The organism is Streptomyces wedmorensis (assembly GCF_000716445.1).
Classification (GTDB): domain Bacteria; phylum Actinomycetota; class Actinomycetes; order Streptomycetales; family Streptomycetaceae; genus Streptomyces; species Streptomyces wedmorensis.
This window is the reverse complement of the sequence record NZ_JNWK01000005.1, coordinates 399,828-457,412: the sequence shown is the minus strand read 5'-3', so window position 1 is coordinate 457,412 and position 57,585 is coordinate 399,828. Positions and strand designations below refer to the sequence as shown.

48 protein-coding genes and 4 pseudogenes (1 of these 52 cut by a window edge) are annotated in these 57,585 nt (G+C 69.7%); 28 read left to right on the top strand and 24 right to left on the bottom strand.

What is annotated here, in order from left to right; translation table 11 throughout:
- The first annotated feature begins 745 nt into the window (after positions 1–745).
- Genes OO54_RS06465 through OO54_RS06450 form a run of 5 tightly spaced genes read left to right on the top strand, consistent with a single transcriptional unit; the run spans position 746 to position 8,525 of the window.
- On the top strand, positions 746–4,975 hold the full coding sequence (locus OO54_RS06465; protein ID WP_033201854.1) for a type VII secretion EssC family protein: 4,230 nt from the start codon (positions 746–748) through the stop codon (positions 4,973–4,975).
- A 38-nt stretch (positions 4,976–5,013) separates the two neighbouring features.
- A complete protein-coding gene (locus OO54_RS06460) occupies positions 5,014–5,298 on the top strand; it encodes a hypothetical protein (RefSeq protein ID WP_033201853.1) in 285 nt (94 codons plus the stop codon).
- 10 nt (positions 5,299–5,308) lie between these two features.
- On the top strand, positions 5,309–6,454 hold the full coding sequence (locus OO54_RS45740; RefSeq protein ID WP_157856434.1) for a hypothetical protein: 1,146 nt from the start codon (positions 5,309–5,311) through the stop codon (positions 6,452–6,454).
- 55 nt (positions 6,455–6,509) lie between these two features.
- A complete protein-coding gene (locus OO54_RS06455) occupies positions 6,510–6,791 on the top strand; it encodes a hypothetical protein (protein WP_033201852.1) in 282 nt (93 codons plus the stop codon).
- Between the two features lie 60 nt (positions 6,792–6,851).
- A complete protein-coding gene (locus tag OO54_RS06450; protein ID WP_033201851.1) occupies positions 6,852–8,525 on the top strand; it encodes a serine/threonine-protein kinase in 1,674 nt (557 codons plus the stop codon).
- A gap of 48 nt (positions 8,526–8,573) precedes the next feature.
- On the opposite strand, the gene OO54_RS46325 is transcribed toward OO54_RS06450, so the two are convergent.
- The 4 genes and pseudogenes from OO54_RS46325 to OO54_RS48725 form a co-directional block, all read right to left on the bottom strand.
- On the bottom strand, positions 8,574–8,765 hold the full coding sequence (locus OO54_RS46325; protein WP_051786746.1) for a hypothetical protein: 192 nt from the start codon (positions 8,763–8,765) through the stop codon (positions 8,574–8,576).
- 148 nt (positions 8,766–8,913) lie between these two features.
- Positions 8,914–9,363 (bottom strand): annotated as a pseudogene (locus OO54_RS43320) (winged helix-turn-helix domain-containing protein); the annotation flags it as partial.
- A gap of 103 nt (positions 9,364–9,466) precedes the next feature.
- A complete protein-coding gene (locus OO54_RS06440; protein WP_106969986.1) occupies positions 9,467–10,042 on the bottom strand; it encodes an SMI1/KNR4 family protein in 576 nt (191 codons plus the stop codon).
- A 55-nt stretch (positions 10,043–10,097) separates the two neighbouring features.
- Positions 10,098–10,373, bottom strand: coding sequence for a DNA/RNA non-specific endonuclease (locus tag OO54_RS48725; protein WP_418953268.1), 276 nt, complete (start codon positions 10,371–10,373; stop codon positions 10,098–10,100).
- A gap of 15 nt (positions 10,374–10,388) precedes the next feature.
- Here OO54_RS48725 and OO54_RS45735 point away from each other — a divergent pair, with 15 nt between their 5' ends.
- On the top strand, positions 10,389–10,784 hold the full coding sequence (locus OO54_RS45735) for a hypothetical protein (RefSeq protein ID WP_157856433.1): 396 nt from the start codon (positions 10,389–10,391) through the stop codon (positions 10,782–10,784).
- A gap of 343 nt (positions 10,785–11,127) precedes the next feature.
- On the opposite strand, the gene OO54_RS45730 is transcribed toward OO54_RS45735, so the two are convergent.
- The 5 genes and pseudogenes from OO54_RS45730 to OO54_RS43305 form a co-directional block, all read right to left on the bottom strand.
- Complete coding sequence (locus tag OO54_RS45730; RefSeq protein WP_157856432.1) at positions 11,128–11,676, bottom strand: hypothetical protein; 549 nt, start codon at positions 11,674–11,676, stop codon at positions 11,128–11,130.
- On the bottom strand, positions 11,658–12,023 hold the full coding sequence (locus OO54_RS48720) for a hypothetical protein (RefSeq protein WP_053194509.1): 366 nt from the start codon (positions 12,021–12,023) through the stop codon (positions 11,658–11,660). The genes OO54_RS45730 and OO54_RS48720 overlap by 19 nt, the downstream gene beginning before the upstream one ends.
- Positions 12,024–12,184: 161 nt before the next feature.
- On the bottom strand, positions 12,185–12,739 hold the full coding sequence (locus tag OO54_RS43310; RefSeq protein WP_234439432.1) for an SMI1/KNR4 family protein: 555 nt from the start codon (positions 12,737–12,739) through the stop codon (positions 12,185–12,187).
- A gap of 23 nt (positions 12,740–12,762) precedes the next feature.
- A complete protein-coding gene (locus OO54_RS06420; protein ID WP_234439433.1) occupies positions 12,763–23,049 on the bottom strand; it encodes a LamG-like jellyroll fold domain-containing protein in 10,287 nt (3,428 codons plus the stop codon).
- Between the two features lie 1,042 nt (positions 23,050–24,091).
- Positions 24,092–24,223 (bottom strand): annotated as a pseudogene (locus tag OO54_RS43305) (IS5/IS1182 family transposase); the annotation flags it as partial.
- 371 nt (positions 24,224–24,594) lie between these two features.
- On the opposite strand from OO54_RS43305, the pseudogene OO54_RS06415 reads away from it, so the two are divergent.
- The 8 genes and pseudogenes from OO54_RS06415 to OO54_RS06380 all read left to right on the top strand — a co-directional run.
- Positions 24,595–24,918 (top strand): annotated as a pseudogene (locus OO54_RS06415) (tyrosine-type recombinase/integrase); the annotation flags it as partial.
- Between the two features lie 76 nt (positions 24,919–24,994).
- Positions 24,995–25,840 carry a HipA family kinase gene (locus OO54_RS06410; RefSeq protein WP_200146682.1) on the top strand — a complete coding sequence of 282 codons (846 nt, stop codon included), beginning with the start codon at positions 24,995–24,997 and terminating at the stop codon, positions 25,838–25,840.
- On the top strand, positions 25,837–26,220 hold the full coding sequence (locus OO54_RS06405) for a DUF3037 domain-containing protein (RefSeq protein ID WP_017241489.1): 384 nt from the start codon (positions 25,837–25,839) through the stop codon (positions 26,218–26,220). The genes OO54_RS06410 and OO54_RS06405 overlap by 4 nt, the downstream gene beginning before the upstream one ends.
- Positions 26,221–26,402: 182 nt before the next feature.
- Positions 26,403–27,164 carry a 3-oxoacyl-ACP reductase FabG gene (fabG, locus tag OO54_RS06400; RefSeq protein ID WP_017241488.1) on the top strand — a complete coding sequence of 254 codons (762 nt, stop codon included), beginning with the start codon at positions 26,403–26,405 and terminating at the stop codon, positions 27,162–27,164.
- Between the two features lie 32 nt (positions 27,165–27,196).
- Positions 27,197–27,964: an SDR family oxidoreductase gene (locus OO54_RS06395; RefSeq protein ID WP_033201845.1), complete on the top strand. Its 768-nt coding sequence runs from the start codon at positions 27,197–27,199 to the stop codon at positions 27,962–27,964.
- Positions 27,965–28,113: 149 nt separating this feature from the next.
- Positions 28,114–29,691 (top strand): ABC transporter substrate-binding protein, encoded by a 1,578-nt coding sequence (locus OO54_RS06390; RefSeq protein WP_033201844.1) that lies wholly within the window; start codon positions 28,114–28,116, stop codon positions 29,689–29,691.
- Between the two features lie 82 nt (positions 29,692–29,773).
- On the top strand, positions 29,774–30,457 hold the full coding sequence (gene ung / locus OO54_RS06385; RefSeq protein ID WP_033201919.1) for a uracil-DNA glycosylase: 684 nt from the start codon (positions 29,774–29,776) through the stop codon (positions 30,455–30,457).
- 70 nt (positions 30,458–30,527) lie between these two features.
- Positions 30,528–31,001, top strand: coding sequence for a hypothetical protein (locus tag OO54_RS06380; protein WP_033201918.1), 474 nt, complete (start codon positions 30,528–30,530; stop codon positions 30,999–31,001).
- Between the two features lie 10 nt (positions 31,002–31,011).
- Here OO54_RS06380 and OO54_RS45725 read toward each other — a convergent pair whose 3' ends face one another.
- The 3 genes from OO54_RS45725 to OO54_RS06365 all read right to left on the bottom strand — a co-directional run bounded on the left by OO54_RS45725 (position 31,012) and on the right by OO54_RS06365 (position 32,889).
- Positions 31,012–31,503: a hypothetical protein gene (locus OO54_RS45725; RefSeq protein ID WP_033201843.1), complete on the bottom strand. Its 492-nt coding sequence runs from the start codon at positions 31,501–31,503 to the stop codon at positions 31,012–31,014.
- A gap of 129 nt (positions 31,504–31,632) precedes the next feature.
- Complete coding sequence (locus OO54_RS06370) at positions 31,633–32,160, bottom strand: DinB family protein (RefSeq protein ID WP_026058627.1); 528 nt, start codon at positions 32,158–32,160, stop codon at positions 31,633–31,635.
- Between the two features lie 99 nt (positions 32,161–32,259).
- The gene (locus OO54_RS06365; RefSeq protein ID WP_033201842.1) at positions 32,260–32,889 is read right to left on the bottom strand and encodes a TetR/AcrR family transcriptional regulator; all 630 of its coding nucleotides are present in this window, start codon (positions 32,887–32,889) and stop codon (positions 32,260–32,262) included.
- A 102-nt stretch (positions 32,890–32,991) separates the two neighbouring features.
- On the opposite strand from OO54_RS06365, the gene OO54_RS06360 reads away from it, so the two are divergent.
- Both OO54_RS06360 and OO54_RS06355 read left to right on the top strand, forming a co-directional pair.
- Positions 32,992–34,344 carry an FAD-dependent monooxygenase gene (locus OO54_RS06360; RefSeq protein WP_033201841.1) on the top strand — a complete coding sequence of 451 codons (1,353 nt, stop codon included), beginning with the start codon at positions 32,992–32,994 and terminating at the stop codon, positions 34,342–34,344.
- Between the two features lie 59 nt (positions 34,345–34,403).
- On the top strand, positions 34,404–35,309 hold the full coding sequence (locus tag OO54_RS06355; protein WP_033201917.1) for a Gfo/Idh/MocA family protein: 906 nt from the start codon (positions 34,404–34,406) through the stop codon (positions 35,307–35,309).
- Here OO54_RS06355 and lnt read toward each other — a convergent pair.
- Both lnt and OO54_RS06345 read right to left on the bottom strand, forming a co-directional pair.
- Positions 35,281–36,903: an apolipoprotein N-acyltransferase gene (gene lnt, locus OO54_RS06350; protein ID WP_078905077.1), complete on the bottom strand. Its 1,623-nt coding sequence runs from the start codon at positions 36,901–36,903 to the stop codon at positions 35,281–35,283. The two genes, OO54_RS06355 and lnt, sit on opposite strands and share 29 nt — an antisense overlap.
- A gap of 215 nt (positions 36,904–37,118) precedes the next feature.
- A complete protein-coding gene (locus OO54_RS06345) occupies positions 37,119–37,565 on the bottom strand; it encodes a nuclear transport factor 2 family protein (protein ID WP_033201840.1) in 447 nt (148 codons plus the stop codon).
- A gap of 81 nt (positions 37,566–37,646) precedes the next feature.
- Between OO54_RS06345 and OO54_RS06340 the strand changes: the two genes are divergently transcribed.
- Positions 37,647–38,240 (top strand): flavin reductase family protein, encoded by a 594-nt coding sequence (locus OO54_RS06340; RefSeq protein WP_033201839.1) that lies wholly within the window; start codon positions 37,647–37,649, stop codon positions 38,238–38,240.
- Between the two features lie 42 nt (positions 38,241–38,282).
- Here the strand turns inward: OO54_RS06340 and OO54_RS06335 are convergent, their stop codons facing one another.
- The gene (locus OO54_RS06335; RefSeq protein WP_017241478.1) at positions 38,283–39,155 is read right to left on the bottom strand and encodes an undecaprenyl-diphosphate phosphatase; all 873 of its coding nucleotides are present in this window, start codon (positions 39,153–39,155) and stop codon (positions 38,283–38,285) included.
- Positions 39,156–39,235: 80 nt separating this feature from the next.
- Positions 39,236–39,718 carry a winged helix-turn-helix transcriptional regulator gene (locus tag OO54_RS06330; RefSeq protein WP_033201838.1) on the bottom strand — a complete coding sequence of 161 codons (483 nt, stop codon included), beginning with the start codon at positions 39,716–39,718 and terminating at the stop codon, positions 39,236–39,238.
- A 138-nt stretch (positions 39,719–39,856) separates the two neighbouring features.
- On the opposite strand from OO54_RS06330, the gene OO54_RS06325 reads away from it, so the two are divergent.
- Positions 39,857–41,026, top strand: a complete 1,170-nt coding sequence (locus OO54_RS06325; protein ID WP_033201837.1) for a thiolase family protein — start codon at positions 39,857–39,859, stop codon at positions 41,024–41,026.
- A 28-nt stretch (positions 41,027–41,054) separates the two neighbouring features.
- Here OO54_RS06325 and OO54_RS06320 read toward each other — a convergent pair whose 3' ends face one another.
- Entirely contained in the window at positions 41,055–41,810 is a 756-nt protein-coding gene (locus OO54_RS06320) for a TVP38/TMEM64 family protein (RefSeq protein WP_033201836.1), read from the bottom strand.
- 117 nt (positions 41,811–41,927) lie between these two features.
- Between OO54_RS06320 and OO54_RS06315 the strand changes: the two genes are divergently transcribed.
- The 3 genes from OO54_RS06315 to OO54_RS06305 all read left to right on the top strand — a co-directional run bounded on the left by OO54_RS06315 (position 41,928) and on the right by OO54_RS06305 (position 44,476).
- Complete coding sequence (locus OO54_RS06315) at positions 41,928–42,659, top strand: DNA alkylation repair protein (protein WP_051786744.1); 732 nt, start codon at positions 41,928–41,930, stop codon at positions 42,657–42,659.
- Between the two features lie 47 nt (positions 42,660–42,706).
- Positions 42,707–43,561, top strand: a complete 855-nt coding sequence (locus tag OO54_RS06310; RefSeq protein ID WP_033201835.1) for a patatin-like phospholipase family protein — start codon at positions 42,707–42,709, stop codon at positions 43,559–43,561.
- 69 nt (positions 43,562–43,630) lie between these two features.
- Positions 43,631–44,476: a spermidine synthase gene (locus OO54_RS06305; RefSeq protein ID WP_033201834.1), complete on the top strand. Its 846-nt coding sequence runs from the start codon at positions 43,631–43,633 to the stop codon at positions 44,474–44,476.
- Here OO54_RS06305 and OO54_RS06300 read toward each other — a convergent pair.
- Positions 44,438–45,760: an MFS transporter gene (locus OO54_RS06300; protein ID WP_033201833.1), complete on the bottom strand. Its 1,323-nt coding sequence runs from the start codon at positions 45,758–45,760 to the stop codon at positions 44,438–44,440. The genes OO54_RS06305 and OO54_RS06300 overlap by 39 nt on opposite strands.
- 109 nt (positions 45,761–45,869) lie before the next feature.
- Positions 45,870–46,976 (bottom strand): DUF8017 domain-containing protein, encoded by a 1,107-nt coding sequence (locus OO54_RS06295; RefSeq protein ID WP_033201832.1) that lies wholly within the window; start codon positions 46,974–46,976, stop codon positions 45,870–45,872.
- Positions 46,977–47,058: 82 nt separating this feature from the next.
- Between OO54_RS06295 and OO54_RS06290 the strand changes: the two genes are divergently transcribed.
- The 4 genes and pseudogenes from OO54_RS06290 to OO54_RS06280 all read left to right on the top strand — a co-directional run bounded on the left by OO54_RS06290 (position 47,059) and on the right by OO54_RS06280 (position 50,209).
- Entirely contained in the window at positions 47,059–47,511 is a 453-nt protein-coding gene (locus OO54_RS06290) for a DUF4442 domain-containing protein (RefSeq protein ID WP_234439434.1), read from the top strand.
- Between the two features lie 566 nt (positions 47,512–48,077).
- A pseudogene (locus OO54_RS47190) lies at positions 48,078–49,054 on the top strand (glycoside hydrolase family 3 protein); the annotation flags it as partial.
- Between the two features lie 123 nt (positions 49,055–49,177).
- Positions 49,178–49,489, top strand: a complete 312-nt coding sequence (locus OO54_RS47180) for a fibronectin type III-like domain-contianing protein (RefSeq protein WP_051786742.1) — start codon at positions 49,178–49,180, stop codon at positions 49,487–49,489.
- A 66-nt stretch (positions 49,490–49,555) separates the two neighbouring features.
- On the top strand, positions 49,556–50,209 hold the full coding sequence (locus OO54_RS06280; RefSeq protein ID WP_033201830.1) for a DedA family protein: 654 nt from the start codon (positions 49,556–49,558) through the stop codon (positions 50,207–50,209).
- Between the two features lie 65 nt (positions 50,210–50,274).
- On the opposite strand, the gene OO54_RS06275 is transcribed toward OO54_RS06280, so the two are convergent.
- Positions 50,275–50,802 carry a gamma carbonic anhydrase family protein gene (locus tag OO54_RS06275; protein ID WP_033201829.1) on the bottom strand — a complete coding sequence of 176 codons (528 nt, stop codon included), beginning with the start codon at positions 50,800–50,802 and terminating at the stop codon, positions 50,275–50,277.
- A 131-nt stretch (positions 50,803–50,933) separates the two neighbouring features.
- On the opposite strand from OO54_RS06275, the gene OO54_RS06270 reads away from it, so the two are divergent.
- A complete protein-coding gene (locus OO54_RS06270) occupies positions 50,934–51,689 on the top strand; it encodes an acyltransferase (protein ID WP_033201828.1) in 756 nt (251 codons plus the stop codon).
- Between the two features lie 88 nt (positions 51,690–51,777).
- Here OO54_RS06270 and OO54_RS06265 read toward each other — a convergent pair whose 3' ends face one another.
- From OO54_RS06265 to OO54_RS06250, 4 genes are all read right to left on the bottom strand, one after another.
- A complete protein-coding gene (locus OO54_RS06265) occupies positions 51,778–52,464 on the bottom strand; it encodes a hypothetical protein (RefSeq protein WP_033201827.1) in 687 nt (228 codons plus the stop codon).
- On the bottom strand, positions 52,461–52,883 hold the full coding sequence (locus OO54_RS06260) for a hypothetical protein (RefSeq protein WP_051786741.1): 423 nt from the start codon (positions 52,881–52,883) through the stop codon (positions 52,461–52,463). Before OO54_RS06260 ends, OO54_RS06265 begins: the two co-directional genes overlap by 4 nt.
- Positions 52,884–52,965: 82 nt before the next feature.
- Positions 52,966–55,440 (bottom strand): glycoside hydrolase domain-containing protein, encoded by a 2,475-nt coding sequence (locus tag OO54_RS06255; protein ID WP_033201826.1) that lies wholly within the window; start codon positions 55,438–55,440, stop codon positions 52,966–52,968.
- 503 nt (positions 55,441–55,943) lie between these two features.
- A complete protein-coding gene (locus OO54_RS06250) occupies positions 55,944–56,807 on the bottom strand; it encodes a DMT family transporter (RefSeq protein ID WP_033201825.1) in 864 nt (287 codons plus the stop codon).
- 110 nt (positions 56,808–56,917) lie between these two features.
- On the opposite strand from OO54_RS06250, the gene OO54_RS06245 reads away from it, so the two are divergent.
- Positions 56,918–57,490 (top strand): helix-turn-helix domain-containing protein, encoded by a 573-nt coding sequence (locus tag OO54_RS06245; protein ID WP_017241461.1) that lies wholly within the window; start codon positions 56,918–56,920, stop codon positions 57,488–57,490.
- A 44-nt stretch (positions 57,491–57,534) separates the two neighbouring features.
- Positions 57,535–57,585 carry the 5' end (the start) of a YbaK/EbsC family protein gene (locus OO54_RS06240; protein ID WP_033201913.1) on the top strand. Its footprint extends 513 nt past the window's final position, so the window shows 51 of its 564 coding nt (coding positions 1–51); its start codon is at positions 57,535–57,537; the stop codon falls past the right edge of the window.

Here is a 57,585-nt window from a genome sequence, read left to right as displayed (position 1 = left end):
GCCGCGTCAACGTCCTCTGGGCCCTCCTCCGCGACGGACGGAGATACGAACTCACGCCACCCACCGCACGCGCGGCTTGACAGACCGCATTAGGAATCAGTGGCTTGCTCTCCCAGATGCCCAGCGAACTCGTGACGACGGGAATCGTGGCGCTGGTCGCCTACCTTGGTCGAGCGTGGACGCGTCGCCGCAAGCTTCGCCAGGGGGAAGCGCAGTCGGCTGCCGACCAGTAGAGGCGGAATCGGGGGCAAGCCTCCGTCGGCTGTTGAGCGATGCCGTACAGCCGATCGGGGGCCCGCCCCAGAAGCCAAGTCGGGTAGGGGCCGCCTGCCTGGAAGAGATGCCAGATCCAACCGCGGGCGCCCGCGCATGCCTGTGCTTCCTTCGGACGTGTGGGGATGGCGGGGGCCGGTGTTCAGCGGCGAGTTGGGTCTGCTCTCGGTCTCGGCTCCGGCTGTGCAGATTGTGCCTGAGATCGGCTGGTCAACCCGGAGTTGAGATCAGGTGAGCACGGGCGGCAGGAAGTGCAGTTCGATACGGTCAGGGTTCACGGTCAGAGAGTCCGGATCGCGTGGAGTCGCCGGACGGTGAGTCAGTCCGTGACGGTTGACCGGGCAGTCCAAAGTGGCTGAATGTCGCTTCCATCAGTGGCTCAAGGGTCTGCGGCGTTTGTCTTTCAGTCAGGTGTGCGCCACACTCAAGCCCCTCCTACCAGGCCCCTTGACGACCATGGAGTGACTGCACGGTGCGGATCGTCTTAGCCGACGGCGAATCTGAGCGAGAGCTGGAACTGCAGATCGGTCGGCCGGACGCGACGCTCGCGGACCTGGCGGCAGTCTTGGGCATTCCCCCGAGCGCCCTGAGCATCGACGGCCGGGTAGCGCCGCCGGACACCGGGATCTACGAGGCCGGCCTCGTGCAGGGGGCTCGGGTGGGCCGTGCGAGGTGGGATGCCGCAGCCGGGCGCAGCGCGCCGGTTGCCGTGCTGCGCGTGGTCGGGGGCCTGGAGGCCGGGCAGAGCCTGCCGCTGTCTGGGGGCAGGACGGTGGTAGGCCGGGGGGCCGAGGCGGATTTGCGGGTGGTGGCCTCGGGAGTGTCGCGCTCGCACGCCGTGGTGGAGGTGTCGGCGGACGGGCAGGTGCGGGTCGGTGATCTGGGGTCGGCCAACGGCACGGACGTTGGCGGCGAGGGCATCACGGGGGAGGTTCCGGTCCGGCCCGAGGACGTGGTCTCGCTGGGAGGCGAGGTGTTGCTGCGGATCCTGCCATTGGACCGGCTCGGGGCGGTGCAGCGGGTCAACGCTGTGCGGGAGGCGGGGCCTGGAGGCACGTTGCCGTTTAACCGGGCGCCGCGTGGCGCCCGGGTGGTGGAGCAGCCGCGGATCAAGGCGCCGTCGGCGCCGTCCCGGGCGGACAAGCCGCCGTTCAGTGTCTCCAGCATGCTCGGGCCTCTAGTGCTGGCCGCGGTGATCGTGTGGGTGACTGGCGACCCGCGCTATGCACTGATCGCCGCGCTCACGCCCTTGATGTTCGTGGGGAATTTCGCCGAGGAGCGACTGCGCGGGAGGTTCAGCTTCCGGCGCGGGGTTCGGGAGTATGCGGCCCAACTGGTCGAATTCGAAAAAAGCTTGGCTGAGCGGCACGCCGACGAGGTACGGATGCGGCGCGAGGCCCATCCGGATCTGGCGGAAACGGTGCATCGGGCGACGGCGCCGGGGGCCGCGCTGTGGGAGCGGCGGCCGGGTGCGCCGGAGTTCATGAAGGTGGTGGTCGGGTCGGCCGACCTGCCGTGGACGGCTCCCGTGGAGTGGGGGTCCTCGGGGCCGGCGCCCGAGGCGGTCAGCATCGTGAGCAGACGCCCTGCACTGCCGCAGGTGCCTGTCGTAGCGGGGATGTCGGCCGGTGAGGCGGTGGGGCTCGAGGGAGACCGGCGGGCCTGCCTGGCCGTTGCGCGGGCGCTGCTATGCCAGGCGGTGGCGGCCAGCGGCCCGGCGGATGTGCGCCTGGCGCTGTTCACCGATGTGGACCGGTTGGATGACTGGGACTGGACAAAGTGGCTGCCGCACGGCGCAGACGCACAGTCGGGCGCGGCACGGCTGGTGGCAGTCGGATCGGAGCAGTCCGAGGCCCTGGCCAGGAACCTGCTGGCCACAGGTCCACAGCGCACGGAGGACGCTTCTGGCCCGGTGCTGCTGGTGGTCGTCGACGGGGCCACGCTGCTCCAGGGCCGCCCGTGCCCGCTGCGCGACCTGCTGGCCAGCACCTCTCTACGGTGCGGTGGACTGATCCTGACCCCCCGACTGCCCGCCCTGTGTACCTCGGTTGTCACGGTCTCGGCGAACGGAACAGGTACGGTCCGCGATGTGGCCTCCGACGAGGTGGTGCGGGACGTGCTGCTCAACGGGATGCCACTGAGTGAGGCGCTTCGTACGGCACGGGCCTTGGCCCGCTTCGAGGACCCGGAGCTGCGGGTGGAGGGAGCCGGGCTGCCCAACCGAATTGCGCTGCTCCCCCTGCTGGACCTTCCGCAAGTGGACGGAGTATCGGTCGGCGAGCGTTGGAAGGAGCGGGTGCCGGAGCTGCGCGTGAGGGCTGTTCTCGGAGTCAGCGAGCGAGATCTGTTCACCGTCGACCTTGACGAGGACGGGCCACATGCCCTGATCGCCGGCACCACCGGCTCGGGCAAGAGCGAGCTGCTGCGCACCCTGATCGCGAGCATGGCCGTCGATGCCGACCCGGAGCACCTCACCTTCGCCCTCGTGGACTACAAAGGCGGCGGGGCGCTGGACGAGTGCGCTGAGCTGCCGCACACCGTCGGGCTAGTCACCGATCTGGACGAACAGCTGAGCGAGCGCGCCCTGCGCTGCCTGGATGCGGAGCTGCGCCATCGCGAACGACTGCTACGCGAAGCGGGACTCAACCATGTCCGCGACTACCAACGCCTGCGCGATTCCGGCTGCTACGACCTGGAGCCGATGCCCCGGCTGGCCGTGGTGATCGACGAGTTCGCCACCCTGGTGAAGGCGCTGCCCGACTTCGTGGACTCGCTGGTGAGCATCGCGCAGCGGGGCCGTACCCTCGGCGTCCACCTGATCATGGCCACCCAACGGCCCGCCGGATCCGTCAACGACGCCATCAAGAACAACGTGAAGCTGCGGATCGCCCTGCGCCTGGAGAGCACCGCCGACTCCCAGGACGTCATCGACGATCCGGCCGCCGCCGGCATCGGCACCCGCCAATGGGGCCGGGCCTACTACCGGCTCAGCCCGCGCGAGGTGCTGCCCGTACAGACTGCGCTGTCCACTGGAGTAACCGAGGAAGCGGCGGTGACCGCGCCGGTAACGGCCATATCCTTCCGGCTCGGTCGGCCCACCGCGGACGCGGACACCTCCGAGGCCGACGGCGAGACCGACCTGCGCCGACTGGTCGTGGCCGCGCGCCAAGCCGCGGAGCTGGTCGGACTGGCCCCGCCACGGCGCCCCTGGCCCGATCCGCTGCCCGCAGTCGTCCGCCGCTCTGAACTGCCCGTCACCGCCGAGCGCGGGCTGCACACGGAGGCCGCCGCGCTGCCCTCCTGGGCGCTCGCCGACGACCCCGATCGGCAGCGGCAGTACCCGGTCGGCTGGGATCCCGGTGCGGGCAACATCCTGATCTACGGAGCCGGCGGCTCGGGCGCCTCCACGGCGCTAGCTGCCCTCGCCCTGACCATGGCCGGCGCGACACCGCCCGACCAGCAGCACCTCTACGTCCTCGACATGGGCGCAGGCAACCTATCTCCGCTGGGCCACCTCCCGCACACCGGCGCCCACATCGGATCGGCGGAGCGTGAACGGCAGATCCGGCTGATCAAACTGCTGCGCCGGGAACTCAACGCGCGCAAGGCGAGAGGACCAGCCGAGTTCCCCGAGTGGCTGGTGCTGATCGACAACCTCGGCGCCCTGCTCTCGGACTTCGAGAAGGACGTGGTGGGCATGAACTTCGTCGACGAACTCGTCCGCGTCTACGCCGACGGCCCCGCGGTCGGCATCCGCTTCGCAGTCAGCGCCGACCGCTTCGGCGCCGTCCCCTCGGCCTGGTCCGCCCTGACCCAGACAAAGCTGCTGTTGCGCCTTGCCGATCCGACCGAGTACGGCTACTTCGACGTACCCCGCGGCGCGGTGCCCACGTACGTCCCAGGGCGGGCGTTGGTGACCGCCAACCGGCAGGTGATCCAGATTGCCTGGCCAGGTGACGACCTCGCGGCGGCGGCGTCGGAGACCGCAGCGCGTTGGGCGGACGCAGTGCCTAACGCAACGCCCGTCGGCCTGCTGCCCACGGATGTCGCGGTCACCGACCTCATGGCCCTTTCGGCGCCGGACTTGACTGCCTCCGGGTTGCGGCGGATCCCGATCGGCCTGGACGCCGACTCCCTGGGCCGCGCCGCGCTCCAACTCTACGAAGGCGAGCACGCCCTGATCGCCGGCCCGCAGCGCTCGGGCCGCAGCACCGCACTGTGCACCGTCGCTCGGCTGGCCACGGCGTCGGCCGTCGGCGGAGTCCCGCCGTCCGTCATCGCCTTCGCGCCACGACGCTCGCCGCTATGGGAACTGGCCGGTCTGAGCGCCGTAGTCACGTCCTACGAGGCCCTGGAGGAAACCCTGTTCACGCTTCCAGCCCAGGGGACCACACTGCTCCTCGTGGATGATGCCGACACAGTCGAGGACGAGAGCGGAACCATCGAGCGATGGCTGTCGTCAGTCGGGTCCAGTACCCACGTGATCGCGGCCGGCCGGACCGACGCCCTGCGCCGGGCCTACGGTCACTGGACCCAGCGCGTCCGCGAAAGCCGCTGCGGTGTGCTTCTCTGCCCTGACCACGACGTCGACGGCGACCTGCTGGGCACCGAGCTACCTCGGCACGACCGCATTCAGCCGCTCCCGGGGCGGGGTTACCTTGTCGTGGACGGCATCGCGACGGGCGTACAGCTTGCCCGGTAAGGCGCACATCGAATTGCCGCGACGCGGAGAGGGGACTCATGTCACGCGAGCTCATGCTGGCCGCCGATGATCTTCAACGGAAACTGAGCCAACTCGTCGCGAAGCTGGAGACTCTCAGCCGACTGCGAGCGTCGCAACGCAATGCTCTCCTCGGCACTCCGCATAGCGACAACTGGACGGGAGCGAAACGGAACCAGTTTGAGGGCGAGTTCGCGCGTCAGCAGGCAGCGCTCGGGGGCATCGCCGACGCCGCCCGCAGGTTCCAGTCGCAGGTCTCCAAGGCGGCGGCCCAAGCCGCGCTCGACGCCAAGAAGGAGAAATAGGAGATTGGGCATGGCTACCGTAGCGGCAATTCCATCCAATCTGCATAAGTACTCCGCAGGGTGCACCAAGGTAGAAGAGGATCTCCTGGCTTGGATATACTCGGCACTCAAGCCAGCGATCGATGCCTATCAATGCCAGGGCGGCCCTGGTGCATCCGCCAGCTTCGACGAGGACCTGGTGAGAGAAGTGGCCGCCGCCCGTTCCACCGATCACAGTGTGAAATTGGTTGGCATGGCGTTCGTGCAGGCGGATTCTTGGGATGGAACCCTGCCCACACCTCTAGAGGCCCTCTATGACTACGTTTTCGGAGCGAGCGAGATATCTCGACTCAATGCGGCAACGAAGCCGCTGAAGATTGACGAAAAGGAGCTGACTGCATCATTATTGCACGTACAGCGCGGCCAGGCCGAGATCGGCGAGCCGAGCGATAAATGGTTGTCGCTGTTCATGCAGAAATTTGGGAATAAAAATCCGATCCTCCCAATACTGGAACTTCCGCCAGAGTGGAGTTGGGAATTCACGCTATCGCTGGAACTCTGGGGCGCTTATCATCTCCCGTTCCCGTCGGTAGACCCTGAGGGGGCACGATTTTCACGTCGCGAGAATGCGGTGCTCAGCTGGCTTGAGTTGCACCGGGAAACAATTCTCGAGGAAGCGAGGGCGAGAAACATCTCACCACAGGCCATCGCTGCCGCCATTGCGTGGGAGGCGCTGGAGAATCCTAGCCCCACCATGGCACCCATCGGCGCGACATGGAGCGGGCCCGGCAAGGTGCACTTCGTGGACCACAATCCCGTCGTATTGGAGGTCGAGCAGGAAAAATGGCTCAAAGCGAATCACCTGCCCTCGCAGACCGAGAAGCAACGGGCGAAGATTGTCGCTACCCCTGAAGGCTCCATCAAATATATCGCCGCAATTATGGAAGGGTACGCCAATGTGACGGACCAATTCCCTTGCTACAAGAGCATTCGCTACGACGTCGGGATGCTGACCCAGTTGTATCAGGGAGGAAAGGGGCTGGAGGCATGGCATCAAAAACTTGAGACGAAACAGAGTGTGGGAGACATGAATTTTAAGCCGGGAAACCCAATGCCTGTGTGGGTAGCGGCAAACAAGGAATTTCTTGATCTAGCCATGCCTAAAAATCCCCAATAGCCTCGACCTGCAACCCGACAGGCCGTACACAAGAAAACACAGGAGAAGACCCCTCATGTCAGGAACCGTCAAGGTCGACGACGCTGCGCACGCCGCCAGCCGGAAATTCCTCGGCATCATCAATGGTGGCCTTCAGCAGTCCATCAGCCAGCTCTCCTCCGCCGGGAACACCCTGAGCAACCAGAGCCATTGGGACGGAAGGCACGCCGCCGAGTTCCGTACGGCGTGGCACGGCGCACAAGCGGATCTGAACAAGATCAAGCAGCAGCTCGAGGAGTTTCAGCGGAAGTTCGACACGATCCTGAGGAACATCTCGCAGGCCGGCGGTAATGGCTGATGGGCCGAGCCCGGCAGCCCTGATGTACGTGTCGTAATCGGAACACCGCGAGGACCGCTGATGACTGAGAAGGATCCGGCCCACCCCTGGACCGGAGAGCTGACCACCGCCGACCTTGAACGGCTCGGTGCGCAGCCGCTGCGCCGGTCGGACCCGGTCGCGATCGGCCCCTACCGGGTGCTGGCCCGGCTGGGCGTAGGGGGCATGGGCCGGCTCTTTCTCGGCCGGGAAGCGGCGATCGACGCCGACGGCAGTGCCGCATACGGGGCTGACTCCCTGGTGGCCGTCAAGGTGATCCGGCCCGAGCACGCCGAAGACCCCCGATTCAGACGGCGGTTCGAGCGTGAGATTGAGGCCGTGCGGCGGGTGCATGGACGCTACACGGCAAGACTGCTTGACTCAGGCTTCGACGATGAGGAAGAGCAGCTGTGGATGGCGACCGCATACGTGCCCGGGCTAAGCCTGGACGAAGCGGTACGCCGCTTCGGGCCCCTGCCCGCACCAGTCGTGTGGCGGTTGGTCGGCGAGATCGGCGAGGCCCTGGCCACTATTGCTGCCACGGGCATCGTCCACCGCGACCTCAAGCCTTCCAACGTACTGCTGGGCGACGACGGGGCGCGGGTCATCGACTTCGGGGTTGCGCACACGGCCGACACCAGTGTGCTCACAATGACCGGTCAGCAGGTGGGCACCCCGGCGTACATGTCCCCCGAGCAGGCCGACGGCAACGAGGCGGGCACCCCCTCCGATGTTTTCTCACTCGGCTCCGTGCTCGCGTACGCGGCGACGGGCAGCGCGCCCTTCGGAGAGGGAACGACCGTCGACGTCATGCACCGCGTCGTCCATTCCCCGCCCAACGGGCAGGTACTCGACAAGCTGGCGGAGGTCGACTTCGCCCTCGCAGACCTCGTCGGCCGATGCCTTGACAAGAGCCCGCAGGCGCGGCCTACGCCGCAGGAACTCGCCGATGCTGCATGGGAGCACGCGCCGGCTCGGAAGTGGCCGTCCGCGCTCGCCGAAACGGTCGCCGACCGCGCCCAGTGGAGCGGCCGCGCCGCGGCCGTGTCGCCCATGGACCAGTTGACAATTGTCCGACGCGGCCAGCCGCAGCGGACGGTCAAGGAGGAGGCCGCTCCCCGCCACAGGCGCGGCCTTGCTCTGGGTGTGGCCGCCGCTGTGGCCGTGATCGCGATTGCCGTTGCTGCGTTCGTGTTCGTCCAGCCAGGAAAAGAGGACGCATCAAACGACGCACAGCCGATGGCGTCCTCTACTGCGTCTTCCGCCGGGTCTCGCTCCGCCAGCCCGGCCAAACCATCGGCATCGCATTCCGCACCCCCAAGCCCATCGCCTTCGCCGCCCAAGAAGTCCGCAGCTCCTGCCCCGCCAGGGAACGACGAAACTCTGCCGGCCCCGCCCCCACAGCCCCTGCCGACCCAGGTGACCACCATCACGGCTACGCCGACCAGTGCACCGAAACCGTCGACTTCGCCGCAGCCATGGAAGTCCTGCAGGTACTACTCCGGTACTGCACTCACGCAGTACGGGGACAAGGGGGACCGCGTACGCCAAGTGCAGTGCATCCTCACGGCGCGCGGCTACGACATCGGCGCCGGCGGTGTGGACGGCGACTTCGGTGTCGACACACGAGACGCGGTCAAGACGTTCCAGCGGGACCGCAATCTCAACGTCGATGGTCAAGTGGGTGAGGACACCTGGCCAGCTCTACGCGGATGACCGACACAAGACCACAGGTCAGCTGCGTGATCCATGTACGCCCGGGCATCAGCTGCATGATCCGTACGGGGCGGTTGCTGCCTGAGCGCGGGGGAGCGCCCGGAGATTGGACTGCGCGGCCAGGCCCTCCCGGAGCCGCTGGATCTCCATCTGCTGGGCGGCGATCTGGGAGAGCGCTCGCTGTTTGAACTCGGCCAGTTCGACAAGCTGGTCCTGCTGTTCGGCGAGCCGGTTCTTCAATGCGGCCGCCTGACTCTTGAGGCGTTCGACCTGGGCGGCTCGTGGGTCGGGCGTGGCACCGGCTTCGCGCAGTGCGGACAGGCGGCGTTCGAACTCCTCGGCCAGATGCTGGTAAGGGGCCCTGGCGGGTAGTGCCGTCCCGGTTCTTCAGCTCGACCGCCGCATCGTCGCGCTCGATTGCCCGGCGGGCCGGCTGCTGCCACGACCATCCGTGACGCTTCAGCAGCCGCCACGTGCCCTCCACCGTGTACGAAACGTGGAACAGCCGGCCTATCAGCGTCTTCACCCGAGCCAGCGTCCAGCGCTGGTCAGCCCAACCGTGGACGAGCGGCCGGCGCTCCAACTCACGCTCCAGTCTGGCTATCTGCGACTGGCTCAACCTTGGGTGCCCCGGGGAGCCTTTCGACCACACCCCGGTCGCTCCGGTCTCCCGCCACTGCCGACGCCACCGCTCCACCGACTGCTCGGACACCCGCAGCACAGCTGCGATCTCCCGGTTCTTCTCCTCGCCCTCGAAGCGTTCCACAGCCTGCAGCCGGATTCGCTCCCATGCGGCCCTCCCGGCGTCGGTCAACCCGCCGCCTTGCGCGTATCTCACAGTCCAGGGCTACCGGAACGGACCAGGAGCTGTCAGGTGAACAGTCCCGACATCACCCAATCAAGTTCAGTACTGACCTGCAGCTATTCAGGGTGAAAAGGGTTTAGTCATCCCAGGGGTAGATCCCCATATCCAAAAGCCTTTCTTCTTCTCGGTCGCGCAGGAACTCGGCAGTCGTCGATCTCATGAGCGAGGTGTCACTGATGGGGCATTCCCCAAAATCCCCGACCAGAAGGCGAAAAATAAACTCCGACATGAAGCATTCGTATACGGACCAGGCCGCATTCACTCGTGAATACACAACAATCGGCCACGAATCCGGGTCCGATTCATTGGTGACCCACCCAAGAAGGTCCGCACTATCCGTATCTCCCCACACGAGGATGTCTCGCTCGAGACCGAGATTACGCGCGTCCACCCAGCCACTCATGCCGGGATCCACTCGAATGGACTCAGGCAGGCGATAAACCTTACGCACCATCTCATCATCTACCGCGATCGGAACCATGATCCCCACGCGTCCATCGATGGTGCCACCACCAAACCGCGACACAAACTTCTTGTAGTCTGCCGGAAATTCGACTCCGTAGAACTCCTGCACAGCTACCCAATCGACGTCATCTCCGCCCTCGCCTCTAATAAGGGAAATGCAGTCCGTGAGCGATTCGACTCGATCCATCACTTGTGCCAGCCTTCCGGAATCTCCCGGCCCAGGTTATGTCATGACCGATCCTTTAGAGAGAATATCTTATTCTCCACATGCTCATCGAAATATACTCCTCGCGCCCCAGGGGGGGCCACCCTTCCGCTTGCATGCGATACCTGAAAGGAACCACCGTATTTCCATCGTATTCAGGAGTCACGTGATAGTAGACAACCTGCTTCTGATCGATGGCCTTCTTCACCTCGTTCTCGTAGTAGAGCATGTTCGGGTGCTGACCAGGGTCACGCGGATCCATCCTTGACGCATTCGTAGATCGTGCACATGTGGAAAGGTTGTCATACCGCAATCCATCACCGATCAGTTGAGCAGCGAGAAGGTGGCAGGCATTTCGTCAAAATTTGGCGGGCCGGTTTCCAAGGACGGGCGGCCTGCGGTTTTCGCCGCCGCCGGCGAGGCTGCCCGGACCATCTACAGCTGGGACCACGAGACCGGGGTCTCTGCGGCTGCTCTTGCCGCGCCTCTCGCACGGCTGGGGACCGCTGTTGCGCCGCTGCTCCGAAATGAGACTCTCGGCCCTGCCGCCACTGACCTCTATGAGGCCGCGGTCAAGCACTCCGGCGACCACGACCGAGCGGCGGCGGCGATGCGCGCCTTCCATGAGGCGCTGCGTTCCGCCCTTGCGCCTCCCGCGCCCCCGCCCCGCAGACGGCGCTTCCTGCGCCGCCGTTCAGACCTGGAGACATTGCCGAGGGACTGAGCGGGCAGTGAGCCGGAGCGTTTCTCCGGTGAATCCCCGTCCCCCAACCGGGGGACGGAGGCGCGGCTCCCTCGCGCCCGGACGAAATGCTGGTGACGGCAAGGCAAGTAACCCGAAAACCGAAGATCCCCGACAGAGTCGCTCACGGGTGATCTTGGTTAAGAACCCGTCTACCAGGAGCTTCGTTGTTACGCCGACCCGTCCAACTCGCAGTCATCACCGCCAGCTTGGAAAGGGCTCCCCGCTTCCCAGACCGATCAATCCTGCAGCCCGCTCGCTGACCAAACGAGGTCGCCGCCACACCTCACGGAGATGACGAACCATTTCAGAACGTCCAGAACGCTCACTTCACCAGCGAAACGACTGAAGACTCGGAAACAATCACATTCGGCGGCAGTTCACCCGTGTCGAACGTTCCGTTGATCAGCCCAACGAGAAACTCGAGCAGACCTGCCTCGACCTCCCACCAAGTTCCGTTGGCGCCACCAATAACAACGGTCCAGGAATTTGGGTCGAGGTCGCGAGTCTGCCAGCAGAAGAGGTCGCCATCTAGGGACTGACCCCAGGGAAGCAACCCCCCTTCATTCGGATAGGGGGCGTATCCTCCGGATGCCTGATCATCAACAAGGTAGGAAATCGTCTCGAGCTCATACCGAATTCCTTCTACGTAGGCATCTTCATACCCAGCGTCGGGGATCCATACGCGCAGGAAGCCCCCAACTTCAAACGCTGAAAATTTCAGCGAAAGTTCTTTAAAGTCTCGCGGAAGGTCGGTCTCCAGCTCAGTCGCGATATAGCCCCAGTTCACCACCTTGGGCTCACTCAAGATCAGACCCGAAAGACCGGGAAGAGCTTCGACGAGGTCACGAGGTGTCAGCATTTCGTCTGCCAATCCTGAATGTTTTCAATCCTGGCATTAAACAACTCACCGCGAGCGGTAAATGCGGTCATCTGAATCCCCGTCGGAATCGAATTGTTTCCCTCGTGCAGGTACCGGTAGCCAGTGGCCTGCGAAATACCCTCATCGCGAGCCAGGCAGTGCACGCACGCTCCGTCGCGGAACCAGCGCAGCACCAGCACCGCCTGGCGGAACGGGCCCAGCGCCCGCGATCTCTTCGGCGTGCCGATCCGGCGGCGACGGGCGCCGAGAAGCTTCGCCAGCATTTCCACAACGTGATGCGGAACGTCGAGTACGGCAGCATAGGCGACCAACGTGAAGCCCCTGGTGGTTACGGACAAGTACTTGTTGTGAGACCTGTCCTACCAGGGGCTTCACGCCTGTCCCCGGCCGCCTTCACGGCTCAGCGGCAACGAGGTCATTTCGCTGAGAAAACCTCACTCAGAAGACCAGCGGCCCCAGCCGCGCAGTCTTCCTTGTGGATTCCAAGGTGCACTCGCGCTCACACCAGGCCCTGCAGTCGACGCCAGCTCACGAACTCATGTCGGCTCTCCGTCGAAAGCTGTTCGCTGAGGGGGTTCGCCTCGCCGGTGAGGACCGCCACACAGAACGATGCCATACCGCCGTCGAACACAGTCCAGCGGTTCATCCCGTACGGCGTCTGCCGACGAAAGATGGCCACGCGCCAGTCGTCGGGAGCTCCCTCGCACAGCCAGAACGCGACATCGCCGCTTCCCACGTTCGCGAAGGGCAGCAGTGGCGGCAGTACACCTTCCGGTAGGAGCGCACTCAAATCTTCACTGTCCGCTAGGGCGGGATCGATTCTGTCCAGGAGGTCCCCGTACGCTGACCCGGGGACGGGCGGTGTACTGACGGATAGGTACTCGTCGATTTCTCCACCGCCGTACAACTCCACGAACTCCCGGTAGTCAGCCGGGAACGTCAGGCGCGTCGTCCGCTCGATCTCTTGCCAGTCAACGGAGTCGCCGCCACATAGGGGTGGCGGGAGCAACTCGCGCAGGCGCGCCATAGCATGGTGAGGCATGTTGAATTCCATTCAGGCATTGCCGGGGGCCGGTCTCACCGCTGCCCCGGCATGGGTACATCGGCACCGGTTCGACTGTCGATCGCGGTGCCTAGATTCTTCCAACCGCGGCCGGCTGTGTAAATGAGGTTCGACACCTTCGCGGTGTCGGCGCCCGCGTAACGTCCACTGCTGTCCCATGCCATGTAAGACATGCGGAACTTGTAGGGCACAGTTCGCCCGCCATCGTAATCCGGTGTCACCTTGTACTGCACGACATGCTGGGAATCTATGAGGGACCGGACGGTGTCCTCGAAGGTCAGCATGCTGTCCATTGGAGGAATCGGCTTCGTGGGCTTGCCGACGTAAGCATTGGCGTCAGATCCGCAGGTTGCAAGATTGGCCAGGTCAGTGCCCGATCCGCTCAACTGGGCGCCGAGGAGGTGGCAGGCGTGAACGTCACGGGGCTGACCTCCCAGATACCCGACGTAGGAACGAGCCCAGTCGTAACCAGGCGGCTTGTTGCCGTTACGGGGAACGGGGGTGCCCGGATGGGTTTCTATATAGGCAGAGTCGAGACAGGCTTCCACGCCGGTGGCCCGGTTACCGTACGCGGAGTCAGGGGTCCCGGGGTCGACCCACCCTTGACCGTTCCTACGGCAGTCTCTTCTGTTGTCGTCTCGGTTGGATCCACCCGGATTTACCCCTGGAGCACTGTAGGGGTCGGTTACCTGAGCCGGGCTGAGCTGCTCGTCATCGCCAAGCAGGTTGAGGAGGCTTAGTCCGCCAACGACCATGTCCCAGCCATCTCCAGGCTTCCAGCCGCCATTCCTGGGGTTCCAGTCGGGCCTAGGGACCGGGCGGGTGGGGGCAGGCTTCGGATGAGGACCGTTATTGGGGTTCGGGTCGATCACCGGCCTGGGCGGAGCGGTGACTCGCGCATGGGGAGCATGCGTGGAAGTCGTCGTCGCATGGGTGCCTGAGCTGTGCCTACTGGAACCCGGCGAGCTCGAGCTGTACGTGCTGAAACTGGACGAACCCGTGTAGTCGTGTCGAAGCTCCAAGTCTTGAACCTGCCAGCTGTTGGCATAACTCGTGCTAGAGGACCCTGTCGACGCACTGGAAGAACTCGCATCCCTCTTCCTCAGGTACGTGTCTGTCACCACGGCACCACCGCCCACGACAACCGTCGCGAAAACGCCCCACCCGAGAGCATCAGCTAGGGCGATGCCGCCAAGGATTAGTGGAACGGCATGCCCCGACGGATCGGTCGCGTTAAGCGGAGAGGCCAGCCCGTAGGCGAATCGGTTGCCTTGCCCGGACGGTCGAGGGTCGAGCTGCCATGTGTCGCGCGAGGTGAAGCTGCCCGTTCTGGGCTGGTACCAGCGGGCGGCCATGTTGACCTCGCCGGTCGTGGAGTCGGTCCAGCCGGACTGGTAGCCGACGGCCGGGTTGGTGCCGCCGGTCGCTGTGGTTTGCCCGAAGGGGTCGTAGGAGCGGGAGGCCGCGACGGAGGTGCCCGTCGGGTTGAGGCCGGCAACCAGGTCGGTGTGCTGGTCCGTGAGGGACAGGTGGGCCGAACTCAAGTCGGTCTTGGGGGTCGTGGCGAGGAGCGTGCCGCCCGGGGTACGGGTGTAGGCCGTGGTGGCGTCCGTGACGAGGCTGTTTGAGCCGCCGTCGTAGGTGAACGGCGTTCCGTTGTGGGTCAGGACGCGGTCGAGGGAGTCGTAGGTGAAGGTGCTGCCGCCGTTGTTGACGGTCCTTTCGAAGGCGTCGGAAGTGATGGCGCGGGTAGTGCCGTTCGTAACGCTTTCGGTAGTGCCTCGCGGAGTGTACGTGTAGCTCTCCGTGCCCCAGGTCTGGAGTCGGTTACGGGCGTCATAAGCACCGGATATGTCGCCTTGGCGGACGAGGCTGCCGGACTTGTCCCACGTGTAGGTGACGGTGCTGGAGCCGCTGGTCCAGGAGTCCATACGGCCAGCGAGGTCGTACGTGTACGTGTTGGCGGCGGCGCCAGTGGTGCCCGTGGTGGCCTTCGTCGTGAGGCGGTCTGCCAGGTCGTAGCCGTATGTGATGCCGGTAACCTCAGTCTGGGTGCCGAGGTTCGTCACCGTGTCTGAGGCGAGGCGGCCGAGGCTGTCGTAGGCATAGCTGCGCTGGGATGCGATGGCGGTCTGTCCGTCGGTGCCGACACGTGCGTACTGCTCCACGGTTGGGCGTCCGGCGGCGTCGAAGTTGTACCTGAGCTGCGTGCCGGTCAGAGGATCGTTGGCCAGGTAGAGTCGGCCGGCACTGTCGTAGGCGTACGTGGTCCGGCCCGCGGCGTCCGTACGGGCGGTCATGTAGCTGTCGGCGTCGTACGCGTACTGGCTGTCGCCTGAAGGTCCTTGGGCCCGCAGGAGCATGCCGCGGTCGTTGTATGTGTAGGTGTTGTTGTTCACCGTGCCGTCGGTACCGACGCCGGTGAGGCGTCCGTCGAGGTCGTACGTCAGGCGGCGTGGCGTGGTGACCGCGGCGGCACCAGTGCCCGTTTCGCCCACGAGTCTGCCGAGCCCGTCGTACGTGCTCTGCCTCTTGACGTTGCCAGGGAGCAGCTCGGTCACGGCCTGGCCGGCGATGTCGTAGAGGGTCGTCCACGTGCGGTCTGTCGCGTCAGGATGCTGGGTGGTGGCGGGCTCGATGGTGGATTCGGGCAGGTTCCAGGGGTTGAAGGTGTAGTGGGTGGTGTTGCCTCGGCCGTCGGTGAAGCGGGTGCGGTTGCCGTTGGCGTCGTAGCCGAAGGTCGTGGTGATCGCGTCGGTGTCCGACAGCTTCTCGGTCTGCTTGACCATCTGTCCCAGCGCGTCGTAGGTGAAGGTGCTGGAGTTGCCGGTCGGCCCGGTCACGGAGAGTTGGTTGCCGTCCGCGTCGTAGGTGGCCTTGGTGGAGCGCAGAACGGTGGGGCCGCTTCCGTAGTCCTTGGTTTCGGTGATGTTGTCCAGGCCGTCGAAGACGGACTGGGTCTTGCGGTTGGTCGGGTCGATCGTCTCGGTCGTGCGGCCGAGGCGGTCGTAGGAGAAGCGGGTCACGCCCGCGCCCGGGGCGGTGACGGTCACCGGTTCACCGGCCGCGTTGAACACGCCGGTGGTCGTCCGGCCGCCCGGTGTGGTGGACGCCGTCTGGTTGCTCGCGTCGTCCCAGACGAAGCGGCTGGTCAGGTTCTGCAGAGCAGGGTAGCGCTCGACCACTGTCGTGGTGAGCTGGCGGCCGAGTTCGTCGTATGTGGCTTCGGTTCGCGCGCCGGTCGGGGTGGTGGCCGAGAGCTGGAGGCCGGTCGGGGTCCAGGTGTAGCGGGTGATGCCCGCGCCGCCCAGGTCGGTCTGCGTGGTTTGGAACGGGTTGGGCTCGTTCAGCGTGGTGGTCGTGGTGCCCGGGGCCGGGTCGGTCTGCTGGGTGAGGTTGCCGAGCTGGTCGTAGCCGAACCGGGCGATCCGGCCGAGGGGATCGGTCACGGACGCGGTGCGACCGAGAGCGTCATACGTGGCGTGCGAGACGGACGCGAGAGGTCCACTCGCCCCCGGCGGGGTGTAGTCGGGGAGCGTCACGTCGGTCGGACGGCCGAGCTTGTCGACGGAGGTACGGGTGACAGCGCCACGTGCGTCACGGCCTTCGGTGGCCTCCCCGAACGTGTTGTAGCCGACAAGGGTGCTGGGGCGGGTGGTGGCGGGTGCGGAGCCGTTCTCTTCCGTGTCGACGGGCGGCGCCGTGGTCTCGACCAGGCGGCCGAGTGCGTCGTAGCGGTAGGTGGTGGTGTACGCGGTCGGGTCGGCTCCGGTGACGGTGCCGCGGGCGCCCACGGTGGACATGAGCATGCCCCGGTCGTCAAAGGTACTCGTGGTCGAGCCCAGGGTGCCGGTTTCGTCGGCGATGGCCGTGCGGGTGGGGTTGCCGGCGGCGTCGTAATCGGTGGTAGCCGTGACGGTACGGCCCGTGGCATCGACTGTCCGCGTCTCGTTCTTCAGGCGGTCGTCGTTGTCGTAGCCGAACGTGGTCTTGCGGGCGAGGTCTTCGGGGTCGAAGACGCTCTGCGTGATGCGGCCGATGGCGTCGACCGTGTGGACGACGGTGGCCTTGTCGCCACCGGTGGACTGGCGGGTGAGGTGGCCTGCCCCGTCGTAGGTGTTGCGTTCCAGGACGATGTCGCGGCGGCTGCCGTCGGCCTGGGTCACCTGCTTGGCGGTGGTGGTGGCGGGCAGGTCGTCGTCGAAGTAGGAGAACTGCGTGGTGGCGCCCATGGCGTCCGTGGTGGATGCCAGGCGGCCTGCCGGGTCGTAGGCGTGGGAGACGAGGACGAGGTCGCGGGTCTGCCCCGAGGGGTCCCCGGTCCAGTTCTTCAGCGTTGTCTCGGAGAGCTGGCCGCGCGGCGTGTAGCTGTGGGTGAGGGTGTTGCCGAGTGCGTCTGTCTCGCCCGCGACGCGGTTCAGTGCGTCGTAGGTGTATGCGGTGGTGTGGTTCTCGGCGTCGGTGACCAGGTCACCGCGTCCGAACTCGTCGTAGTGGTAGCTCGTGGTGCGTGCGGTGTCGCCGCCGGTGGTGTCCTGGGTGGTCTCGGTGAGCAGGTTGCCGTCCGGGTCGAAGGCGCGGCTGATCTTCGCGGTGTGGGTGACACCGGTGATCTCGTTCTTCACCCCGGTGCCGGTCTCGGTGACGACGTTGGACATGGTGTCGTAGCCGTATTCAGTGGTGACGCCGTTGGTGAAGGTGTCGGAGGTCTGGGTCTCGGAGGTCTTGCGTCCGACGCCGTCGTAGGTGAAGGAGGTGAGGAGCCCGGAGGGAGAGGTGACCTTCGCGAGGTCACCGTTTGAGAAGTAGGTGTAGCGCGTGATGGCGCCGCCCGGGGTCGTCGTGGTCGCCACGAGGCCCGGAGGGGTGGTTCCGCCGGCGACCGCGGGTTCCGTTCCGGTGGTGTAGGTGGTGAGGGAGAAGCGGCCGTCGGCGAGGGTCTGCTTTTCGAGGAGACCCAGTGGCGTGTAGCTGCTGGTGGTCTTGTAGCGGTCGTCGGTCGGCCCGGTGGAGCGGGCGTCGCGCGCGGCCGTTGGCTTGCCGTTGCGGGGGTCGAGTGGATCGGCGGTGTTGTTGTAGAACGTCGCGTAGGAGGTCCAGCAGGAGTTCGCGTCGCGGCAGGCCGTGCGGGAGACCGGGTTGCCGGCGGCGTCGTGTCCGGTGGTCGTCACGTGGCCGTTGGGGTCGGTGACACTGTGGAGGAAGCCGCCGGTGTCGTAGCCGTAGCGCGTGACGCCGCCCTCTGCGTTCTGGGTGGAGATCCGGCGCTGACCGTGTACGACGTCGTACGTGGTGGTGGTCTTGTTGCCCGCGGGGTCGGTGACCGTCACGGCTGAAGCGAGGGCTGAGGTGCCGGCGAAGGTTCGCGCAAAGTGGTGGTCACTGACCTGGTCGGAGGTCAGAGCGTGCTGGTAGACGGCTGCCTCGTCGATCTGGCCGGTGAAGTAGCTGATGTCGGCGGGGGCCGACGGCCAGGTGCGGGCGAAGCCCGCGCCCAGGAAGGTTCGGGTGTTGGCCTGGTGGTTGACCGGCGCGTTCGCCTTGGTCGCCACGGCAAAGCCGTCGAGGTAGAGGGTCTGAGTTCCGGCGTTCGCGGTGATGGCGGCGTGGTGCCACTGATTGTCCGTCACCGTCGTGGGAGACGCGTTGGACGGCGTGATGCCCGTCGAGGCGTATTCACCGTGCAGTTTGCCGTCGGTTCCGACATAGAGGACCGGTGTCCAGGTACCCGAGGTCGTGGCGGCGCCGGCGAGCGGAGCGCTCTGGTTGCTCATGAGAACACCGGGCTTGGCGGTCTTGAACCACAGCTCGGCGCTCACATTGGCGGTGCCGATGCCGGCGCCGGGGACCTCGGCGTAGCCGTCCCCGTTGAACTGGACTGCCTGGTTGTCTCCGGTGCCGAAGGCTCCGGTCGCGCCGAGGGTGGCCTTGGTGTAGGTGCCTGTGCCGTTGACGGCGGCGATCTTGCTCGTCACCTGGGTACCGCTGGTCTCGTCCAGGCGCCAGTAGGCCGCCGGGGTGTTGGCGGTGACGGCGGCGCGGTACTGGTCACCGTTTCCGGCGACGATCTTGTTCCGTGCGCGGTAGTGCTCGAGAACGGTCTGCGCGCTCAGTTCCTTCGTATAGAAGGCAGCCTCGTCGAGGGCCCCTTGGAAGTACTTGATCGCGTACGTGGTTCCGCCGTCCCAGCCAGGGCTGGAGTGGCCGGCGCCAAGGTAGGCGTGGGCCAGGGTCTCCGGCTTGACCGCGCCACTGGCGGAGCCGACCTTGACACCGTCCAGGTAGAGCGTCTGTCCCGAGGTACCCCCGGCAATCACAGCGTGATGCCATTCGTTGTCCGTGACCGCTGTGCTGCTGATGACCGCCGCGCCACTGCCCGTGGTGCGCCAGAAGTTGCCGCGAAGCTTGCCGTTGACATCGATGAGCAGGCTCGGGTTGTGCATCTGGGGTGTGGTGCCCAGCGGTGTGTTCTGCAGACCGAGCAGCACTCCCCCGGGACGGTCGGTTCGGAACCACACCTCGACCGAGAGAGCGGTGGCTCCTTCAAAGGAGTCCGCCGGCACCTCGATGGCACCTTCGATTCCGTCGAAGCCTGCGGCTCCGTCGTCTCCCACAGAGAACGTGCCGGTCTGGCCGAGTGCAACGCCGTCCTGGTAGGAGCCGTCACCGCCGGTGGGTATCTCGTCGTGTGCTGCGGCACCGCTGTTGTCACCCAGGCGCCAGTAGCTGCTGGGGCCCGATCCGAGAACGGCGGTGGTGTAACTCAGGGAACCGGAGGCGTAGACGGGTTCCGAGATCTTCCAGGTACCTGCACCGTCGATGACTTCTGTCACGCGTCCGGTGTCGCTGTTGTAGGTGACGCGTGCGTTTGTCCTGCCCGAGGGCAGAGTGACTCCGGTCAGCCGCGGGGAGCCCGCGCGCGCTGCGTAGTGCTCACGGACCGTCGCGGCATCCACAGCATGGTGGTACACCGCCGCTTCGTCGATGGTGCCGTTGAAGAAGCGGTTTCCGGCGCCCTGGCCGTCGTACCCCCAGCTCGAGTAGCCAGTGCCGAGATAGGTGTAGGTCTTGTCCTTGTGGTCGACGACACCGACACGGGTTCCGACGGTCTCGCCGTCCAGGTAGAGGGTCTGGCCCGTGCCGTTGCTGGACAGCAGGGCGTGATGCCACTGGCCGTCGGAGACCACTTTGCTCGAGGCCATGGGCGATTGAAGTGCGCCAACGGTGTCGAAAGAGGCTCGCAGCTTGCCCTGAGCGTCGATCTCCAACACGGGGTTGTTCGAGCGAGATTCCTCGTCGCTCAACGGAGAATCCTGGAAACCGACGAGGACCCCGGAGGCGAAGCTGGTCTTGAACCAGAGTTCCACCGACACGGCTGTGGAGGATCCGATCGCGCTGTCCGGGAGCTCGACGTGCGAGGTGCTCCCGTCGAAACGAGCGGCCTTGTTGTCGGTGTTGTTCAACGCCCCAGCTTCGGACCGCGTGACGTCCCGGTAGCGGGCGGCGTTCAAACCGGTCAGTGAGGGGACATCACTCGCCGCGTCCTCGCCGTCCGCCTCGTGCAGACGCCAGTACCCGGCAGGGCTGGCATCGAGAACAACGCTTCGATATTGGCTGCCGGCCTCGTAGGTATAGCTCGTGCAAGCGGTCGCGGACGACGGCGGGCAGACCTTGATCAGGCTGTCTCCCTCGTAGGTATACGTCCACTTCAGCCGGGAATCGGCGCCATTCACCTCGTTGGTTTCCGCCGCCACGACGTGGCTGCCCGCCCACGTGAACGCCAGGTACCTGCCGGACAGCGCGTCGGTGGCTCTGGCGATTTTCCCGTCCGTGTAGGTGAGCAGTTGCTCCCTGCCGTGACCGTCAGCGATCTTCGTGAGCCGGCCGGTGCTGTCGAACGTATGGAGATTCGCGGCCCCGTCCCTCAGCGTCCATCCTCCGGTGGATACCGCCTTGAGTACGCCGACGGATCCAGACGGAGCTGCATAGCTGCCGTCGGAGTTGCGGCCGAAGCGGACCTGGGTTCCTGTCGACAGGGTGATGAGGACGCTGTTGTTGCTTTCGGGGACTGCTCGCATGTCCCAGCGGGTTGACCAACTGGCACCGAAGGCGTTGCTCTGCCGGGTGTCCTGCGAGTTATAGGTACGCGTGACGGACAGCTCAGGTCCGACCGTGGGGATCGCGGCGTCCGTAGCGGCGGTCGCGTAGTTGCCGTTCCGCTCTCCGAAGTCGCGTCCCGCGTCGGACGTGCCGAGGTGGCTGGTGATCGGGGGCTGCGGTACCTGGGTGGTCAGCAGGGACGGTCCCGGCCGCACGGATGTGGCCGCGCCGTCGTAGACGTAGCCGTACCACGCGTATGTCTTGGACCAGCTGAGCCAGCCGGCGGGAACGTTCCATTGAGCAGATGCGCTGCGGGTGCCCAGGCGGCAGTTCTTGCGGGTGTTGCTGCCTTCGACTTCACAGACTTCGAACTGGTACTCCAGGGCCTTGGGGTAGCGGTCGCGGTCAGTGCCCGACGCCCAGAAGGTGGGCGTGAGCGTGTCGGTGACGATGCCGCTGGCGGGGGCCAGGCCCGTGAGCGTCGGCGGAACGTTGACGGCCTCCACCTTCACGTTGGCCGTCGGGATCCCCGCGCCGCTGAAGGTGACGGTGCCGTAGTCGTCCATCGTCCAGGCGATGGTGTAGGTAGCGGGGGTCAGCGGGGCGATCTTCGCGTTCACGGTGATGCTGCCGCCGGGGGCCACGCTGGTGGGCAGGTTCGTCCACCGCAGCTTCGCGGTGTCGGTGATCTCCTTGCCGGCAGCGTCGTAGAGGCGGTAGCGCAGCTTGTAGTTGCCGTTCGCGGGCCAGGTCTCCTGGCCGCGGTTGGTGACCGTCATCTGAAGGGCGCCTTCAGAGGTCGCGGTCATGGGCGTGATGAGCGTTCCCACCTTGTAGGTGGCGCCGTACTTGGTCCACGTCACATCGAGGGAGGGCTTGCCGTTGGGGTAGTCGTCGGACCCGAAGGTCTTCCAGGCGTACGAGTCGGTCGTCGACGCCTTGACGGCGAGGCCGTAGTTCTTCTTGCGGCCGTGGGTCCAGTCGTCGACGAGCTGCCGGCCTGCCGCGCCGAGGTTGATGCCTTCCCACGCCGCGGCACCGCACGGGTAGGCGGTCTGGCCTTCAGGGCGCCATCCGTGGGTGAAGCTCTTCGATGCCAGCGCCGCACCGGTCGCCGGTCCGGGGTAGGAGGACGTCGTCGACTCGGACCAGGCCGAGGTGATGGGGTGGATGGTCACGGGCCGTGCCGTGCACGAGTAGGACCAGGTGTTGTAGAGGGCGAGGCTGGCGCCGAGCACCCAGGCGTTCTTCAGAGAGTTCTCGACACTGGCGAAGTGCAGGAAACCGGCGGCCTTGTGGCCACCCGCATCGTAGGTTCCGACCTTGATGTTGGTGTCGCTGGCGAAGTTGGTGTTGTAGGGGTACTGCACGAAAGTGCCGGACGTCGCCGCCACCGCGGTCACGCTGACCACGGTCGGGTCGACCTTGACGGGGAAGACCCGGCGCGGGTCACGGAGCCATTCGCTGTCGAGGCTCACCTTCAGGGCCTGACCGCCTTCGACATCGAGCAGGTCGTAGCGGACTCCGCTGGATATCTCGCCCTGGTTGGAGTTGGGGGCGAGGTTGGAGTCCTCCATCCATCCCGCGGGTATGCGCGCCCGCACGCTGCCCGACGCGTCCTTGAAGAGCACGGCACCCGAAGCGTCAAGGGATCCGGTCAACCCTTGGGTGTAGAGGGGGAAGGTCCACTCCATGGGCGCCTCGACGCTGTTGAGGTAGAGCACCTCCTTGACCGAGTCACCGGTCGCGATGAACCGCACATCCGAGGCCGGAAGCACCCCCCGGTAGGTAATGGTGCTCCCCTCTGCCTCACCCTCGGCATGGGCCGCTCTTTGGATGGCGAAGCCCACCGAGGTCTCTGAGCCGGTCTTCATCGAGACAAGGGGGCCGCCGTCGGCGAATTCGGCGAAAGCGGTCTCGGTCTCGCCCGCGGCAATACGCCAACCATCCGCGGACACACTCACCACGCGTCCGAGGCGCCCCGTACGGGGAACCGGCTTCAACGTTGTATCCACCGGCTTCCAAACACCGGAAGAATCCTGGAAGTTGACCGGTTCCTCAAAGAACCGCGTGGTGAGAGTTCCATCGGCATTTTGGAACGTCTTGGCCGTCCGCTGCCGCTCGCCGACGAGCTCCTGGCTGGTATTGGAATCAAACCCGCGAGGTGTCTCCGCATCACCGGGGACAGGGGTCAGCGTCACAGCCGGCCTTTGAACCGTGGGAGCCACGAGCGCAGAGGCTGGCTCCTGCACGGCTGCCAGTTCGCCAGGGGTCGGGGTGTGACCCGGCCGCCCGCCTGACGTCTCGGCAGAGGTGGCGTCACCTGTGGATTCATGCGAACGCCCCGCCGCAGAGCCCCACCGCTGGTCAGGGGCATCACCCGCCACCATGCGGCCGGCCGACAGGGTCTGCGCGGCAGCAGGCCCCTCGGACCCAGCCAGTGCAGCCATTACGAAGGCGACGGCAACGGATACAGGCCGCACGAAACGCACGGAGGCCCCCCTTAGAACACGATCAAGAGAGGACAGTTGATCGATACACGTACACAGAATGCAAGAGCTGTGCCCAACTTGTGATCACGGAGTGAAGGGCATCCGCGTGCATGCAGGAAATAGGGGGACATGCAACCGGTGCTCAATCCGGTACTCGCACCGTCCGGGAAGTATGAAACCGCTGCCGACGAGTGAGGGCCTTGCGTCGACGGAAATGCCGGACAGAACATAAGACAGTGGATGCCACTCGACCGCTTAATGAGGACTTTCAGAGTGGTCACCGATCGGTGACGGTCGAGGCCGACTGGGACCTGTCCGGCCAATCAAGGTCGACCCCAGCGGTCTGCAAGGATGCTGGGATACAGCACATGTCGGATGACCCGTCGCCCCTGCCCACCCCGTGGTGGGCGCCCGATGGTGGCATGCACGACTTCGAGCTTGAACCGCATCGCGAGCTGTCCCCTGGACACCCCCTACACGGAGCAGAGGCCACCGCTGCGGCACGGTGTGAAGGATGCGACGACGTCCTGTTCAGGGTCGCGAACCGGCCGTTGCCCTGGGCTGTGGTTCACCTGACGTGAACGGGTCGCGAAGAACGTGCACCCTGGCCGATGACAACGCCGCTTGCAAGCTCCTCACCGAGTGGGCCGACCATGGCTGCAACGACGCCGAGGCGTCGTCTCCGATATCACGTTCGTAGTCAGATTACGACGGCCGCCGCGGTGGCGGTGTCGAGGAAGACGTAGCCGCGTTTGTCGTAGCGAGTGGCGACCGCTCGGGACTGCTTCAGGCGGTTGATCGCCTGCTCGACGGTGTTGCGCTTCTTGTAGCGGTCCTCGTCGAAGCCGGGCGGCCGTCCACCGCGTGCGCCCTTGCGCAGGCGGGCTCGGCGTGCTGGGGCGGGCGGCGGGCCGGCGAGCTCGGCAGCGATGCTGGCGAGTTGGATGAGGATGTTGTGACCGACTCTGGCGAAGAGGCCGATGGTCCATGCCGTCCGGGCGAGGTCTTCGCCTCCGTACAGCGTTCATCGGTCGTTGGCGGCGTGGGGCAGGTACTCGAAGGCGATGGTGCGGTTCGGTGCGCGCCAGATCGTCCAGGCTAGGTGGCTCGACGGATGCCATCCGGCGTCCCGCAGCGGTTCGTGTGGTTCCGTGGCGCTCACGGGGAGCGGGGCGTCGAGGTGCTGCAGCAGTGTCTGGATGAGGGGGCAGGGGTGAGGGCGGCGTGCCAGAGGCGTTCGCCGACGGGCGCGACACCTGGAAGCCAGCCTTGGCGAAGGCCGGCGTCATCCCGCCGCGTGCCGAGGGGGCGAAAGCCTGGCAGTGAGCGACGGCCCCGAAGGACGGCTTTCATATGCTTCGGCACGCCTACGCCTCGATCATGCTGGAAGCCGGAGAGTCCGTCGTGACCCTGGCTCGGTGGCTCGGGCACTCCTCGCCGGCGATCACCCTCGGTTACTATGCTCACTTCATGCCGGAAGCCGGCAGCAAGGGGCGCGGCACCATCGACGGTCTGCTTGGGGAGCGGGGAGACCGGCTCGTCGGCCGAAACTCCCCAGATTCTCCCCAGCGCCGTTGACCCGTGATTCCTGCCTCTACGCTCCGGAGAAGTCGTCCGTGGATTGTAAGGTTGAAGAGATGGGTGGCCTGGGAAAGTGTTGGAAGAGGTCGTAGCGACCCGCTATGTCACGCCTTTGCGTGAGGGCGGCTCGCTCCCCGGGATCGTCGAGGCCGACGACCTCGGCACGTACGTCATGAAGTTCACCGGCGCCGGCCAGGGGCGCAAGACCCTGGTCGCCGAGGTCGTCTGCGGGCAGCTCGCGCGCAGGCTGGGGCTGCGGGTGCCGGAGCTGGTCACCATCCAGCTGGACCCGGTGATCGGGCTGTCGGAACCGGACCAGGAGGTGCAGGAGCTGCTCAAGGCGAGCGGCGGGCTCAACCTGGGCATGGACTTCCTGCCGGGGTCGCTTGGCTTCGACCCGCTGGCGTACGAGGTGGACCCGAAGGAGGCGGGCAAGGTCGTCTGGTTCGACGCGGTGATCAACAACGTCGACCGGTCGTGGCGGAACCCGAACATGCTGGTGTGGCACGGGGAGCTGTGGCTGATCGACCACGGCGCCACGATGATCTGGCACCACAACTGGCCGGGCGCCCAGGCCTCCGCCGCCAAGCCGTACGACGCCTCGGACCACGCGCTCGCCCCGTTCTCGCCGGACATCGCCGCGGCCGCCGCCGAGCTGGCGCCGCTCGTCACCCGGGAACTCCTCGAAGAGGTCGCGGCCGACGTGCCCGACGAGTGGCTGGTCGACGAACCCGGCTTCGCCACCACGGACGAGGTGCGGGCGGCGTACGTCGACGCGCTGCTGCCGCGCGCCGCCACCATCCACGAGCGGATCACGCTCGGCCCGCGAACCGAGAGCCGTCCCCAGCAGCCGCCCGGCTGGCTCGCCGAACGTCTCGCGCCCCGGCCGCACCCCACCGAGAAGGACGGCACCACGTGACCGACCGCGATGTCTTCGAGTACGCGCTGCTGCGCGTGGTGCCGCGCGTCGAACGCGGCGAGTGCTTCAACGCGGGCGTGGTCGTCTACTGCCGCGCCCGGTCCTTCGTGGCCGCCCGTACGCATCTGGACGAGGCCAAGCTGGCGGCCCTCGACCCGGCCGCCGACGTGACCGGCGTCCGGGCCGCGCTGCGCGCGGTCGAGGGCGTCTGCCTGGGCGGCGACGCGGCCGGTCAGGCGGCGGGGGACGACGCGGGGCGGCGCTTCCGCTGGCTGATCGCGCCGCGCTCCACCGTCGTGCAGCCGGGACCCGTGCACACGGGGCTCACGACCGATCCCGAGGCCGAGGTGGAACGCCTGCTCGACCTGCTCGTGCGCTGAGCGCACCCGTCCGTGGACGGGGAGTGACCCGGTGCACCCGGTGGGCCGTTGACACCGGGTGCCAGGGCTTCTAGCGTCTCGTCCTGCGGACGATACTAAGCGGTCGCTCATGTGCGGGACGCAGGAGCGCGCGACCGGTTCGGCCGCCACCAGGGACGATCCAAGGGCGAGGAGAACCAAGCATGTCCACCACCGAGCAGCGCGTAGCCGTCGTCACGGGTGCCGCACGGGGCATCGGAGCCGCCACCGCGCTCCGCCTGGCCGCCGAGGGCCGCGCCGTCGCCGTACTCGACCTCGACGAGGCTGCCTGCAAGGACACCGTCGAGAAGATCACCGCCGCGGGCGGCACCGCCCTCGCGGTCGGCTGCGACGTCTCCGACAGCGCCCAGGTGGAGGCCGCCGTCGCGCGGATCGCCGCCGAGCTCGGCGCGCCGACGATCCTCGTCAACAACGCCGGGGTGCTCCGCGACAACCTGCTCTTCAAGATGTCCGAGTCCGACTGGGACCTCGTCATGAACGTGCACCTCAAGGGCGCCTTCCTGATGGCGAAGGCCTGCCAGAAGCACATGGTGGACGCGGGCTTCGGCCGGATCGTGTCGCTCTCCTCCTCGTCGGCCCTCGGCAACCGCGGCCAGGCCAACTACTCCGCGGTCAAGGCCGGTCTGCAGGGTCTGACGAAGACCCTGGCCAAGGAGCTCGGCAAGTTCGGCATCACCGCCAACGCCGTCGCGCCGGGCTTCATCGTCACCGAGATGACCGCGCAGACCGCCGAGCGCGTCGGCATGGGCTTCGAGGAGTTCCAGGCCGCCGCCGCCTCCATGATCCCGGTCCAGCGGGTCGGCCGCCCCGAGGACGTCGCCAACGCGATCGCCTTCTTCGCGGGCGACGACGCCGGCTTCGTCTCCGGCCAGGTCATGTACGTGGCCGGCGGCCCGCTCAACTGACGCACCGGCAGCAGCGAGAGGAGGAGGCGGACATGACAGCGAACGAAAGGCCGGAGCTCTCCGGCAAGGTCGCCCTCGTCACCGGCGCGAGCCGGGGCATCGGCTACGGCGTCGCCGAGGCGCTGGTCGCCCGCGGCGACCGGGTCGTCATCACCGGGCGCGGCGAGGAGGCCCTCAAGGAGGCCGTGGAGAGGCTCGGGGCCGACCGGGCGATCGGCGTCCCGGGCAAGGCGCACGACGAGGTCCACCAGGCCGCCGCGATCGAGGCGGCGATGGACGGCTTCGGCCGGCTGGACTTCCTGGTCAACAACGCCGGTACGAACCCGGTCTTCGGGCCCCTCGCCGATCTCGACCTCGGGGTGGCCCGCAAGGTCTTCGAGACCAACGTGGTGTCCGCCCTCGGCTTCGCCCAGCGCAGCTGGCACGCCTGGCAGAAGGAACACGGCGGCGCGATCGTGAACATCGCGTCGATCGCCGGTGTGTCCGCCTCGCCTTTCATCGGCGCGTACGGCATGAGCAAGGCCGCGATGATCAATCTGACCCTCCAATTGGCACACGAATACGCGCCGCTCGTCCGGGTCAACGCCATCGCTCCGGCCGTCGTGAAGACGAAATTCGCGCAGGCGCTCTACGAGGGGCGGGAAGCGGAGGCTGCCGCCGCTTATCCGCTCGGCCGGCTCGGTGAGCCGCAGGACATCGGCGGCGCCGCCGCCTTCCTCACCTCGTCCCAGTCCGAGTGGATCACCGGCCAGACGCTCGTCGTCGACGGCGGGATTTTCCTGAACGCCGGAGTCGGGTGACCGATAACCGGACACTTTCCGGAAATTAGTGTCCGGATTGACCCCGGTTATACGTTGAATGCCTCAAGTGCCCCGTCGGGCTCGGACATTGACCTGGCGGGGTGCTGCGGTATCGTCGGCCGACCCCTGGCTGAACGAGGAGCGTGCACGTGTTCAACCGGACCAGTCTGCAGGCCGCTGCAGCCCTTGTGTCCATATCCCTGGTGTCCGGATGCGGTGTCTTCTCGGACAGCGATTCCGCCGGGGATCAGAGAATCGTCATCGGTACGACGAGTTCTCCCACCACGCTTGATCCGGCCGCCGCCTGGGACAATTCCTGGGAGCTCTTCCGGAATGTCTTCCAGACCCTGGTGAGTTTCCCGACGGGCAGTACGACCCCGCAGTCGGATGCCGCCGACTGCAAGTTCTCGGACACCTCCAGTCGGGTCTTCGAATGCAAGCTCATCGAGGGCCTCACGTTCTCCAACGGGCACAAACTGGACGCCAAGGCCGTCCAGTACTCGATCGAGCGCATCCGCACGATCGACCAGGAGGGCGGCCCCAACGGGATGCTCGGCTCGCTCGACAAGATCGAGACCGTCGGCGACCGCACCGTCGTCTTCCGGCTCAACAAGCCGGACGCCACCTTCCCGTACGTCCTCGCCACCCCCGCCATGTCGCTCGTGGACCCGGCCGAGTACCCGGCCGACAAGCTCCGCAAGGACGGCAAGGTCGTCGGCTCCGGCCCGTACGTGCTCGACTCGTACGAGGAGCGCAAGACCGCGGAGCTGACGAAGAACCCCAGCTACAAGGGATTCGCCGACCGCAAGAACGGCGGCGTGACGATCCGCTACTTCGACGACTCCGACGCCATGGTCGCCGCCCTGAGGAAGGACGAGATCGACGCCACCTACCGCGGCCTCACCGCCGAGGAGGTCATCGGACTCCAGGACGACAAGCCCGAGAACAAGGGCCTCCAGCTCGTGGAGTCCACCGGCGCCGACATCCGCTACCTCGTCTTCAACGCCCAGGACCCGTCGGTCGCCAAGCTCCCCGTCCGCAAGGCGATCGCCCAGCTCGTCGACCGCGACGAGCTGGTCAACAAGGTCTACCAGGGCACCGCCGAGCCGCTGTACTCCATGGTGCCCAAGGGCGTCGCCGCTCACACCACCAAGTTCTTCGACCGCTTCGGCTCGCCCAGCGCGTCCAAGGCCAAGAAGATCCTCCGCGACGCTGGCATCGACGAGCCCGTCGAGCTGACGTTCTGGTACACCACCGACCGGTACGGCTCGTCGACGGCCGCCGAGTTCGCCGAGCTCAAGCGGCAGCTGGAAGAGCACGGCCTCTTCAAGATCACCATCCAGGGCAAGCCCTGGAAGGAGTTCCAGGAGGGCTATCAGAAGGGCCAGTACCCGGTCTTCGGCCGCGGTTGGTTCCCCGACTTCCCGGACCCGGACAACTTCGTCGCGCCGTTCGTCGGCAAGGAGAACGTCCTCGGCACGCCGTACATCAGCCCGCGGATCACCAACGAGCTCCTCCCGAAGTCCCGCCGCGACAGCGACCGCGGGACCGTCACGGACGAGTTCGTGGAGGCGCAGGAGATCATGGTCCAGGACGTCCGCCTGCTGCCCCTGTGGCAGGGCAAGCTGTACATCGCGGCCGGCGAGGACATCGGCGGCGGCGAGCGCGCGCTCGACCCGCAGACGGTCATGCAGCTGTGGGAGCTCTACCGCAGGGCCAGCTGGTAGAAGGCCGCCGGGGGCCGCTGTCAGTGGCCCCCGGTAGGTTCTCGGACGGAGAAACAGGAACGTCCACCGGAGGTTGTTGACCGTGACCGACACCAGCATGCTGCCCGAATCCTGGCGGGGTGTTCTCGGCGACGAGCTGCAGAAGCCGTACTTCGCCCAGCTCGCCGAGTTCGTCGAGGAGGAGCGCGCCGCCGGGCCGGTCTTCCCGCCGAAGGACGAGGTCTTCGCGGCCCTCGAAGCCACCCCGTACGACAAGGTGAAGGTCCTGATCCTCGGTCAGGACCCCTACCACGGCGAGGGCCAGGGGCACGGCCTCTGCTTCTCCGTCCGGCCCGGCGTGAAGACCCCGCCCTCCCTGCGGAACATCTACAAGGAGCTCCAGGCCGAGCTCGGCCACCCGATCCCGGACAACGGCTACCTGATGCCGTGGGCCGAGCAGGGCGTCCTCCTGCTCAACGCCGTGCTGACGGTCCGCTCCGGCGAGGCGAACTCGCACAAGGGCAAGGGGTGGGAGAAGTTCACCGACGCGGTGATCACCGCCGTCGCCTCGCGGCCCGACCCCGCCGTCTTCGTCCTCTGGGGCAACTACGCGCAGAAGAAGCTGCCGCTCATCGACGAGGAGCGGCACGTGGTGGTGAAGGGCGCCCACCCCTCTCCGCTGTCCGCGAAGAAGTTCTTCGGATCGCAGCCCTTCACCCAGATCAACGCGGCCGTCGCGGCCCAGGGGCACGAGCCGATCGACTGGCGCATCCCCGACCTCGGCTGAGCCTCGGCCCGATCCGGGCCGGGGGCGGCTAGCGTCGTCCCTCCCAGTGGATGAACGGGTGGAGATCGCGGTGACCGAGCAGCAGCAGGTGTCCGACGACGGGGTCATGACCAGGATCGGGCAGGCACTGATGCTGCTCCACGGCGGCGACCGGGAGGAGGCCAGGAACCGCTTCGGGCTGCTCTGGCAGGAGATCGGCCCGGACGGGGACCCGCTCCACCGGTGCACCCTCGCGCACTACATGGCGGACGCCCAGGACGACCCCGACACCGAACTGGCCTGGGACCTGCGGGCGCTCGGCGCGGCCGAGGGCCTCGCCGAGGAGCGGCTCGCCGCCCACGGCTCGGCCGTCGCGCTGCGGGCGCTCTACCCCTCGCTCCACCTCAACCTCGCCGCCGACTACGTCAAGCTCCAGCGCCCCGACGCCGCACGGGTCCATCTGGACCGGGCCCGCGCGGCCTCCGAGACGCTGGACGACGACGGCTACGGGAACGGGGTGCGGGCCGCCATCGAGCGGCTGGAGCTGCGGCTCCGGGGCCACTGACGCGGGCGGCTCACCGGCCGTACGCGCCGTGGCAGATCCTGGACGGGTCGCTCTTCCGGTCCCAGCCCCCGTAGCGCTCGCCCAGGTCGCAGACGTCCGGGCGGGGGACCCGCGGGTCCTTCGGCAGCGCGCTCAGGTCCGGCAGTCCGGGCGGTCCGGGCAGCTCCGGGCGGGCCGCCGGGTGCGGATGCTCCCACTTCGGAGGTACGGCGTCGGGGCGCGGGGCCTCGGACCGGTGCGGAGCCACCGCCCGCCGGTGCTCGTCGGGCGGTGGTGTCGCGCGGGGCGCGGCGGACGGCGGGGGAGCGGGGAGCGCCGCCTCGAGGGCCTCCAGGGCCGGGCCCTCGACGATCTGCGGCGCCACCTCCGGGGCGGGGGCCACGGTCTCGGCCGCGGGCGCGGGGACGGGAGCCGTGGGCGGCGCGTCCACCGAGACGCAGCCGGCCAGAGCGGCCACCGCCGCCCCGACCAGGATCTTCGCTGTGGTTCGGGTTCCATGCACCCGCGCAACTCTGGCGCCCCGGTGGCGATCTTCGTACCCCTATCGGCGGGGAATGCCCCGCACGGGTGCCGTCACGGGCCCGGCCTTGACCGGCGGACCCGTGGACGTCGTCCGTGCCCCGACGGGCGGTCAGTCGCCGGTCGCGCCGTCGATGCGCTCACGGATCAGGTCCGCGTGGCCGTTGTGGCGGGCGTACTCCTCGATCATGTGCAGGTAGATCCAGCGGAGGTTGAAGCGCTCCCCGGTGCGGTGCTCGCCCAGGCCCAGGTCGTCGAGGTGGCGGTCGGCGGCCAGGGTGCGCGCGCGGGCGATCTCGCCCTGCCAGGTGGCGTAGGCCTCCTCGTAGGTGTCCACGTCCGCGGCGTGGATGTCCCGGTCGAAGTCCTCCTGGGTCGAGTAGATCCAAGGGGCGTCCTCGCCGGCCAGGACACGGCGGAACCAGCCGCGCTCGACCTCGGCCATGTGCCGGACCAGGCCCAGCAGGTTGAGGTCCGAGGGCGGAGCGGACGGGGTGCGCAGCTGGGTGTCGTCGAGCCCCTCGCACTTCTGCGCGAGGGTGACGCGGTGGAAGTCGAGCCACTGCTCCAGCGCCTCCCGCTCGCCCGACGTGGTGGACGGGTCGACGCGGACGGTGGTCTCGGTGCGTTCGGTGGTCATGCGCGGCATCGTCCCTCACGATCATGGACCGCGCCAGGGCGCTTCCCGGACGGCCGGAGCGCGCCGGCCGAGCGCGCCGGGCGCCTCGCGCCCCCGTCGTCAGCCCTCTCCGGCGGCCCGGCTTCCGAGCATGCCGTGGAGCAACTCGGCGAAGCCGGTGCGCAGTTCCGCGCGGCTCGGCACGGCCGCGTGGAAGGAGCCCGCGGCGCAGGAGAACATCAGCCCCTCGCACCAGGCGATCAGTGACAGCGCGTGCCGTTCGGGTTCGGGTGAGCCGGCCGCCGTCATCATCGCGATCAGCGGGGTGTGGAAAGCCGAGCCGGCCGTGTCGAAGAAGGTCCGCAGCTCGGGGCGGCGGGTGGCCTCCAGGGCCAGTTCGTACCGGGAGACCAGCAGCGAGCGGTGGTCGGTGAGATAGCGGTGGAGGGCGAGGGCGAGCGCGTCGACGAGCGCCGCCTCCCCGCTGTCCGGGCCCGGGATCTCGTGCGGAGTCAGGACCTCCGACTCCCGCTGGACCTGGCGCCGTACGGCCGCCTCCAGGAGGGCCTGGCGGGTGCGCGCGTGGTTGGAGGTCGAGCCCTGCGGCAGTCCCGCCTGCTCGTCCACGGCGCGGTGGGTCAGGCCGCGCATTCCCCGCTCGACGAGGAGGGCGAGGGCGGCGTCGCCGATCCGGTCGGCGCGGGAGACGGGGGACTCCGGGGCGGGGGTCCCGGCGGGGGCGTGGCTCATGGGGACAACCTACTACCGGCCGCCACCAAGGCGACTACACCTGTAGTACGGTCAAGGGGTCGGACTCACTACACCTGTAGTCACCTGATCCGGGGAGCAGTCATGGAACAGCGCCGCGCCGTCGTCGTCGGAGCCGGCATCGGCGGCCTCACCGCCGCCGTCGCCCTGCACCAGCGGGGCTGGCAGGTCACCGTCCTCGAACGCGCCGCCGACCTCGCCCCCGTCGGAGCCGGCATCGGCCTCGCCCCGAACGCGCAGCGCGCCCTCGACGTCATCGGCCTCGGCGACCGCGTCCGTACGCTCTCCGCCTGGCAGGGCGACGGCGGCATGCGCACCCCCGGGGGCCGCTGGCTCGCCCGCACCGACTCCCGGGCGGCGGCCGACCGCTTCGGCGGACCGCTCGTCCTCCTCCACCGCGCCACCCTCGTCGAGATCCTCACCTCTGCCCTGCCCGAGGGCGCCGTCCGCACCGGCGTGCGCGCCACCGTCACCGACCCCGGGGACGATCACCGTCCCGCCCGCGTCACCCTCGCGGGCGCCGGGGCCGGGGGCGGGATCGAACTCAAGGCCGGCCTCGCCGCCGGTCCGGGGGCCGGACCGGCGGCTGGTCCTGGGGCCGCACCCGCGACCGGATCCGCGACCGGATCCGCGACCGCACCCGCGACCGGATCCGCGATCGAACTCGAGGCCGAACTCGTCCTGGCCGCCGACGGCATCCACTCGGCGACCCGCCGCACGCTCTTCCCCGACCACCCCGGCCCCCGGTACTCCGGCGCCACCAGCTGGCGCGTCGTCGTCCCCGCCCCCGCACGGGCCTTCGCCCCGCACGAGACCTGGGGCGCCGGCCGACTCTGGGGCAGTCAGCCCCTCAAGGACGGCCGGGTCTACGCGTACGCCATGGCCGTGGCACCCGCCGGCGCCCACGCGCCCGACGACGAGCGGGCCGAACTCCTGCGCCTCTTCGGCGACTGGCACCACCCCGTCCCCGAGATCCTCGCCGACGTCGCCCCCGACCGGATCCTGCGGCACGACGTCCACCACCTGCCCGACGCCCTGCCCGCCTTCCACCGGGGACGCGTGGCCCTGCTCGGCGACGCGGCGCACGCGATGATGCCGAGCCTCGGCCAGGGCGGGAACCAGGCCGTCGAGGACGCCGTCGTCCTCGCCCACCACGCCGGTGCCGCCCCCGACTTCCTGCCGAGCCGCGCCCTCGCCGCGTACACCGCCGACCGGCTGCCGCGCACCAGCGCCATCGTCCGCAAGGCCGCCCGCACGGGCGCGATCACCATGCTCTCCGCCCGCCCCGCCGTCGCCCTGCGCGCCGCCCTCGTCAGCGGCGTCTCCCGCTTCGGCCCCGGACTCGTCCTGCGCGGCTTCGACGGCATCTGCGACTGGCACCCGCCTGTCGAGGCGGGCCGGTCCACCGGGGAGGCGCACCGCCCCCGCGTAAGCTGACCAGCGCGAACGACCCGTCCGATCGGCCGGGACCGGTGAACGACGACAAGGGAGATCCCGTGAAGGTTGGCTGCATCGGACTCGGCGACATCGCGCAGAAGGCCTACCTTCCCGTCCTCTCCACCCTGCCGGGCGTCGAGCTCCACCTCCAGACCCGCACCCGCGCGACCCTGGACCGGGTGGCCGACACCCTGCACCTGCCCGCCGGACAGCGCCACGGGGACCTCGACTCGCTGCTGTCCACCGGACTCGACGCGGCGTTCGTCCACGCGTCCACCTCCGCCCACGCCGAGATCGCCACCCGGCTCATCGACGCCGGCGTCCCCACCTACGTCGACAAGCCGCTCGCCTACGAGTACGCCGACTCCGAGCGGATCGTGGAGCTTGCCGAGAAGCGCGCGGTGTCCCTCTCCGTCGGCTTCAACCGGCGCCTCGCCCCGAGTTACGCCCAGTGCCTCGACCACCCGCGCGACCTGATCGTGATGCAGAAGAACCGGATCGGGCTGCCCGAGGACCCCCGCACCTTCGTCCTCGACGACTTCATCCACGTCGTCGACACCCTGCGCTTCCTCCTCCCGGGCGAGATCGAGCACGTCGACGTGCGCGCCCGGCTGCGCGGCGGACTCCTGCACCACGTCGTGCTCCAGCTCTCCGGGGACGGCTTCACCGCCATCGGCATGATGAACCGGATGAACGGCTCCACCGAGGAGGTCCTGGAGGTCTCGGGCCAGGACACCAAGCGCCAGGTCCTCAACCTGGCCGACGTCGTCGACCACAAGGGCCAGCCGACCGTGCGCCGACGCGGCGACTGGGTCCCGGTGGCCCGTCAGCGCGGCATCGAGCAGGCCGTCCTCGCCTTCCTCGACGCCGTGCGCGAAGGCCGGGTGCTCAGTGCCCGCGACGCCCTGCTGACCCACGAACTGTGCGAGCGCGTCGTCACCGAGAGCCTGGCCCAGGCGTCCTGAACACGCCGGAGACCCCGGCGGCGGACACCGCACCGACCACCGCGAGCGCACCGTACAAGGGCCAGTCGCCCCAGCGGACATAGGCCGTCGTCGTCCCCGACAGCGGCAGTTCGCGCACGACGACGGCACTCGCCTCGGTGCCGAGCGCCGGGCCGATCCGGCGCCCGTCGGGACCGTACGCGGCACTGATCCCGGTGAGCGTCGCGTGGACGACGGGCCGACCCGTCTCGGCCGCCCGCAGGGCCGCGAGCGAGGCGTGCTGGGCAGGCGCCCAGCTGTCCTGGAAGGTACTGGTCGCCGACTGCACGACCAGGAGGTCGGCGCCGTCGCGGGCCAGTCGGCGGCTCATGTCCGGGAAGGCCGACTCGAAGCAGACCAGCGGTCCGACCCGGAGCCGGGCGGCGCCCGCGTCCCGGGCCGGCAAGGACATCACCACCGGCTCGGTCCCGCGCCGCCGGTCCTCGTCGGCGGCGCGGCCGACGGACGTCACCCAGCCGAGGAGACCGCGTGCGGGGAGGTATTCGCCGAAGGGGACGAGCCGCATCTTGTCGTAGCGGTCGCCGGTGAGCCCCGCCGGGCCGACCAGGACGGCGCTCTTGTGGATGCCGGGACGGTCGGCACCCCGTGCGTCCACGTTCACCAGGAGCGGCGCGTCCACCGCGCGCGACAGCGCGGCGAGCCGGGCCGCGAGCACCGGGTCGCCCGTCGGATCGGCGCCCACGCCGCTCTCGCCCCACACGACCAGGTCGAGCGGCTGCCCCGCGAGGGAACGGGTGAGCACCTCGGCCCGCGCGAGGCGCAGCTCGGGCCCGTCGGATCCGCCGAACACCCCCGGCTGTACGAGGGCGACCCGTACCGTCCCGGTCTCGCGCGGGACCGGCACGCCCCAGAACGCCGTCCCCGCCACCAGGGCGCAGGCCGCGAGCCCCGCGACCCCGACGGAACGCGGCCCGGGCGCCGCCACCAGGAGGACCACGGCCGTGTTCACGGCCACCACCAGGAGGCTCACCAGCCACACCCCGCCGACCGAGGCGAGCCGCAGCGCCGCCGGGACCTGCCACTGGCTCGCGCCGAGGAGCCCCCACGGTCCGCCGAGACCCTCCCAGGACCGGACCAGCTCGACCAGCAGCCAGCCCGAAGGCACCGCGAGCAGCGCCGCGGCCGCCCGGAGCGCCGACGGGGTGTTGCCGAGCAGCGCCCGTACGAGCCACCCCCAGGGCAGCCACAGCAGGCCGAGCAGCGCGGCGACCGGCAGGAGGAACACGTGCAGGCTCGGCAGCAGCCAGTGGTGCAGGGCCAGCACGAAGCCGATGCCGCCGAACCAGCCGTCGAGACCGGCGCGGCGGGCCCCCGGTGCCGTACGGATCAGCAGCAGCCACGGCACGAGCGCCAGGTACGCCCACCACCAGAGTCCGGGAGCGGGGAAGGCGAGCGCGGGCAGGGCGCCGCAGCCGACGGCGAGTACGGAACGGCCCGCGGCGCGGCGCGCGCTCGGGCCGCCGCCGAGGCCCTCGGCACCTCCTCGGTCGCGGCCCGCACCCCGGCCCGCGCCCCCGGCCCGGCCTTCGCGGCGGCTCCCGAACGGACCACACATGACGTGCCTCCCGTCGCTTCCTCCAGTGTCCGCGCTCCGGCACTCCAGGGTCCTCCGCGGAGCGGCCCGTGGCCCGCGAGCAGTGGATCGCCGGCGTCGTGCGCCAGGGCGCCAGGGCGTCCGGGCGTCAGGGCGTCCGGGCGTCAGGGCGTCCAGGCGTCCAGGCGTCCGGGTGTCCGGGCGTCCAGGCGTCCGGGTGTCCGGGCGTCCGGACGTCAGCGGTGGTGGCGCCACCGTTCGTCGACGACGACCGAGTGGAGGCGCCAGCCGTCGGCGGTGCGCCGCGCCGTGAAGGCGTAGCGCCCGCCGCAGACGAAGTCCTCGCCGGAGGCGAAGCGCATCGGGTTGACGTAGTCGGCGCGGACGTCCGCCTCGTCGCCCGGCTGCGGGTAGCCGCCCGGTTCCCGGAAGAGGACCCGCCGGTTCACGATGAGGTGTTGGCGTACGGGGAACAGGGTCATCGTCTCGGCGAGCCAGTCGGCCACCTCGGCGACCGGCCCCTCGATCCCGCCCGACCCCCGGTAGTCGGCCCGGCCGCCCGGACCGAACAGCGCCCGGTAGGCGGCCCAGTCGGCGTCGTCCACGGCCGCCGCGTACCCGGAGACCAGGTCGTCGACGGCGAGTCGGTCCATCACGGTCGCGAGGTCCACGCGCTGCGTCATCGGTTCAGTGTCGGGCAGCGGGCGTCCGGGGCCAAGGGGCGTGCGCCGGGGGAGTTCCGGAGCGCGGTCATACTGTCCGACATGCGCGTGAACATCGATCCCGACCTGAGCGACGGCCCCTCCTTCTACCGGCTGCTCACCGCCACCGTCGTACCCCGGCCCATCGCCTGGGTCTCCACGACGTCCGCCGACGGCACGGACAACCTCGCCCCGCACTCCTTCTTCACCATCGCCTCGGTCAACCCCCCGGTCGTGCAGTTCACCTCCGTCGGCCGCAAGGACTCGCTGCGCAACGTCGAGGAGACAGGGGAGTTCGTCGTGAACCTCGCCCCCCAGGCCCTCTTCGAGCAGATCAACGCGACGGCGACGGACTTCCCGCGCGGCATGAGCGAGTTCGACGCGTGCGGGGTCGAACGCGAGCCCAGCCTGCGAGTGAAGCCGGCGCGCGTCGCCCAGTCGCCCGTCGCGCTCGAATGCGAACTCCACAGCACCCTGCGCATCGGCGACTCGACGGTCGTCTTCGGCCGCGTCGTCCACGCGGCCGTCGACGAGTCGGTCCTCGTCGACGGTCACCCCGAGATGGCGCTGATGCGGCCGCTCTCCCGCCTCGGCAAGAACGAGTGGGGCACCCTCGGCGGCATCGAGGAGATCGCCAGGGTGCCCTACCGGGCGTAGAAGGCGTTCAGTAGAAGGCGTTCAGTAGAAGGCGTTCAGGCGTCAGCCCGCGGACTCGCCCGCGTGGGGGCTGAGGGTGTCGGTGCCGACGAGGATGAAGAGCAGGATGCCGAGGAGGATGCGGTAGATCACGAAGGGCATGAAGGACTTGGTGGTGATGAACTTCATGAACCAGGCGATGACGGCGTAGCCGACGCCGAAGGCGATGATGGTGGCGAAGATCGTCGGGCCCCAGGAGACGTGTCCTTCGCCGGCGTCCTTCAGTTCGAAGACGCCGGAGGCGAGGACCGCCGGGATCGCGAGCAGGAACGAGTAGCGGGCGGCGGCCTCGCGGGTGTAGCCCATGAGGAGGCCGCCGGAGATGGTGGCGCCGGAGCGGGAGACGCCCGGGATCAGGGCCATCGCCTGGCAGAAGCCGTAGATCAGGCCGTCCCGTACGCCGAGGTCCTTGAGGGTCTTGCGCTCGCGGACCACGCGGTGGCGGCCGCCGATCTCGTCGCGGGCGGCGAGCCGGTCCGCGACGCCGAGGACGATGCCCATGACGATGAGGGTCGTCGCGATCAGTCGCAGGTCGCGGAAGGGGCCCTCGATCTGGTCCTTGAACGTGACGCCGAGGACGCCGATCGGGATCGAGCCGACGATCACCAGCCAGCCCATCTGGGCGTCGTGGTCGGAGCGCATCGCCTTGTCGGTGAGCGAGCGGAACCAGGCCGAGACGATCCGGGCGATGTCCTTGCGGAAGTAGATGAGGACAGCGGTCTCCGTGCCGATCTGGGTGATCGCGGTGAAGGCCGCGCCCGGATCCTCCCAGCCGGCGAAGGCGGCGGTGAGACGGAGGTGCGCGCTGGAGGAGATGGGAAGGAACTCCGTCAGCCCCTGGACGAGCCCGAGGATGAACGATTCGAACCAACTCATGGGGCTAGGGCCGTCCCGTATGTACGTGTGCGGTCAGAAGGTCGAGCGCAGCGTACCGTCCCAAGATGACGGGCCGGTGATCAGGCCTCGCCCCCGCCCGCGGCGGTCTCCACCGGGCCGGTCGTGGTCCAGCCGGGTGACCTGACGTGGTGGCTGAGGCTTCCGCGGTCGGCCTCGCCGCCGCAGTGCGCGCAGACGAGCCGGGGGCTGAGGACCTCGCCGCAGTCGTGTTCCAGGACGACGGGCCGGGCGTCCGCGTTGAGGTGGCGGTCGCCCCAGGCCATCAGCGTCACGAGGACCGGCTGGAGCTCCGCGCCCGCCTCCGTGGCGCGGTACTCGTAGCGGGGGGGCCGCTCGTTGTACGGCACCTTCTCCAGGATCCCGGCCTCGACGAGCCGCTTGAGGCGGGCGGTGAGGATGTCGCGGGGCGCGCCCGTGTTGCGGGCGATCCGGTCGAACCGGTACACGCCGAGGGAGACCTCGCGGAGCACGAGGAGCGCGTACTTCTCGCCGACGAGCGCGAGGGTGTCGGCGATCGAGCAGGGGCGGGGGGAGGCCTTCATGGGGTCAGCCTAGGACAGCGGCCGAGCAGAGGGTTTGGAAAGTGGACCCTAGAACCGACAAGAGGGTTTGAAAATCCAACTCACCGGGTTAAGTTACCGATGAGTGTCGGTCCACCTCTCCAACCCAGGAGCCCTGTCATGCGTGACGCCGTCATCGTCGAAGCCGTCCGGACCCCGATGGGGAAGGGCAAGGCGGGCGGAGCCCTGTCCCACGTCCACCCCGTCGCCCTCCTCTCGCACACCCTGCGCGCCCTCGTCGAACGCAGCGGCATCGACCCCGCGCTCGTCGACGACGTGATCGGCGGCACCGTCGACCAGGTCGGCGAGCAGGCCATGAACACCACCCGCTACGCCTGGCTCGGTGCCGGGTTCCCCGACTCCGTGCCCGCCACCACCGTCGACCGGCAGTGCGGCTCCTCCCAGCAGGCCGTCCACTTCGCCGCGCAGGGCGTGCTCTCCGGGGCCTACGACATCGCCATCGCCTGCGGCGTCGAGTCCATGAGCCGGGTCCCGATGTGGTCCAACGTGCCGCCCGGTGCCGACCCCTTCGGGCCCGGAGTCGCCGAGCGCTACCCCGAGGGCCTCGTCCCGCAGGGCGTCAGCGCCGAACTCATCGCCGCGAAGTGGTCGATCGGCCGCGAGGCCATGGACGCGTTCGCCACCGGGTCGCACGCCAAGGCGGCCCGCGCCTGGGAAGCGGGACTGTTCGACGACGAGGTCGTCCCGTACGAGAACGTCCGCCGCGACGAGTCGGTGCGCCCCACGACCACCCCCGAGATCCTCGCCGGCCTCCGCCCCGCCTTCGAGGACCCCGCCTTCACCGAACGCTTCCCGCAGATCGACTGGTCCGTCACCGCGGGCAACAGCAGCCCCACCAACGACGGCGCCTCCGCCGTGCTCGTCATGGCCGCCGACACCGCCCGGAGCCTCGGGCTGCGCCCCCTCGCGCGGCTCCACGGCTTCGCCGTCACCGGCTCCGACCCGCTGCTCATGCTCACCGGGGTCATCCCCGCCACCGAGAAGGTCCTGCGCCGCACCGGCCTCGACCTCGCCGACATCGACCTCTTCGAGATCAACGAGGCCTTCGCCGGCGTGGTCCTCGCCTGGCAGCAGGAGACCGGCGCCGACCCGGCCAAGGTCAACGTCCACGGCGGCGCCATCGCCCTCGGCCACCCCCTCGGGGCCAGCGGCACCCGCCTCACCACGACCCTCGTCCACGCCCTGCGGGCGCGCGGTGCCCGCTACGGCCTCCAGGCCATGTGCGAGGCGGGCGGCCTCGCCAACGCGATGATCGTCGAAGCGCTCTGACGTCCGGTCCCGCGCGCGTCCCGACGGCTCAGCGGACGCCGCCCACCGGCTCCGGCTCCGGCTCCCGTTCCCGGGCCGGAACCGGAGCGCGCAGTCCGTGCCGCTTGCGCCAGGCCACGACCGCCCCGCCGAGACCGGACAGGACGATGAACCCGGCCGAGAACAGGAAGGCCGGCGAGCCCGGCGTACCGGCCTGGGCGCCGGCCACCACGTACGCCGCCGTGTTCGGCACCGAGCCGAGCGCTGTCGCCAGGAGGAACGGCACGTACCCCATGCGGGAGACCGCCGCGCAGTAGTTGGCCGCCGCGAACGGCACACCGGGGAACAGCCGGATGGCCAGCATCGAACGGAAGCCGTGCCGGCTCAGCTGTCCGTCCGCGGCCGTCAGCCAGCGGCCGCGCAGCAGCGGCCTCAGCGCGTCCTGCCCCAGGAACCGCCCGAGCGTGAAGGAGATCCCCGCCCCGAGGACCGTCCCCGCGACCGCGGCCGTCAGGCCGAACGCCGAGCCGAAGAGCGCTCCCGCCGCCAGGTTCAGCACCGGCCGCGGTACGAAGGCCGCCGTGCAGACCCCGTACGCGAGACCGAAGAGCACCACCGCCCCGGCACCGCTTGTCTGCGGCGGCCAACCCGAGGCGAGCAGCCGCTGGGGTTCGTAGAGCACCACCAGGGACGCCGCCGTGAGCAGCAGCAGCGCGAGCACGGAGAGTCGCGAGCGGGGCGAGAGGAGGGCCCGGGAGCAGCGGACGGCGAGGGAGCCCGGCGGCCGGGGGACGGGGGCGAGCATTCGGGGAGAGTAACGGACGCGTCCGTATGATCGCCGTAATGTGCGTCATGTCCGTCCGGGCGGCCCGGAGTGCCGTACTCCGGGCCGCCCGGGGAGTGCCGTGACCGAGAGGGCCCCATGACCCACCCCGCCCCCACCACCGGCGTACCCGTCGGCCCGGTGCCGCCCGACAGCGCCCTCGCCGACACCGTCCTGGAGCGGCTCACCACCGTCTACCCGGCCGCGGGGAACCCCTTCCGGGCGCAGGAGATGGTCGCCTACATGAAGGGCGTGGCCCCGTTCCTCGGGGTGCGCACACCGGAGCGCCGCGCGCTCTCCCGTACCGTCCTGGACGGCACCCCGCGCCCCGACGAGCGCGACTGCGCGGCGATCGCCCTGCGGTGCTTCGCCCTGCCCGAGCGCGAGTACCACTACTTCGCCGTCGACTACCTGCGCCGCCATGTGAAGCGCTGCTCCTCGGGTTTCCTGCCCGTCGCCCGACGGCTCGTCACCACCGTCTCCTGGTGGGACACCGTCGACCACCTCGCGGCCCATGTCGTCGGCGGTCTCGTCGCCGCCGACCCGTCCCTCGCGGCCCGCATGGACGAGTGGATCGAGGACGACGACCTGTGGGTGGCCCGCACGGCGCTCCTGCACCAGCTCCGCTTCAAGGACGCGACCGACGTCGACCGGCTGTTCTCCTACTGCCTGCGCCGCGCTGCCGACACCGACTTCTTCCTCCGCAAGGCGATCGGCTGGAGCCTGCGCGAGTACGGCAAGACCGCCCCCGCCGAGGTCCGCGCCTTCGTCGCCGCGCACGACGCGCGGCTGTCCCCGCTCTCCGTCCGCGAGGCCCTCAAGAACCTCTGACCGCACCCTGCCGCGTCCCGGCCCAACAGCGGTGCCACACTGGGCACATGACGCGGACGGAGAAGCGGACGGCGCTGGTTCTCGGGGCGGGCGGGCTCGTCGGTGCGGGATGGGAGACGGGGGTCCTGCGGGGGCTCGCCGACGCCGGTGTCGACCTCGGCACGGCGGACCTGATCGTGGGCAGCTCCGCGGGTGCGGTCGTCGGCGCCCGGATCGCCGCCGGTGACCGGAGTCTGGACGAGCTGTACGCGCGGCAGGTGAGCGGCGAAGTCACCGAGCCCGCCGCCCGCTTCGGTCCGGGGCTCGTGCTCCGGTACGCCCTCGCCGTCCTCGGCTCGCGCACCCCGGAGGCGTACGGACGGCGGCTCGGGCGGCTCGCGCTACGGGCCCGCACCGTGGACGAGGCCGCCCGCCGCGCGACCGTCGGCGAGCGGCTCGGCGGCGTCACCGACTGGCCCGGACGGCTCCTGGTCACCGCCGTCGACGCGGAGAGCGGTGAACTCACCGCGTACGGCGCCGACAGCGGCGTCCCGCTGGTGGACGCCGTGACCGCCAGCTGCGCCATCCCGGGCGCCTGGCCGCCGGCCACGATCGGCGGGCGCCGGTGGATCGACGGCGGGATCCACTCCACCGCCAACGCCCATCTCGCCGCCGGACACGACCGGGTCGTCGTCATCGCCCCGAGCGCGCGGGGCAGCAAGGTCGTCCTCTCCCCGGCCCGGCAGGGCGCCGACCTCGCGGCCGGGGGCGCCCGCGTCGTCGTGATCGTTCCCGACGCCGCGTCCCGCGCCGCGTTCGGCGGCCGGGTGCTCGACCCCGCCCGCACGCCCGCCGCGGCCCGTGCGGGGAGGGCCCAGGCGGCCGCCCACGCCGAGGCGGTCGCCGCCGTCTGGACCGGCTGACGGCCCGGGCCCGGACGCCGGCCCGGCTCCGGACACCGGCCCGGCTCCGGACACCGGCACAATGAGGGTGTGAACGAGCACATCCCCGTCATCCGCCAGGTCGACCAGGGCACCGCGCGCCTCATGCCCGATGTGGACCGGGAGCGGGCGTGGATCCTGACGGTCGACGACGCGCCGCAGTCGTACGTGGACCTGGACGATCCGGCGTACCTGGAGTTCGAGTACGCGCGGCGCCTCGCCCACGTCGTCGACGGCGCGGCCGTGGAGGGCGAGCCCCTGGACGTTCTGCACCTGGGCGGCGGAGGCCTCTCCCTGCCGCGGTACGTCGCCGTCACACGGCCCGGCTCGCGGCAGGACGTCGTCGAGGCGGACCGCGGCCTCCTCGACCTGGTCGCCGAGCACCTGCCCCTGCCTGCGGGCTCCGGGGTCGCCGTGCACGGAGCGGACGCGCGCGGCTGGCTGGAGGCGGCGCCCGGCGCGTCGGCCGATCTGATCGTGGGCGACGTCTTCGGGGGCTCAAGGGTGCCGGCGCACCTCACCTCCGTGGAGTACGCGCGCGAGGTGCGGCGGGTGCTGCGGCCCGGCGGCGTCTACGCCGCCAACCTGGCGGACGGCGCGCCCTTCGCGTTCCTGCGCTCCCAGGTCGCCACGTTCGCCGCCGTCTTCCCCGAGCTGGCGCTCGTCGCCGAGCCGGCCGTGCTGCGCGGCCGCCGCTTCGGGAACGCCGTCCTCGTCGCCTCCGGCCGCGAGATCGACACCGCGCACCTCGCGCGCCGGGTGGCCGCGGACGCCTTCCCCGCGCGCGTGGAGCACGGGGCGACCCTGGACCGGTTCACCGGGGACGCGGAACCGGTCAGGGACGCCGGGGCCGTACCGTCACCCGTTCCCCCGGACGGCGCCTTCGGCATCGGCTGAGGGTTCCGGCGCGGCGCCCGCGACCTCCTGCGTGTGCGGACGCCGGGTCAGGTTCCGCACGTCCGGCACCAGCAGGACGAGCGCGGTGACGATCACCATCAGGGCCGCCGCGCCCCACAGCGCGGTGCTGCGGCCGAAGGCGGACTCCGCCGGGCCTGCGAGCGCGGTGGACAGCGGCAGCAGGGCCGTGGAGCCGAACCAGTCGTAGGCCGTGACCCGGGACAGTTTCTCCTCCGGGATCTCCTGGTGCATGGTCGTCATCCACGAGACGCCGAAGACCTCGATGGCCATGCCGCTGACGAACATCGCCACCGTCAGTCCCGCGGCGTCCAGCGGCACGGCGAGCGCCGCCGAGGGCAGCGCGATCGGGAAGACGCACAGGGTCCCGACGAACAGCAGCCGGCGGGGCTTCCAGCGGGTCATCAGGACGGCGCCCGCGACGGTCCCGACGCCGTACGCGGCGAGCGCGAGGCCCCAGGGGCGCGAGCCGCCCAGGTGGTCGCGGGCGACCAGCGGTCCGAACACCGAGTCGACCGCGCCGATCAGGGCCACCACCACGGAGAACTGGGCGACGATCGACCACAGCCAGGGGCGTCCGATGAACTCCTGCCAGCCTTCCCGCAGGTCGGCGAAGAGGCCGGCGCTCGGGGCGCGCTCCGGGACGCCGCGCACGTCGAGGAAGGCGCGGAGGCCGCCCGCCACGGCGAACGCGAGCGCGTCGATCGCGAGGACCCAGCCCGGACCGATGAACGCGACCAGCGCGCCGCCGAGCGCGGCCCCGCCGATGCTGGCGCCGTGCATGGCCATCCGGTACACGGCGAAGGCCCTGCTCGCCTGCTCGCCCGTGACGCTGGCCATCAGCATGGCCTCGGCCGCGGGGTTGAAGAAGGCCTGGCCGGTGCCGCAGAGCGCGGTGAGCGCCATCATCTGCCAGATCTGCGCCTCGCCGGAGAGGACGAGTGCCGCGAAGACGGCCTGCGATACGCAGTTGAGGGCGTTGGCGGCGACCATCACCCGGTGGCGGGGTATCCGGTCCGCGACGGCGCCGCCGATGAGCAGGAAGAGGACGAGCGGGAGGAAACGCGCCATCGCCACGAGTCCCACGTCGCCCGGGTCGCCGCCGGCGTCGAAGACCGCCCAGGCCGTGGCGATCAGCGCGCCGTTCGCGCCGAGGTTGGTCACGACGGTGGCGGCGGTCAGCAGGATGTAGTTGCGGCCCGCCCATTCGGGGCGCCGGGTGGGGGCGCGGCCGGGGGAGGCGGGGGAGTCGGCGGGTTTCGTCACTCCGGGACTATCCCTGCCGCCTCCCCCTCCTGCCAAACCGATAACCGGACGCGGCCGGTGCGGATCCGGACGGATCCGGACGGAGCCGCCCGGGACCGGAGCCGATCCGTCAGGAACCGGAGAGCCGGACCGTGGAGAGGATCTGCTGGATGGTGGCGTCGGGCAGCTCGTCCTGGACGCCGTCCGCGGCGTAGAGCACCCAGGTGCTGAAGTCGCCCGCCGCGTTCTTGAACGTGAAGGCGATCGACTTGCCGTCCGTCTCGCACTTGTTGCGCTTCTTGACGTTCGGCGCCGTGGCGGTCGCCATGTGTCCGGTGAGACCGGACTTGGTCGTGTACGGCACGGGCTTGGTGATCTTGATGGTGCTCTGCGGCATGTGCTGCGCGTAACCGCCCCACACCCACGTCCCCGCCTCGCTGCGCGCCGCGTCGGAGGTGCTCTTGGCGCCCTGACCGCCCTTGGTGCCGGCGGTGCTCAGGCCCCAGGTCTCCTCGGTGCCGTTCTTGTCGGTGTCGAAGGTGCACCACTTGCTCTTGTAGCGCGCGGGGCTGGACATGGTGACGAGCGGGGTGCCGTCGTTCTTCTTCTCGTCGTCGAAGTACGTGATCATGCCCGTCTTCAGCACCTCCCACTCGGGCGGTACGTCGAAGAGGGTGCCGTACTTCGGGTTGAAGACGACCTTCCAGCCCGGGATCGTCGGCTGCTGGGCAGCGCCGTCGCGGGGGTTGTCGAGCGACGGCGAGGTGCTGGGCGTGGCCGTCGGGTCCGTCGGCACGCCGGCCGTCACGGTCGGCTTCTTGTCGTCGGCGTTCGGCGTCTTGTCGTCGTCCTTGCCGAGCACCAGGTAGCCGGTGACGCCGGCCGCGACGACCACCGCGGTCGCGGCGACGATCGCGACGAGCGTCGTCTGCTTCTTCTTCCCGTCGCCGGGACCGCCGGGCTGTCCCGGGGCCGGCACCGCGTACTGCTGCGGCACCGTCGGCTGCTGGTACGGGTTCGGCTGTCCGTAGCCGGGCTGCTGGGCGTACCCCTGCTGCGGATACGTCGGCGGCTGCTGCGGGTACCCCGGCTGCGCCGGCGGCTGCTGCGGGTAGCCGGGCTGCGTCGGCGGCTGCTGGTACGGGTTCGGCTGCTGGTACCCCGACTGCTGGTAGGGGTTCTGACTCTGGTCCTGCGGGTTCTGCTCGCCCCCGGGCGGCTGCTGTCCTGGCCACATGGTCGGTAACCATAGAGGTGTGGGGCCGGTCGGACCACGAGAGGGATGGCCAACGCTGCTACTGGTGGGTAACATCACGGCCATGAGCGCAGACCAGATGACCGTCGGCGAGATGCTCGCCGCCACGGTCCCCATGGCCGGAACCCTCAACCTGGAGTTCCTGGAGACCACCGCCGAGCGCGCCGTCGTCCGCCTGCCGGACCAGCCCGCCTACCACAACCACGTCGGCGGCCCGCACGCCGGAGCGATGTTCACCCTGGCCGAGTCCGCCAGCGGCGCCATCGTGCTCGCCGCCTTCGGCGACCAGCTGACCCGCGCGGTCCCGCTCGCCGTCAAGGCCGAGATCGGCTACAAGAAGCTGGCCATGGGCGTCGTCACGGCCACCGCCACCCTCGGCCGCCCCGCCGCCGAGGTCGTCGCCGAACTCGACGCCGGCCGGCGCCCGGAGTTCCCGGTCCGGATCGACATCACCCGCGAGGACGGCGCCGTCACCGGCGAGATGACCGTCCTGTGGACCCTCCGCCCGAACGCCTGACGGAGAACCCCGCGCGCCGCCCCGCACCCCCTTCCGGGTGCGGGGCGGCCGTGTTCCGGGCCACGGGCCCGGAATCGGGCGATCCGGCACGCATAGTGCGCTCAGGGCACGGACGCACCCGGCCGGGCCCGCACCCCGCGCGAAGGAGCCACCGCGTGTCCGACGGACCGTCGCCCGACCACGCCCCCACGTCCCCGCCGGACGGCCCCGCGACCCGCCCCGGCCCCGCGCGCCGGCGCGCCCGGCTCTCACAGCGGGCGCTGCTCCTGGCCCTCACCGGCGGCGCGGCGCTCGCCGCCGCGGCCCCGTCCGCCGTGGCGGCCCGCCGACGGGACCGCGCGGAGCCCGCGGCGCGCGCCGAAGCCGCCCGCGTCGACGGACTGCTCGCCCAACTCACCCTCGACGAGAAGGCGTCCCTCCTCCACGGAGCCGCCGACCCCGCGAGCCTCGGCCAGGCCGGGCACGTGCCCGGCGTGCCCCGGCTCGGCATCCCCCCGCTCCGGCTCGCCGACGGTCCCGCCGGGATCCGGGTGAAGCAGACGGCGACGGCCCCGCCCGCGCCCGTCATGCTCGCCGCGGCCTTCGACCCCGGCCTCGCCCGCGCCTACGGGCGGGTCGTCGGCCCCACGGCGGCCGTGCCCTTCGTCAGCGGGGGCGGCAGCGCCCACGTCGTCCCGGACGCGGCGGCGAGCCCGCTGGACGCCATCCGCGCCAGGGCGGGGGAGGGCGCCACCGTCGCCTACGCCGTCGGCGAGGACCTCTTCGGCCGGCCGCTGCCCGCGCTGACGCCTGCCGTCGACCTGGAGGGCGTACGCGTCGCCGCCGGCGCCACCTGGAGCCGTACGGTCCCCCTCACCGCCACCGACCCCGACGAGTGGACCTTCCTCGTCCACTACAGCGGCGCCCGTCCCACCGTCACCCTCGACGGCACCGAGCTCTTCCCGGTCGGGGAGGGCGTCGCCGAGTACTTCGCCGGCGGCCTCCTCGGACGGGCACCCGACGGCCTCACCGTCCGCCGCGTCACCCGCCGCCTCGCCGCGGGACCCCACGACGTGAGGATCACCGCCCGCGGAGGCCCCGCGGGGCAGCTCTTCAGGCTCCGCGCGGTCACCGGCGCGACCCGTGCCTCCGACGTCGCCGAGGCCGTGCGGACCGCCCGCGCCGCGCACAGCGTCGTGCTCTTCGCCTACGAGGACGCCACCGAGGGCCAGGACCGGGTGAGCCTCGCCCTCCCGGGCCACCAGGAGGCCCTGATCCAGGCGGTGACCGCCGCCAACCCCCGTACCACCGTCGTCCTCAACACCTGTCGGCCGTCACCATGCCGTGGCTGGACCGGACCGCCGCCGTGCTCCAGATGTACTACCCCGGGCAGGAGGGGGCGGCCGCCACGGCCGCCGTCCTCTTCGGCGACGCCGACCCCGGCGGCCGCCTCACCCAGACCTTCCCGGCCTCCGAGGACCGTCACCCCACGGCGGGCGACCCGCGCCGCCACCCCGGCGAGGACGGCGTCGAGGAGTACGCCGAGGGTGTCCACGTCGGCCACCGCTGGTACGAGGCCCGGGGCGTCACCCCGCTCTTCCCCTTCGGGCACGGCCTCTCGTACACCACGTTCGGGTACGAGGACCTGTCGGCCGCCCCGGCGGCCGACAGGTCCGGCGGGCTCGACGTGACCTTCACCGTCCGCAACACCGGCCGCCGCGCCGGTATCGAGGTCGCCCAGGTGTACGTCGGCCCCTCGCCCGACCTCACCGCGCTCGGCGTCGACCAGCCGCGCGCGGCGCTCGCCGGCTACCGGCGCCTGGAACTCGCGGCCGGCGAACGGCGACGGGTGACCGTCGCCGTCACCGCCCGGATGCTGTCCTCCTGGGACACCGCACGGCACGACTGGACCCTCGGCACCGGCCGCCGGACGCTTCGGGTGGGCGCGTCCTCGGGTGACCCAGGACTCACGGCGGACGTCGAGGTCGGTCCGTCCTGACCGGATAGGCTGCCCGGGCGTGCCCGACGCGGTGCACGCCGGGCGGCCGACACGGGAGGAACCGCGTTGCACGTGCAGGAATGGCTGGAGACGATCCCCGCGGTGGCGATCTACGCCCTGGTGGGAGTGGTGATCGGCCTGGAGAGCCTGGGCATCCCGCTGCCCGGCGAGATCGTGCTCGTGAGCTCGGCGCTGCTCGCCTCTCAGCACGGCGAGATCAACCCCTACGTCCTCGGCGCCTGCGCCACCGCCGGCGCGATCATCGGCGACTCGATCGGCTACGCCATCGGCCGCAAGGGCGGCCGGCCACTCCTCGCCTGGCTCGGGAAGAGGTTCCCCAAGCACTTCAGCGAGGCCAACATCGCGCTCGCCGAGAGCTCCTTCCAGAAGTGGGGCATGTGGGCGGTCTTCTTCGGCCGCTTCATCGCGCTGCTGCGCATCTTCGCGGGACCGCTCGCGGGTGTCCTGCACATGCCGTACTGGAAGTTCCTCATCGCCAACGTCTTCGGCGGCATCCTGTGGGCGGGCGGCACCACGGCCGTCATCTACTCGGTCGGCGTCGTCGCCGAGGCCTGGCTGAAGCGCTTCTCCTGGCTCGGCCTCGTCCTCGCCGTGCTGATCGGCGTCGCCTCGATGCTCGTCGTCAAGAACCGCGCCAAGAAGGCGGCGGCGGCGCGCGCGACCTCCTCCGAGGCGGAGCCGGTCCCGGTCGCGGACTGACCCCGGAGCGTACGCGCCGGAGGGCGGCACCCGGAGACGGGCGCCGCCCTCCGGCGTACCGGGGCTCAGGCCTCGAAGGCCTCGGCGTGGCCCTTGGCGAGCAGCAGGTACATCTCGGCGTTCAGCTTGATGCCCGCCTTCTCCTCGTCGGTGAGCGGACGGCGCACCTTCGCCGGCACGCCCGCCACCAGCGAGCCCGGCGGGATCTCCATGCCCTGCGGCACCAGCGCCTGGGCGGCGACGAGCGAGCCGGCACCGATCCGGGCCCCGTTGAGGACCGTCGCGCCCATGCCGACGAGCACGTCGTCCTCGATGACGCAGCCGTGCACGGTCGCGTTGTGGCCGACGGTCACCCGGTCGCCGATGGACACGGGGAAGCCGGGGTCGACGTGGACCGTGCTGTTGTCCTGGATGTTGGAGTCCTCGCCGATGGAGATGGGTCCGCAGTCGGCCCGCAGCACCGTGTGGTACCAGATGCTGGCGCGGGCGCCGAGCGTGACCTCGCCGAGCACCACGGAGGTCGGGGCGGTGAAGGCGGTCGGGTCGATCAGCGGCTCCTTGCCGCCCACACCCTTGATCAACGCCTCTGTCATGGTTCGCTCCTGATCGTCAGCCGTCGTGTCGCGCCCGGTGGACACCTCGGCCGCAGCCTATTGCGTGCTCATGACGGACATCACAGCGCACCGCACTGATCAGGTACGACGGCGCCGACTACGGTGGCCGGGTGCCCAGGAACAGAAACACGTTCTCATCCCTCGCCGCCTGGCGGCGCCGGGTCGTCGCCCGTGCCGTGCAAGGCGGCTGGCGCTGGGCGCAGCGGGCCGGTTCCGTCACGGCCGAGCATCCCGGGCGGCTGCGGTTCCGCCGACTCGGCGCGGGCACCCGGCTCGCCTTCCCGCAGGGCACGGTCTTCGGCGAGCGGTGGATCGAGATCGGCGAGTGCTGCATCATCGCCGAGCAGGTCACGCTGACGGCGGGCATGCTGCCGGACCTCGACCTGGGCACGGAGACCGTCCTGACCCTCGGCGACGGGGTGGTCCTCGGGCGCGGCAGCCACGTCATCGCCGACACGACGGTGACGATCGGCTCGAACACCTACTGCGGCCCGTACGTCTACATCACCTCGACCAACCACAGCTACGACGACCCCGACGAGCCCATCGGCCGCCAGTGGCCCCGCTCGGAACCGGTCTCGATCGGCCCCGGCTGCTGGCTCGGCACGGGATCGGTGATCCTGCCGGGCGCGCGGATCGGCCGGAACGTGGTCGTCGCGGCCGGCGCGGTCGTCCGCGGCGAAGTGCCCGACCACTCGGTCGTGGCGGGCGCCCCGGCCCGGGTCGTCCGCAGCTGGGACCCCGAGAAGGGCTGGCAGCCGCCGCTGCGGACCCCGACCCCCAGGCCGATCCCGGAGGACGTGACGCCGGAACAGCTCGCCGCGCTCGCGGCCTGGGAAGCCGATCAGGCGGCCACGTCCTCCTAGGGCCTGTCCGGAAAGTCCCGCCTGGCTCGCGGGCAGACGGCGCTGCTTTCCGGACAGGCCCTAGGGGTGGCTGGGGGAGCGCTCGCTCCTACCGGGCGCTGCGGCTGGTGAACGCCTGGGCGCTCGCCAGTCGCTCCGGGGCGAACGCGTCGATCGTCCCGGCCCCCTGACCAGGGGTGTCACGCCAACCCCGCAGCTTGCGGGCCACGCCGCGCACCTTGGGGTGGGTCGGCGCGAGGGCCAGCTCGAAGTGCGACTCCTGGGGCGATGCCAGGTCGCCGCCCCAGGCGACGACGCCGTCCAGCTCGGCCAGGATGTCCCGCACCACGACCTGCTCGTGCGCGTACAGCCCGCCCCGTACGCCCAGCGGGTAGGCGTACGAGCGGATGGCGATGGCCGAGCCCGACAGGTAGTTCGACTCGTGCGGCCGGCGGACGGAGCGGGACGTGGTGTGCCCCGTCACGTCCCCCGTGCGCAGTTCGTCGATCTCGTAGTGGAAGCGACGGGCGACGTGGAGCAGGATCGTCGCGGCGTCGCCGCCGGCCAGGCGTACGGTGAGACCGCTGCCCTCGATGGGGTGCGCGGCGGCCTCTTCGAGGATCTTCCAGCCGTTGGCCGAACGGCTGCCGCGCCAGGTGGTCGGCGTCGGCTCCGGGCCGGCCTGCGCGCCCGGCGTGGCGGCTGCCGCCGGGGTCAGGTCCAGGAATCCGAGTGCGGCCGCGCCGGCCACACTTCCGGCGGCGCCGAGCACACGGCGTCGGCTCAGATCGTTCATGACGTGCCCTTCTTCTCGGTACGGCTTCGGGTGACGGCCAGTCGTATCGCGTAGGCCAGGCAGACGAGCGCCACGGCGGGAAGCACGACCAGGGTCGGGTTCACCCAGGCCGGGACCAGGTCGTACCCCGCGTTGCACTTGTCGTGCAGCGGGAACCACTGCGTGTACTCGTCGAAGTTCGCCCGGCGGTAGGCCCGGTCGTAGGTCTGCCCCGCGTTGTTGCAGGCCTCCTCCGGGTCGAGCGACGCCCCGGCCAGGGAGCCGATGAGGTACGTGACCCCGGTCGCCACCAGCAGGAGCAGCGCGCTCCAGACGAACCAGCCGGGGCTGCGGCGCCAGGTTCCGGCGAACAGCGGACGGAGCCAGAACACGAACGCGACGAGGAGGGGGATGAGGACCGGAAGGAGGAGGATCACCATGGGGCAAGCCTGCACGTCCCCCGCGGCGGCCCGGCGCTATCGCGCCACCTCCCGGCCGCCGCGCCCCTCGTGATGTCCGCGTCTATCGGGCGGCCCCCCGTTGTGACGCCCGCTGCGCCGCCTGCTTGCGGTAGGTGGCGAGGTTCTCCTTGAACTGGGCGGCGAGGCTGTTCTCCAGGCCGATCAGGGAGAGCTGGCGATCGGTGAAGCCCTGGCAGAAGAGGGCGAGCTTCTCCGTGTTGCCCGGGAGCAGGACGTAGTCGGCCGGGAGGGCGGCGCCGGCGCCCGTGATGAGCGCGAGCCGGGCCGCGTTGACGGTGACGTCGGAGGGGCCGGCGAGGACGTCCCAGCAGCAGGCGCGCGCGTCGGTGGCGTTCCCCCAGCGCCGGTCGAAGTGGGTGCGGAAGCGGGTCAGGCCGCCGCCGCCGTTGTAGTGGCCGTTCATCCAGGCGACGATGTCGCCGCCGCCGGCGACGTACTTGGCGAGCAGGTAGCCGTCGACGTCCTCGATCATGTCGGTGTAGCCGAAGCTGGAGACGACACCGGGGACGGCCAGTTTGGCCTGGGTGAACGTGAGCGGCGAGGCGTACTCGTCCACCGAGTTCCGCCAGTTCGCCCAGAAGGTCATGATGTCGCCGCCCCAGCCGGCGATGTCGCCGCCCGTGGACTCCTTCTTGTCGGCCGGGTCGGAGTTCTCCAGGAAGCCGTTCGCCGTGGCCATCAGGTGGGTGGCGTCGAGCTCGTAGCCCGTGATGGGGTCCGTGAAGGAGTTCTGCACGTACTCGCCGCGGGCGTTGCAGTACGACACGAAGCCCTCGTCGTAGCTGTCGGCCAGCCACCACCACTGCAGGCCCTGGTACTTCTCGTGACGGATGTACTCCATCACCAGGCGGCTCGCGTTGGTCCCGACGTTGTTCGCCGACTTGTAGGCGTTGGCGTGGTTGAGGAGCCGCTGCACGTAGGCGATGTACGCGTCGGCGGGACCGCCCGTGTTGTTGACCGAGCTGACGCCGGGCTCGGCCCCCACGCGCCAGACGTCCCGGTCCAGGTCGAAGACGTCCGCGCCGTTGGTGACCTGGAACTCCTTGATCTGGTTGATGGCCCAGTTGGAGGGCAGGGGGTAGCCGAGGTTGCCGGAGAAGCCCCAGGACATGCCGGACACGAAGGAGAAGCGCGCCCCGGTCTTGGCGGTGACGTTGATACAGACGTTGCGGGAGCCGTAGACGCCGTGGAAGTACTTCTTGCCCCTGCTCGCGAGGCCGGCCACCACGCCGTTGAAGTAGGCCACGATGCCCTGCGGCTGGCCGTCGATCTCCCACTGCTGGGCGTCGTAGTCGACCGCGAAGTAGATCGTCGTGCCCCGGTTGAAGCCGTACCCGGAGGCCAGGTCGTGTGCGTTGAGGGCGTGCTGGAAGCCCTGGGTGTACGTGAAGTCCGACAGCTGCCGCGCGTTGTCCTGGTAGATGGGGAAGACCCGCAGGCCCTCGCTGAAGATGGTGTTCAGCTCGCCGGGCTTGATCTCCTTGTCGAGGGTGGACCCCGGCGGGTCGTACAGGTAGCGGCCGACCATGCGGTAGCCGTTGTCCCACAGCCAGCGGGCGCGGGACGGGGTGATCTCGAACCGCGTGTCCGAGGCGGTCGCCTTCCGGTCCGCGTTCCCCATGGACACCAGCAGCTGAGCCCAGGTGTCGAACTCGCCCACGCCGTAGTTGGCGTCGCCCTGGCTGTACAGCTGGGAGAACGTCTGGAAGATCTGGACGAACTCCTTCGTCTTCGAGTCGAAGGTGCTCTTGAAGGTGGTCCGGACCTCCTCGTCGTTGAGGCCGCGCAGGATCACCGGCTCGTTGAAGACGCAGGCGGCGGTGAAGAGCTCGACGAAGATGCCGGAGCTGCCCTCGCGCACGGTGCGGGTCTTCAGGCCGGCCTGCGTGCCGGGGCCGAAGTTGCCGTTGGGGGTGAGGCCCAGTTCGTACTGGATGGCGATCACCAGGGACTTCTGCACGTCCCGGGAGTAGATGCCGTCGCACGGGCCGATCGAGTAGGCGTCCCGCTGCCAGTAGCGGCCGTTGAGCCACTGCTGGATGTTCCGGATCTTCTCGGTTCCCCCGGCCACGACGACGTACGCGTCCATGTTCAGGATGCACTTGAAGATCTTGGGCGTGACCGTGCCGCCCGCGGTGCCCATGCCGCCGTCGGGGAGGCCCATGTTGACGCGGAGGGACTTGACCGCCTCCGTGGTGACCGCGCCGAACTCGCCGAAGCCGTTGGCGCCCCAGTAGCCCTTGCAGAACAGGCCGTGCTGGATGATCCGCACGATGTTGGCGTTCTTGTTCCAGCCGAAGCCGATGTCGCCGAGCGCCTGGAGCTTGCTCATGGTGGTGGGGCCGAAGCTCGCCACCACCGGGGAGATGCCCAGCTCGGTCTGGAGACCCATGATCAGGGAGTTCATGGTCGACCAGCCGGTTCTGCCGTCCTCCGGGCAGCGCACGTAGCCCGCCACGGAACCGTACGTCGCGTTCACCCATTTCTGGGCGTCAAGCACCTTCTCGTCCGCCACTGCATTCCCCCAAGGTTCTCTGCTCACGCAGGGTCGCCATGCGTCGCGACACCGGTCGGCAGTTCTGGAAAGAGCCCCGTGAAACTAAGCCGGTTCCGGTGGCGCTGAAAAGGGGGATCGGGCCCAGCGGTCGTCGAGCAACTCGTGTTGCCCATCGCGGAGTTGAGGACAACCCTGATGTGTCAGGGTTGTTACTCGGCCACTCGCCCGCAGGGATCCTCACGGCCGGTCGCCGGGGCCTGCGGTGCGGCCGATGCCCGTGGGGTGCGGCCGACGGGCGGATGCCGTGCGGTCCCGCGGCGCGGTGCGTGGGGGTGATTCAGGCCAAGTCGCGGCGACCCGTACGTGCTTGCGAAGCCGACGTGGAGCACCAGTCCGGTGCGGTGTGATGTTGGTCACTACCGACTCCAGCGCGAGGATTTCCCCAGGGGGTGTCCTCTCGATCGGGCCGGCTCAGGGGCGTGCCGGGCGACGCGAGGCCGGCCTGATCGGCGAGGCGTCGCTCAGCCGGTCGCGAGCAGGACCGTGCCCACGAGGGCGAGGCCCGCGCCCGCCGCCTGGACCGCGCGGAGGCGTTCCTTCAGGACGCCGCGGGCCGCGAGGGCGGTGACGACGGGGTAGAGGCCGGCCAGGACGGCGGCGACGGTGACCGGGCCCTGCTGCGCCGCGATCGCGTACGTGCCGTTGGCGGCGACGTCGGCGAGGCCGACGAAGGCGAGCGCCGGGAGCGCGGCGCGGACGACCGCTGGGCCGCCGTCCGGGAGGGCGCGACCGCCGCGCTTCACCGACGCGTACAGGGCGCCGCCGCCCACCAGGACGTTGGTGACGCGCTGGACGAACAGGGCGAGGAAGAGGCCGGTCACGGTCGTGGAGGCCTCGGCGATGAGCGCCATCACCGAACCGAAGCCGAACGCGGCGACCAGTGTCAGCAGGACCGCCTGGCGCTGGACGGGCGCGCCGCGCAGTTCGGGGCCGCCCGCGAGCACCACGCCGAGGATCGCCACGCCGATGCCGGCGAACTGGAGCAGCCCCGGCCGGTCGCCGACGAGGAGGCCGACGGAGACGGGGACGACCACGCCGAGCGAGCCGAGCGGGGAGACGACGCCCATGGGGCCGAGCGCGAGCGCCTTGTAGAAGGCGAGCATGGCCGCCGGGCCGACGACGCCGGCCCCGACGGCGTACCAGAGCTCCGGTCCCGCCTCGTTCCACGCTCCGGTGGCGAGGACGATCGCGCCGAGCACGAGGGCGGCGATGATCTGGGAGACCACGACGACCGTGAGGGCGGGGATCCGGCGGGTGAGCAGTCCGCCGCCGAAGTCGGCGAGGCCCCAGAGCAGGCTGGTGGCCAGGGCGAACAGGGCGGTCATGGATCCTCGCAGTCGCGTCGGCGGGACGCAGTACAGTTCAGTGAACAATCGGGTGCACCTCACCGTAGTTCAGTTCATTGAACTCTGTCATCCAGAATATTGGACGGAACGTGTCGGACCTCGACCAGCTCACGCAGTCGCTCGCCCGGAACCTGAAGCGCTGGCGCAAGGAGCGGGGCTTCACGCTGGACGCGCTCGCCGCACGCGCGGGGGTCAGCCGGGGCATGATCATCCAGATCGAGCAGGCCCGCACGAACCCCAGCGTGGGCACCACGGTGAAGCTGGCCGACGCCCTCGGCGTCTCCATCACCACCCTCCTCGACTACGAGCAGGGCCCCCAGGTCCGCCTCGTCCCGCCCGGCCAGGCCGTCCGGATGTGGTCCACCTCCACCGGCAGCCACACCACCCTGCTCGTCGGCACCGAGGCCCGCGGCCCGCTGGAACTCTGGTCCTGGACCCTCATGCCGGGCGACGGCAGCGCCTCCGACCCGCACCCCGACGGCACGACCGAGCTCCTGCACGTCACCGCCGGCGTCCTCACCCTCGTCGTCGACGGCGAGGAGCACACCCTGCCCGCCGGCACCTCCGCGGTCTTCGAGGCCAACGTGGCACACGTCTACCGCAACGACGGCGCCGAACCCGCCGAGATGACGATGGCGGTCTCCATCCCACCCGTACGCTGAGACGGCCACCCGCCGCCAGGACCCGCGTTGTTAGCGTGGCCCGCATGCGCGCACCCATCGGAGACTTCGACGACGCCCGGCCCGCCCCCGACCAC

Excerpts from the sequence above, each read along its gene's own strand:
- OO54_RS06295 (WP_033201832.1), bottom strand. The coding sequence starts at position 46,976 with ATGTGGCCAGGACAGCAGCCGCCCGGGGGCGAGCAGAACCCGCAGGAC.
- OO54_RS06455 (WP_033201852.1), top strand. The coding sequence starts at position 6,510 with ATGTCAGGAACCGTCAAGGTCGACGACGCTGCGCACGCCGCCAGCCGG.
- OO54_RS06330 (WP_033201838.1), bottom strand. The coding sequence starts at position 39,718 with ATGAAGGCCTCCCCCCGCCCCTGCTCGATCGCCGACACCCTCGCGCTC.
- OO54_RS45740 (WP_157856434.1), top strand. The coding sequence starts at position 5,309 with ATGGCTACCGTAGCGGCAATTCCATCCAATCTGCATAAGTACTCCGCA.
- OO54_RS06250 (WP_033201825.1), bottom strand. The coding sequence starts at position 56,807 with ATGACCGCCCTGTTCGCCCTGGCCACCAGCCTGCTCTGGGGCCTCGCC.
- OO54_RS06365 (WP_033201842.1), bottom strand. The coding sequence starts at position 32,889 with ATGAGCCACGCCCCCGCCGGGACCCCCGCCCCGGAGTCCCCCGTCTCC.
- OO54_RS06360 (WP_033201841.1), top strand. The coding sequence starts at position 32,992 with ATGGAACAGCGCCGCGCCGTCGTCGTCGGAGCCGGCATCGGCGGCCTC.
- OO54_RS06460 (WP_033201853.1), top strand. The coding sequence starts at position 5,014 with ATGTCACGCGAGCTCATGCTGGCCGCCGATGATCTTCAACGGAAACTG.
- OO54_RS06335 (WP_017241478.1), bottom strand. The coding sequence starts at position 39,155 with ATGAGTTGGTTCGAATCGTTCATCCTCGGGCTCGTCCAGGGGCTGACG.
- OO54_RS06260 (WP_051786741.1), bottom strand. The coding sequence starts at position 52,883 with ATGGTGATCCTCCTCCTTCCGGTCCTCATCCCCCTCCTCGTCGCGTTC.
- OO54_RS06310 (WP_033201835.1), top strand. The coding sequence starts at position 42,707 with ATGACGCGGACGGAGAAGCGGACGGCGCTGGTTCTCGGGGCGGGCGGG.
- OO54_RS06340 (WP_033201839.1), top strand. The coding sequence starts at position 37,647 with ATGCGCGTGAACATCGATCCCGACCTGAGCGACGGCCCCTCCTTCTAC.
- OO54_RS06325 (WP_033201837.1), top strand. The coding sequence starts at position 39,857 with ATGCGTGACGCCGTCATCGTCGAAGCCGTCCGGACCCCGATGGGGAAG.
- OO54_RS06275 (WP_033201829.1), bottom strand. The coding sequence starts at position 50,802 with ATGACAGAGGCGTTGATCAAGGGTGTGGGCGGCAAGGAGCCGCTGATC.
- OO54_RS06345 (WP_033201840.1), bottom strand. The coding sequence starts at position 37,565 with ATGACGCAGCGCGTGGACCTCGCGACCGTGATGGACCGACTCGCCGTC.
- OO54_RS06450 (WP_033201851.1), top strand. The coding sequence starts at position 6,852 with ATGACTGAGAAGGATCCGGCCCACCCCTGGACCGGAGAGCTGACCACC.
- OO54_RS06370 (WP_026058627.1), bottom strand. The coding sequence starts at position 32,160 with ATGACCACCGAACGCACCGAGACCACCGTCCGCGTCGACCCGTCCACC.
- OO54_RS06265 (WP_033201827.1), bottom strand. The coding sequence starts at position 52,464 with ATGAACGATCTGAGCCGACGCCGTGTGCTCGGCGCCGCCGGAAGTGTG.
- OO54_RS06440 (WP_106969986.1), bottom strand. The coding sequence starts at position 10,042 with ATGGATCGAGTCGAATCGCTCACGGACTGCATTTCCCTTATTAGAGGC.
- OO54_RS06395 (WP_033201845.1), top strand. The coding sequence starts at position 27,197 with ATGACAGCGAACGAAAGGCCGGAGCTCTCCGGCAAGGTCGCCCTCGTC.
- OO54_RS06290 (WP_234439434.1), top strand. The coding sequence starts at position 47,059 with ATGAGCGCAGACCAGATGACCGTCGGCGAGATGCTCGCCGCCACGGTC.
- fabG (WP_017241488.1), top strand. The coding sequence starts at position 26,403 with ATGTCCACCACCGAGCAGCGCGTAGCCGTCGTCACGGGTGCCGCACGG.
- lnt (WP_078905077.1), bottom strand. The coding sequence starts at position 36,903 with ATGTGTGGTCCGTTCGGGAGCCGCCGCGAAGGCCGGGCCGGGGGCGCG.
- OO54_RS06315 (WP_051786744.1), top strand. The coding sequence starts at position 41,928 with ATGACCCACCCCGCCCCCACCACCGGCGTACCCGTCGGCCCGGTGCCG.
- OO54_RS06320 (WP_033201836.1), bottom strand. The coding sequence starts at position 41,810 with ATGCTCGCCCCCGTCCCCCGGCCGCCGGGCTCCCTCGCCGTCCGCTGC.
- OO54_RS43310 (WP_234439432.1), bottom strand. The coding sequence starts at position 12,739 with ATGGAATTCAACATGCCTCACCATGCTATGGCGCGCCTGCGCGAGTTG.